General features: G+C 73.1%; 48 protein-coding genes and 1 pseudogene (1 of these 49 cut by a window edge). 27 read left to right on the top strand and 22 right to left on the bottom strand.

All coding sequences use genetic code 11. The annotated features are described in order from the left end of the window. Positions 1-615, bottom strand: the 5' portion of a protein-coding gene (locus tag HFV08_RS11865) for a phosphatase PAP2 family protein (protein WP_168538625.1). Its footprint begins 12 nt before the window's first position; only the first 615 of its 627 coding nucleotides appear in the window; it begins with the start codon at positions 613-615; the stop codon falls past the left edge of the window. A 735-nt stretch (positions 616-1350) separates the two neighbouring features. On the opposite strand from HFV08_RS11865, the pseudogene efeU reads away from it, so the two are divergent. After that, a pseudogene (gene efeU / locus HFV08_RS11860) lies at positions 1351-2145 on the top strand (iron uptake transporter permease EfeU); the annotation flags it as partial. A gap of 790 nt (positions 2146-2935) precedes the next feature. On the opposite strand, the gene HFV08_RS11855 reads toward efeU, so the two are convergent. Genes HFV08_RS11855 through HFV08_RS11840 form a run of 4 tightly spaced genes read right to left on the bottom strand, consistent with a single transcriptional unit; the run spans position 2936 to position 7852 of the window. Continuing rightward, positions 2936-4453 (bottom strand): ABC transporter ATP-binding protein, encoded by a 1518-nt coding sequence (locus tag HFV08_RS11855; protein WP_168538623.1) that lies wholly within the window; start codon positions 4451-4453, stop codon positions 2936-2938. Then, on the bottom strand, positions 4450-5295 hold the full coding sequence (locus tag HFV08_RS11850) for an ABC transporter permease (protein ID WP_168538621.1): 846 nt from the start codon (positions 5293-5295) through the stop codon (positions 4450-4452). Before HFV08_RS11850 ends, HFV08_RS11855 begins: the two co-directional genes overlap by 4 nt. Further along, a complete protein-coding gene (locus HFV08_RS11845) occupies positions 5292-6302 on the bottom strand; it encodes an ABC transporter permease (protein WP_312885540.1) in 1011 nt (336 codons plus the stop codon). Before HFV08_RS11845 ends, HFV08_RS11850 begins: the two co-directional genes overlap by 4 nt. Further along, positions 6299-7852, bottom strand: a complete 1554-nt coding sequence (locus HFV08_RS11840) for an ABC transporter substrate-binding protein (RefSeq protein ID WP_168538617.1) — start codon at positions 7850-7852, stop codon at positions 6299-6301. The genes HFV08_RS11845 and HFV08_RS11840 overlap by 4 nt, the downstream gene beginning before the upstream one ends. 384 nt (positions 7853-8236) lie before the next feature. On the opposite strand from HFV08_RS11840, the gene HFV08_RS11835 reads away from it, so the two are divergent. Genes HFV08_RS11835 through HFV08_RS11815 form a run of 5 tightly spaced genes read left to right on the top strand, consistent with a single transcriptional unit; the run spans position 8237 to position 14089 of the window. Next, entirely contained in the window at positions 8237-9229 is a 993-nt protein-coding gene (locus HFV08_RS11835) for a TauD/TfdA family dioxygenase (protein WP_312885539.1), read from the top strand. A gap of 17 nt (positions 9230-9246) precedes the next feature. Continuing rightward, entirely contained in the window at positions 9247-10236 is a 990-nt protein-coding gene (locus HFV08_RS31545; RefSeq protein ID WP_312885537.1) for an ornithine cyclodeaminase family protein, read from the top strand. Next, positions 10227-11600 carry a type III PLP-dependent enzyme domain-containing protein gene (locus tag HFV08_RS11825; protein ID WP_168538613.1) on the top strand — a complete coding sequence of 458 codons (1374 nt, stop codon included), beginning with the start codon at positions 10227-10229 and terminating at the stop codon, positions 11598-11600. The genes HFV08_RS31545 and HFV08_RS11825 overlap by 10 nt, the downstream gene beginning before the upstream one ends. Before the next feature lie 44 nt (positions 11601-11644). Further along, entirely contained in the window at positions 11645-12673 is a 1029-nt protein-coding gene (locus tag HFV08_RS11820; protein ID WP_168538611.1) for a cysteine synthase family protein, read from the top strand. Between the two features lie 3 nt (positions 12674-12676). Continuing rightward, entirely contained in the window at positions 12677-14089 is a 1413-nt protein-coding gene (locus HFV08_RS11815; protein WP_168538609.1) for an MATE family efflux transporter, read from the top strand. Positions 14090-14155: 66 nt separating this feature from the next. Here HFV08_RS11815 and HFV08_RS11810 read toward each other — a convergent pair whose 3' ends face one another. The 3 genes from HFV08_RS11810 to HFV08_RS11800 all read right to left on the bottom strand — a co-directional run bounded on the left by HFV08_RS11810 (position 14156) and on the right by HFV08_RS11800 (position 16079). Then, positions 14156-15103, bottom strand: a complete 948-nt coding sequence (locus tag HFV08_RS11810; protein ID WP_168538607.1) for a M56 family metallopeptidase — start codon at positions 15101-15103, stop codon at positions 14156-14158. Further along, entirely contained in the window at positions 15100-15477 is a 378-nt protein-coding gene (locus tag HFV08_RS11805) for a BlaI/MecI/CopY family transcriptional regulator (RefSeq protein ID WP_168538605.1), read from the bottom strand. The genes HFV08_RS11810 and HFV08_RS11805 overlap by 4 nt, the downstream gene beginning before the upstream one ends. A 179-nt stretch (positions 15478-15656) precedes the next feature. Continuing rightward, positions 15657-16079: a secondary thiamine-phosphate synthase enzyme YjbQ gene (locus tag HFV08_RS11800; protein WP_168538603.1), complete on the bottom strand. Its 423-nt coding sequence runs from the start codon at positions 16077-16079 to the stop codon at positions 15657-15659. 248 nt (positions 16080-16327) lie between these two features. Here HFV08_RS11800 and HFV08_RS32515 point away from each other — a divergent pair, with 248 nt between their 5' ends. The 6 genes from HFV08_RS32515 to HFV08_RS11775 all read left to right on the top strand — a co-directional run bounded on the left by HFV08_RS32515 (position 16328) and on the right by HFV08_RS11775 (position 21842). Next, positions 16328-16411 carry a putative leader peptide gene (locus tag HFV08_RS32515; protein WP_359709980.1) on the top strand — a complete coding sequence of 28 codons (84 nt, stop codon included), beginning with the start codon at positions 16328-16330 and terminating at the stop codon, positions 16409-16411. A 172-nt stretch (positions 16412-16583) separates the two neighbouring features. Then, positions 16584-17474: an ABC transporter permease gene (locus tag HFV08_RS11795; RefSeq protein WP_168538601.1), complete on the top strand. Its 891-nt coding sequence runs from the start codon at positions 16584-16586 to the stop codon at positions 17472-17474. Beyond that, positions 17447-18232: an ABC transporter ATP-binding protein gene (locus HFV08_RS11790; RefSeq protein ID WP_168538599.1), complete on the top strand. Its 786-nt coding sequence runs from the start codon at positions 17447-17449 to the stop codon at positions 18230-18232. Before HFV08_RS11795 ends, HFV08_RS11790 begins: the two co-directional genes overlap by 28 nt. 70 nt (positions 18233-18302) lie before the next feature. Continuing rightward, on the top strand, positions 18303-19331 hold the full coding sequence (locus HFV08_RS11785) for an ABC transporter substrate-binding protein (RefSeq protein ID WP_168538597.1): 1029 nt from the start codon (positions 18303-18305) through the stop codon (positions 19329-19331). A gap of 2 nt (positions 19332-19333) precedes the next feature. Beyond that, positions 19334-20497 (top strand): LLM class flavin-dependent oxidoreductase, encoded by a 1164-nt coding sequence (locus tag HFV08_RS11780; RefSeq protein ID WP_168538596.1) that lies wholly within the window; start codon positions 19334-19336, stop codon positions 20495-20497. 244 nt (positions 20498-20741) lie between these two features. After that, complete coding sequence (locus HFV08_RS11775) at positions 20742-21842, top strand: NAD(P)-binding domain-containing protein (RefSeq protein ID WP_312885536.1); 1101 nt, start codon at positions 20742-20744, stop codon at positions 21840-21842. Between the two features lie 7 nt (positions 21843-21849). Here the strand turns inward: HFV08_RS11775 and mltG are convergent, their stop codons facing one another. Then, positions 21850-22698: an endolytic transglycosylase MltG gene (gene mltG / locus HFV08_RS11770; protein WP_168538595.1), complete on the bottom strand. Its 849-nt coding sequence runs from the start codon at positions 22696-22698 to the stop codon at positions 21850-21852. 43 nt (positions 22699-22741) lie between these two features. Next, positions 22742-24559: an ABC transporter ATP-binding protein gene (locus HFV08_RS11765; protein ID WP_168538593.1), complete on the bottom strand. Its 1818-nt coding sequence runs from the start codon at positions 24557-24559 to the stop codon at positions 22742-22744. Positions 24560-24713: 154 nt separating this feature from the next. Between HFV08_RS11765 and HFV08_RS11760 the strand changes: the two genes are divergently transcribed. Continuing rightward, positions 24714-25205 carry a MarR family winged helix-turn-helix transcriptional regulator gene (locus tag HFV08_RS11760; RefSeq protein WP_168538591.1) on the top strand — a complete coding sequence of 164 codons (492 nt, stop codon included), beginning with the start codon at positions 24714-24716 and terminating at the stop codon, positions 25203-25205. 102 nt (positions 25206-25307) lie between these two features. Here the strand turns inward: HFV08_RS11760 and HFV08_RS11755 are convergent, their stop codons facing one another. Next, the gene (locus HFV08_RS11755; RefSeq protein WP_376770604.1) at positions 25308-26057 is read right to left on the bottom strand and encodes a L,D-transpeptidase family protein; all 750 of its coding nucleotides are present in this window, start codon (positions 26055-26057) and stop codon (positions 25308-25310) included. 264 nt (positions 26058-26321) lie between these two features. Between HFV08_RS11755 and HFV08_RS11750 the strand changes: the two genes are divergently transcribed. Both HFV08_RS11750 and HFV08_RS11745 read left to right on the top strand, forming a co-directional pair. Further along, positions 26322-28214, top strand: a complete 1893-nt coding sequence (locus HFV08_RS11750) for an ABC transporter transmembrane domain-containing protein (RefSeq protein WP_168538589.1) — start codon at positions 26322-26324, stop codon at positions 28212-28214. Beyond that, positions 28211-29998 (top strand): ABC transporter ATP-binding protein, encoded by a 1788-nt coding sequence (locus HFV08_RS11745; protein ID WP_168538587.1) that lies wholly within the window; start codon positions 28211-28213, stop codon positions 29996-29998. Before HFV08_RS11750 ends, HFV08_RS11745 begins: the two co-directional genes overlap by 4 nt. Positions 29999-30051: 53 nt before the next feature. Here HFV08_RS11745 and HFV08_RS11740 read toward each other — a convergent pair whose 3' ends face one another. Further along, the gene (locus HFV08_RS11740) at positions 30052-30849 is read right to left on the bottom strand and encodes a metal-dependent hydrolase (protein ID WP_168538585.1); all 798 of its coding nucleotides are present in this window, start codon (positions 30847-30849) and stop codon (positions 30052-30054) included. Between the two features lie 112 nt (positions 30850-30961). On the opposite strand from HFV08_RS11740, the gene HFV08_RS11735 reads away from it, so the two are divergent. Then, positions 30962-33508: a DEAD/DEAH box helicase gene (locus tag HFV08_RS11735; RefSeq protein ID WP_168539080.1), complete on the top strand. Its 2547-nt coding sequence runs from the start codon at positions 30962-30964 to the stop codon at positions 33506-33508. A gap of 82 nt (positions 33509-33590) precedes the next feature. Continuing rightward, positions 33591-34460, top strand: a complete 870-nt coding sequence (locus HFV08_RS11730) for an acyl-CoA thioesterase (protein WP_168538583.1) — start codon at positions 33591-33593, stop codon at positions 34458-34460. Here HFV08_RS11730 and HFV08_RS11725 read toward each other — a convergent pair. Next, positions 34447-35493 (bottom strand): DUF6397 family protein, encoded by a 1047-nt coding sequence (locus HFV08_RS11725; protein WP_210430193.1) that lies wholly within the window; start codon positions 35491-35493, stop codon positions 34447-34449. The genes HFV08_RS11730 and HFV08_RS11725 overlap by 14 nt on opposite strands. A gap of 129 nt (positions 35494-35622) precedes the next feature. Beyond that, on the bottom strand, positions 35623-36036 hold the full coding sequence (locus HFV08_RS11720) for a roadblock/LC7 domain-containing protein (protein ID WP_168538582.1): 414 nt from the start codon (positions 36034-36036) through the stop codon (positions 35623-35625). Between the two features lie 105 nt (positions 36037-36141). On the opposite strand from HFV08_RS11720, the gene HFV08_RS11715 reads away from it, so the two are divergent. Then, positions 36142-36570 carry a PPOX class F420-dependent oxidoreductase gene (locus tag HFV08_RS11715; protein WP_168538581.1) on the top strand — a complete coding sequence of 143 codons (429 nt, stop codon included), beginning with the start codon at positions 36142-36144 and terminating at the stop codon, positions 36568-36570. A 108-nt stretch (positions 36571-36678) separates the two neighbouring features. Here the strand turns inward: HFV08_RS11715 and HFV08_RS11710 are convergent, their stop codons facing one another. Continuing rightward, a complete protein-coding gene (locus tag HFV08_RS11710) occupies positions 36679-38277 on the bottom strand; it encodes an alpha/beta hydrolase (protein WP_210430192.1) in 1599 nt (532 codons plus the stop codon). 261 nt (positions 38278-38538) lie between these two features. After that, positions 38539-39201, bottom strand: coding sequence for a TetR/AcrR family transcriptional regulator (locus HFV08_RS11705; protein WP_168538580.1), 663 nt, complete (start codon positions 39199-39201; stop codon positions 38539-38541). Positions 39202-39383: 182 nt separating this feature from the next. On the opposite strand from HFV08_RS11705, the gene HFV08_RS11700 reads away from it, so the two are divergent. Together HFV08_RS11700 and HFV08_RS11695 are read left to right on the top strand one after the other, a co-directional pair. Then, positions 39384-40421, top strand: a complete 1038-nt coding sequence (locus tag HFV08_RS11700; protein WP_168538579.1) for an ABC transporter permease — start codon at positions 39384-39386, stop codon at positions 40419-40421. Between the two features lie 725 nt (positions 40422-41146). Then, positions 41147-41620, top strand: coding sequence for a C40 family peptidase (locus tag HFV08_RS11695; protein ID WP_168538577.1), 474 nt, complete (start codon positions 41147-41149; stop codon positions 41618-41620). A 111-nt stretch (positions 41621-41731) separates the two neighbouring features. Here the strand turns inward: HFV08_RS11695 and HFV08_RS11690 are convergent, their stop codons facing one another. After that, positions 41732-42175, bottom strand: coding sequence for an ATP-binding protein (locus HFV08_RS11690; protein ID WP_168538575.1), 444 nt, complete (start codon positions 42173-42175; stop codon positions 41732-41734). A 220-nt stretch (positions 42176-42395) separates the two neighbouring features. Beyond that, positions 42396-43532: an 8-amino-7-oxononanoate synthase gene (locus tag HFV08_RS11685; RefSeq protein ID WP_168538573.1), complete on the bottom strand. Its 1137-nt coding sequence runs from the start codon at positions 43530-43532 to the stop codon at positions 42396-42398. 222 nt (positions 43533-43754) lie between these two features. On the opposite strand from HFV08_RS11685, the gene bioB reads away from it, so the two are divergent. The 3 genes from bioB to bioD are packed head-to-tail and all read left to right on the top strand — an operon-like array spanning position 43755 to position 46991. Then, a complete protein-coding gene (bioB, locus tag HFV08_RS11680) occupies positions 43755-44954 on the top strand; it encodes a biotin synthase BioB (protein WP_168538571.1) in 1200 nt (399 codons plus the stop codon). Continuing rightward, positions 44947-46209, top strand: a complete 1263-nt coding sequence (locus tag HFV08_RS11675; protein WP_168538569.1) for an adenosylmethionine--8-amino-7-oxononanoate transaminase — start codon at positions 44947-44949, stop codon at positions 46207-46209. The genes bioB and HFV08_RS11675 overlap by 8 nt, the downstream gene beginning before the upstream one ends. 47 nt (positions 46210-46256) lie before the next feature. Continuing rightward, positions 46257-46991, top strand: a complete 735-nt coding sequence (gene bioD, locus HFV08_RS11670) for a dethiobiotin synthase (protein WP_168538567.1) — start codon at positions 46257-46259, stop codon at positions 46989-46991. 246 nt (positions 46992-47237) lie between these two features. Here the strand turns inward: bioD and HFV08_RS11665 are convergent, their stop codons facing one another. The 4 genes from HFV08_RS11665 to HFV08_RS11650 form a co-directional block, all read right to left on the bottom strand. Beyond that, complete coding sequence (locus HFV08_RS11665; protein ID WP_168538565.1) at positions 47238-47576, bottom strand: fic family toxin-antitoxin system, toxin component; 339 nt, start codon at positions 47574-47576, stop codon at positions 47238-47240. A gap of 283 nt (positions 47577-47859) precedes the next feature. Then, complete coding sequence (locus HFV08_RS11660) at positions 47860-48087, bottom strand: antitoxin (RefSeq protein ID WP_168538563.1); 228 nt, start codon at positions 48085-48087, stop codon at positions 47860-47862. Between the two features lie 132 nt (positions 48088-48219). Beyond that, positions 48220-49758 (bottom strand): SpoIIE family protein phosphatase, encoded by a 1539-nt coding sequence (locus HFV08_RS11655; RefSeq protein WP_168538561.1) that lies wholly within the window; start codon positions 49756-49758, stop codon positions 48220-48222. A 181-nt stretch (positions 49759-49939) separates the two neighbouring features. Next, positions 49940-51238 (bottom strand): ROK family protein, encoded by a 1299-nt coding sequence (locus HFV08_RS11650; RefSeq protein ID WP_168538559.1) that lies wholly within the window; start codon positions 51236-51238, stop codon positions 49940-49942. Positions 51239-51429: 191 nt separating this feature from the next. Between HFV08_RS11650 and HFV08_RS11645 the strand changes: the two genes are divergently transcribed. The 4 genes from HFV08_RS11645 to HFV08_RS11630 are packed head-to-tail and all read left to right on the top strand — an operon-like array spanning position 51430 to position 56038. Beyond that, on the top strand, positions 51430-52746 hold the full coding sequence (locus HFV08_RS11645) for an extracellular solute-binding protein (protein WP_168538557.1): 1317 nt from the start codon (positions 51430-51432) through the stop codon (positions 52744-52746). 13 nt (positions 52747-52759) lie between these two features. Then, on the top strand, positions 52760-53764 hold the full coding sequence (locus HFV08_RS11640; protein WP_168538552.1) for a carbohydrate ABC transporter permease: 1005 nt from the start codon (positions 52760-52762) through the stop codon (positions 53762-53764). Beyond that, the gene (locus HFV08_RS11635; protein ID WP_040255239.1) at positions 53757-54629 is read left to right on the top strand and encodes a carbohydrate ABC transporter permease; all 873 of its coding nucleotides are present in this window, start codon (positions 53757-53759) and stop codon (positions 54627-54629) included. The genes HFV08_RS11640 and HFV08_RS11635 overlap by 8 nt, the downstream gene beginning before the upstream one ends. After that, positions 54626-56038, top strand: coding sequence for a GH1 family beta-glucosidase (locus HFV08_RS11630; RefSeq protein WP_168538550.1), 1413 nt, complete (start codon positions 54626-54628; stop codon positions 56036-56038). The genes HFV08_RS11635 and HFV08_RS11630 overlap by 4 nt, the downstream gene beginning before the upstream one ends. The last annotated feature ends 303 nt before the right edge of the window (positions 56039-56341 follow it).

Raw genomic sequence — 56341 nt, 5'->3', positions numbered from 1 at the left:
CAGCGGACGCAGGCGGCTTCGGCTCAGCGCTCCGGCCGCCGTCGCGGAGTACCGGCTGACAAGGAGCGCCGAGGTGAAGGCGACCAGGGCTCCCAGGACGAGACCGACGAGGACGTCGTGCGGGTAGTGCGCGCCGACCCACACCCGTGAGCCGCCCATCGCCAGCGCGCCGAGGCTCGCCACCGCGCCGAGGCGTGCCGAGACGAACCAGAGGGCGACGGCCGCCGCGGCGGCCAGGGTGGCGTGGTTGCTGGGGAAGGCCCAGTCCCCCGGTGCCGCGCACGCCTCCACCGTGCTCACGTGCAGGGACTGACAGGGCCTCACTTCCCGTACGGCCTGCTTGACGAGGCTGCTGACCGCGAAAGCGACCACCGTCAGGAGCGGTACGGCCAACGCCCTTACCGCCGAGCCCGGATCATGGCGGCGGGCGTGCCGCCACCCGGCCAGCGTCAGGACGGCGAACAGCAGGAGCCCGTAGGTGGAGTAGGCGGCGATCAGATCGTTCAGCCACGCCGGGGCGCGATGCGCGAGGTCGACCCCGTCCAGGTAGGCACCGCCGTCCACGCCCGGCCCGCCGTGAGCCTGCGGGGACAGTGCGGCTCTCACGTGGTGCATCGGACGCCTCCGTCCGTGCCGCGGGTGCGCCGGGAGCGGGCCGACTCCCTTGGGGCGGACGGGCGGTGCGCGGCGGTGAGGGCGGCAAGCGGGAGCGGGGGTGCGGCTGAGTGCGCGAACGTCATCGGCGCTGGCCCCTTCGAGTGGGTGTCGGGTGGAACGGCTACGGAGCGACCGGGGTGGCGTGGCAGCACAGCACACCCGTGCGTCTACATTCACGTAGTCGGTCTGCGAAACTGTAGACGATCGAGCCGGGAAGGCGGCCCTGCGGCCGGAACGGCGACCCCGCAACTGGCACACCGACCAGGACAGACCCAGGGGCGAGCCGGGGGCCGGCGCTTCAGCGGCACAGCGCGCCGAAGCCACCCTCCCCCGAGGCGGAGTAAGGGCACCCTTCCCTCACCGTCTACATTTGCGTAGACTCCCGCTGCGGCCGGGCGGCTTCGCCCGCTCCGTCGCCGTACCCGTGCGAAATGAGGCACCCCCATGTCCGCCAGTCCCCGACCCCTCCTCCCCGGAGCCGGCAGCGCGCGGGCCGTGACCGTCGCGCCGGGCCGCGTCCAGGAGGCAACGGGCCGGGACAGACGCGGGGGCGCTTCGGCTGACGGGATCCGCGGCCAGGCCGCACCGTCCCCCATGACCAGGAAACCGGGCTCGCCGCCTGCGACCCGTACCGCCGCGCTGTCGGCCTGACACACCCCGCCCCCACTGCTTCGACCGGAGAAGGGAACCGGCGTGTTCGGCAATTACCTGATAGGCCTGCGCGAGGGTCTTGAGGCGAGTCTGGTCGTCTGCATCCTCATCGCCTACCTCGTCAAGACCGGCAACCAGCGGCGACTGCTGCCGGCGTGGCTGGGCGTCGGCCTGGCGGTCGCCCTCTCCCTGGCCTTCGGTGCCCTGCTGCAGTTCGGCTCCTCCACGCTCACCTTCCAGGCCCAGGAGCTCCTGGGCGGCACCCTGTCCGTGCTCTCGGTGGGGCTCGTCACCTGGATGGTGTTCTGGATGCGGCGCACCGCCCGTCATCTCACGCGCGAACTCCAGGGCAGGCTCGACGCGGCCCTGGCCCTCGGCACCGGGGCACTGATCGCCACCTCGTTCCTCGCCGTCGGGCGCGAGGGGCTGGAGACGTCCCTGTTCATCTGGACCGCCGTGCAGGCCGGCGGTGACGGAGCCCGCCCGCTGGCCGGCGCCCTGCTCGGCCTCGCCAGCGCCGTGCTGCTCGGCCGGCTGTTCTACCGGGGCACGCTCCGCATCGACCTGGCCGCGTTCTTCCGCTGGACCGGCGCGATGCTCGTCCTGGTGGCCGCCGGTGTCCTCGCCTACGGCATCCACGACCTGCAGGAGGGCGACCTGCTGCCGGGCCTGCGCGACCTCGCCTTCGACATCAGCGACGCCGTCCCGCCCGATTCCTGGTACGGCACCCTGCTCAAGGGCGTCTTCAACTTCCAGCCCGACCCGACCGTTCTGCAGGTCGTCGTCTGGCTGCTGTACCTGGTTCCCGTGATGGCGCTCTTCCTGGCCCCGCAAGGCCCGCGGCGCTCCCTTCGCGCACGGCGACCGGCGAGTCGGCCGACAGGCGAGCAGCGGGGTGATCCGACCGGAGACCGGCCGCGCCTCATCACCGTGTGCGGGAGGGAGATGATGTACGAGAACCACCGGCCCGACGCCCGGTCCTCGCAGGACGCCGCCGCACAGGCGGAGCACGCCCTGGCCTGGCTGGCGGCCCGCGACGAGGTCGAACGCACCCTCGGTGCCCCGCTGGAACGGCTGCCCAGCGAGCGGGACGAGCGGCTGGCGCGGATGGCCGAGGTCCTCCAGGCCACCGCGCGGGGACTCGGAGTTCCCGCGGCGGCCGTCTGGGCGGGCGTACCCGAGGAGTTGCTGCGGAGGTGGCTGGCCGGCGACGAGGCCTTCGCCTCCGCCGTCCGATCCGCCGCGGCCCTGGCAGCCGTCCACGGACATGGACCGGAGCGTGCGGGCACACCGGCGGCGATCCGGGTCGTGGTCCTCGCCCTGAGCAGGGGCGTGCCCTGGGAGACCATCGCCGAGCTGGTGGGGCTCAGCACGTACAAGCTCCGTCAGCTGCGGCGGGCCTCCCCCGCGCTGGTCGCCCTGGTGGACGCGGCCCGGCGCCAACGGGCGCGGGATCCCAGGAAGCTCTTCCTGTCCAGCTACCGGTCGCGCCCCTCCAAGGGCCCGGGCACCGCCGGATTCCGGCTCGTGCAGCGGGACGACTCCTAGGTTCTGTCTTCACAGTCCCGCGCGGCGGCGGCCGGGGCAACCGGCCGTCGCGGGAAGGCGGGTGGGGGCGTCGGTCGGGCTATGCGGGCAGCAATCGGGCCGTGGGTCCACTGGCCGTGAGGAGGCCCGCCTCGAGGAGGTGGGCGGTGTCGGTGCAGCGGGCGAGCAGTGCGTGGTCGTGGGAGACGAGCACCAGGGTCATCCGGTGTTCCCTGCGCAGGCGGCCGAGGAGGTCCATGATGCCGAGCGCCGTGTCGGTGTCGAGCGCGGAGGTGACCTCGTCGCAGAGGAGCACCTCGGGGCCGGTGGCGAGGGCGCGGGCGAGGGAGACGCGCTGGCGCTGACCGCCCGAGAGCTCCCCGGGGTAGCGGTCCGCGTACGCGGCGGGGAGGCCGACCTGCGCGAGGAGTTCGGCGACACGCTCGGGCAGCGCGGTCCTCGGGAGTGTCGTGTGCAGGCGCAGCGGCCTGGCCAGTTGCCGGCCGACCGGGTGCCGGGGGTTGAGGGCGGCGAGGGGGTTCTGCGGGACGAGCTGGATACGCCGCTGCTGTTCCCGGGTGCGGCGCTGCACACGGGCGGCGAGCGGGCTGCCGTCGAGGGCGAGGTGCCCGGTGTGGACCGGGTGGAGTCCGGCCAGTACCCGCAGCAGCGTGGTCTTGCCGGAGCCGGAGGGGCCGATGACGGCGGTGGCCGAACCGGGTGCGGCGGCGAAGTCCACCCCGGACAGCGCGGAACGCCGCCCGCGTCCACTGCCGAAGGAGGCGTCGACCTTCTCGGCGGTCAGCCCCTCGCCGCGCGGAGCCTCGGGTTGCCCGGGGGCGGCCGCCCGCCCGGGTGCGGAGCGCGGCGCCGGGGCAGTGCGGGCCGCGGGGAGGGCCCTGGAGGCGGCCTCGGGCGTGAGCCGCACGGTGTGGTCGGCGCAGATCCCGGCGAGGTGGGCGTCATGGGTGGCAAGGAGGACGGCGAGGTCGCGGGTGGCGGAGAGATGGCGCAGCAGCCGGGCGATCTCCTCGCGCACCGGGGCGTCGAGCCCGGCGGTGGGTTCGTCCAGGAGGAGGACCTTCGGGGCCCGGGCGAGCGCACGGGCCAGGGCCAGGCGGCGCTGCTGACCGCCGGAGAGCGCGGTGGGCCTGCGGTCGGCGATCCCGGTGCCGAGGGGCAGGCGGCATTCGGCGAGCAGCCCGAGGACCGTCTCCTCGCCGGGATCCGCGGCGAGTTCGGCGACCAGGCGGCGCGCGGTCATCCGGGGGTTGAGCGCGGAGCCGGGGTCCTGTCCGACGTAGGCGATCTCGGTACGGCGCAGGAGGCGCAGTTCGCGGGCGGGGAGCAGGTGCGGGGTGCGGCCGAGGACCTCGAGGGTGCCCGTCACGGCGGCGCCGGGCGGGAGGTGCCCGATGAGCGCGCGCAGGAGGGTGGTCTTGCCCGATCCGGAGGCGCCCATGAGCGCGGTGATCCGGCCGGGGTGGATCCGCGCGGTGGTCCGGGGCAGCAGGACCGGGCCGCGGGGAAGCCGTATCTCCAGATCGGTGGCGGTCACCAGGGGCGGCCGGGCCGGCACTTCGGCGGTGGTGAAACGGGCCGGGGCGAGATCGCTCATGAGCGGGCCACCGCCTTCGCTGTGGAGTCGGGGGCGAGCAGGAGGGTGACCAGGTTGACGGTGAGGGCGAGCAGGGCGATGGCCAGGCTCGGGGCGAGGACCGCCCAGGGGTTGAGGAGGATGCCGGAGGCGTTCTCCCTGACCATCAACGACCAGTCGGAGGCGGGCGGTCGGGGGCCGATCTGGAGGAAACCGGCCATGGAGATGACGTAGACCGCCTCGACGAACCGGAGGCCGAAGAGGGCTAGGACGGTGGCGCGGAGGTTCGGCAGGATCTCCCGCAGGGCGATGTAGGAGGCCGACTCGCCACGGGCGAGGGCCGCCTCGACGTATCCGGCCGTGGTGAGCGGGGAAGCGGCGGCGGCGACCACCCGGATCGCGTACGGCGTGCCGAGGACGACGGCGGCGGCGACCACGGCCCAGCGTCCGCCGCCGGGCCAGGCGAGGGCGATGAGCATGATGCCCAGCAGGGGCGGCAGCAGGATCGCCACGTCCGCGCTGCGTTCGACCGCGCGGCCGAGCGCGGGCCGCAGCACGGCGGCACAGCCGATCAGCGTGGCCGCGAGGGTGACGACCACCGCGATCAGCAGCGCGCTCGCGATGAGGAGGGTGCCGCCGTGCAGGACGCGGCTGAGCACATCGCGGCCCAGTTGGTCCCCGCCCAGTGCGCCGCCGTCGCCCGCCGAGGCGAAGGGCGCGGTGACGGGGGTGTCGACGGTGTGCGGGGCGAGGAGCGGCCCGGCGAGGGCGAGCAGCACCGGGGCGGCGGCGAGCACCAGGAGCGCGGTGGTCCGCGCCCGGTGTGCGGGCCGGTGTGCGGCCGAGGAGAGGGCGGCGGTCATGCGCGGCCTCCCAGCGTGACGTGGCGGACGAGGTCGGCGGCCAGCAGCACGAGGCTGATGACGCCGCCGGCGCAGATGACGACCCCGGCGATGAGCGGGGTGTCGCGTGCGGCGACCGCACCGGCCAGGACGGCGCCGACACCCGGGTAGTTGAACAAGGTCTCCACCACGACCGCGCCGCCGAACAGCAGACCGGTGGAGGTGGCGATGCCGGTGGCGATGGCCGGGGCGGCGCCGGGCAGTTGGTGGCGCAGCAGAATCCGGCTCACGGGCAGGCCGTCGAAGTGGGCGGCCTCCACATGCGGGTCGGCGGCCCGGTCCGCCAGCGCGCCGCGTACGACGCGGGTGTTCCAGCCGGTCTGCGGGACGACCAGGGCGAGGACCGGCATGATCAGCATGGTCCAGCTCGCGGGCCGGCCGTCGCCGCCGGTCACCGTGACGGCGGGCAGCCATCCCGTCCAGAGCGACAGCAGCAGCAGGAGGAGCGCCGCGACCACGAACTCCGGTACCGCGAAGGCGGCGGTCGAGGCGTGCGAGACGAGGCGGTCGGCCAGGCGGCCGGGGCGGGCGGCGGTCCAGCAGCCGAGCAGCAGCGAGAGCAGCAGGGTCAGCACGAAGGCGCTCACCGCGAGGACCAGGGTGTTGGGCAGCGGGTCGACGAGCAGTTCGGTGACGCGCTGCCCGCGGGCGGAGGTGCCGAGGTCCCCGGTGGGCAGTGCGGTCATCCACTCCCCGAACCGCTCCCACAACGGGCGGTCCAGGCCGAGGAGTTGACGGCGCTCGGCGATGCCGGCCGCGCTCTCCCCTCGCTCGGAGGCGGCGCCGGCCGCGTCCCCCGGCAGCAGTTCGACCGCCGCGAAGACCAGCGCCAGCAGCACGGTCAGCATCACCAGGCGGTAGCCGACCGTCAGGGCGAGGCGCAGGGCGAGGCGCCCGGCCCGACGTGGGGCGGTGGCCGCCCCCGCGGAGGGGTCGGCCACCGGGCCGGTCTTGGCGATCGGGCTCACCTCAGCCACACACCTTCGAGCTGGACGCGTCCGTAGCCGGGCAGTTCCGGCAGGTTCCGCACCTTCGAGGCGGCGAGGTCGATGCCGTCGGCCATGCCCCACAGGAGGTAGCCGGAGCGGTCGTGCTCGATCTGCTGGAGGTCCCTGAGCGCCGCGGCACGCTGCTTCGGGTCGGTACCGCCGATGGCCTCGCGGTAGGCGGAGTCGAAACCGGGGTCGTCCCACCCGGCCTCGTTCTGTCCCGCCTCGCTGACCATGGTCTTGGAGGCGTAGAAGACCACCGAGTCGTTGGTGCCCCAGTAACTGGTGTAGAAATCGCCGGACTTCCAGGTCTTCTCCCAGAAGGCGCCGGACTCCTGCTTGACCACCTCGACCTTGATCCCGGCCTCGCGGGCCTGCCTGGCGAACAGGGTGGCGGAGTCGGCGAGGCCCGGGATGTCCTCGGTGGTGGTCAGTTCGTACGTCCTGGAGAGGTCGAAGTCGGCCTCGGCCAGCAGTCTCCTGGCCTTGGCGAGGTCACGCCCGCGCTGCGGGATGTCCTCGGCGAAGTCGGGGTCACCGGTGCCCAGGATGTCGTTGGCGACCTTCCCGTACCCGGACAGGACCTGCCGGACCATCGCCTCGCGGTCCACGACCAGGCGTATCGCCTCCCGCACTCTCCTGTCCGCGAAGGGGCTGCCCTTGGCGGTGCGCATGACGATCGGCATCGCCATGTCGTCGGGGCGGCGCAGCACCTGGATGTCCTCACGGGCCTTCGCCGTACGGGCGGCCACCGCACCGGCGTTGGAGGCGAGGTCGATCTGCCCGGCGAGCAGCGCGTTCGTCATGGCCTGCGGGGTGTCGAACATGGTGACCTCGACGGCTTCGAGGTGCACCGGTCCGCCGTGCCACTTCTCGTTGCGCACCAGGCGGGCGTTGCCGCCCCGGAACCAGTCGAGCTTGAAGGGGCCGGTGCCGGGCGCCTTGGCGATCTCCGAGTCCTTGGTCCCCTCCTTCATCACGAAGGAGGCGAAGCGTGTCATGAGGGGGAACTCGGCATTGGCGTAGTCGGAGACCAGCACCACCGTGTCGGCACCCTCGGCGCTGATGTTCTCCGCCTGGACACCGGGCAGCCTGGCGGCCCCCGAGGGGGTGCCGCGCAGCCGCTTCAGCGACCACACCACGTCCTTCGGGGTGACCGGGGTCCCGTCGTGGAAGGCCGCGCCCTCGGCGAGGGTGAACTTCCAGGTCCGCAGATCCGCCGAGGACTTCCAGGAGGCGGCGAGCCGGGGAGCCGTACTGCTCTCGGCGCCCGGGACGGTGAGGGTGTCGAAGACGAGGGCGAGGATGAGGTAGTCGCTCTCGTTGGCCTGGGTGCCGTGCGGATCACGGGTCACCGCGCTCGTGTGTCCGAGCGCTCCCACCCGCAGGGTGCCGCCGGGCCGGGGCTTCTCCGCTTGTCCGTCGGACGCCCCGGCACCGTCGTCGTCCCCACCGCTGCACGCCGCGAGAAGTCCCGCTGCTCCGATACCGGTACCGGCCCACAGCAGCTGCCGTCTGGTGACGCCCACGTCTGGTCCTCGTCTCAGGTTCGCCTTGAGGTTTCTTAGGGTCACCTAACCCGAGCCGATCGGGCTCCGCAAGGCGCCCCACACCCCGCCGACGACCGCCAAAGGGGCGTGACCGCTCTTCAAATGCCCTGCTCAGCAAGGCTTTTGACGGCCCATCAGACAACTCTGAGATCGCCGAAAATTCGTCTACGTTGACGTAGTCGATCGTGCCGGTTAGGGTTCCCTTACCTGCACGGGCCTCCGCATGCCCCTCGACGTCCGGCAGTGTCCCGAGCCGTTCAGCGCCCGACCACTTCGCGTACTTCAGCTCCCCCTTTTTCCCGAGCCGGTGCGGCGATGCCGCACGCCCGCGCTTCGATCCCCCCTGCCCCGGAAGGTGCCACCGTGCCCACCTCCCCTGCCCCGGTACGTCCTCTCGACGTCATCGGCGCGACCGAACTGACCACCACCGCAGCCGGGTTGCTCGCCGAACACGGCTCCGCCACCGCGCCCGGACTCCTCGCCCACCTGCCGAGCGCCTGTGCCGGGCTCGGCGAAGGGGTCCGTCATGCCCTGCGGCCCGTGGACACCGCGGACGGACTGTTCGTGCTCCGCGGCCTCGACATCGACACCGCCGCGCTCGGCCCGACTCCCGGCCACTGGTCGGCGGTCGGCGACGCCGGGGCCCTGTGGGACGTCGTACTGCTCCTGGTCTCGACGCTGACCGGTACCCCGATCGCGTGGGAGGGCCAGCAGAACGGCCGATTCGTGCACAACATCCTGCCCTCGCCCGGACACGAGAGCGAGCAGACCGGTGCCTCCAGCTCCACCCTGCTCACGCCGCACACCGAGGACGCCTTCCACCCCGGCCGCGCCCATCTGCTCCTGCTGTGCTGCCTGCGCAATCACGACAAGGTGGCGACCACGGCGGCCAGCATCCGCCGTGCCGACCTCGCCGAGGACGACATCGAGCAGCTCCGACGCCCGGTCACACCGATACTCCCCGACGACGCCTACGAGGAGGCCCAGCGGTTCGCCGGGCGCCCCGCGCCGGTGCCGACGCTGTTCGACTCCCCCGAAGGACCGACCCTGCGGTTCGACCCCGCCTACACCCCTCTGGACGGAGCCGATGACAACTGGCGCCGGGCCTACGGGCGGCTGGCGGACGAACTGGCACGGGTCTCGGTCGCGGTGAACCTGGAGCCGGGCGATGTCCTGGTGGTGGACAACGACGTCGTCGTCCACGGACGGGTGCCCTTCAAGGCCCGCTACGACGGAACCGACCGCTGGCTCAAGCGAGCCTCCGTGCGCATCCCGGGGCGGCGCACCCGTCCGGCCGCCGAGACCGGCGAGCACGGGTACGGCCAGACGGCCCTCCCGGCCTTCGCCCAGCGGTGACAGGGAGACCTCACACCGTGGACACCGACGGCACCAGCCTGCGCGTTCTCACCCGGCGCGACGTCGAAGCCATCGACATCACCCTCACCGACGTCCTCGACAGCGTCGCGCAGGCCATCAGACCCCTCGCGGACGGCACCTCGTCCAACCCGGCCAAACTGTCCGTCAGCTCCCCCGACGACAGCTCCGTCTCCTACGCGATGCTCGGCCGGGACGGAGCCCGCCAAGTCGTCGCCGTCCGTGCCTCCTACCGGCACGACCCGCACCACGACCGGGCCGAGCTGCGGCACTACACCACCCTCACCCTGTACGACGACGCCGCGGGCCTGCCGCTGGCGCTCATGGACTGCGGCCGGATCGGGTCCTTGCGCACCCCGGCGGTCTCCGCTCTCCTCGCCCGGGAATGCGCCGCCCCGAAGGCACGCACCGCGCTGCTGATCGGCACCGGCACCACCGCGCGCATGGCACTGCCCCTGCTGGTCACCGCCCTGCCCGACCTGGACCGGCTACTGCTGTTCGGCACCCATCCGGCAGGGATCTCGGCGGTCCGCGAAGAGCTTGCCGCCCACTTCCCGGACCGCGAGGCGGAGGTCGTCGGCGACCTCCGGGCCGCGGCCGGGGAGGCCGACGTCCTGATCGGCACCGCCGGCCCCGCCACCCCGGCGGCCGTCGAGGCGGCCTGGCTCAGACCGGGAGCCCTGTCCGTACTGGTCGGCTACGGACTGGCGCCCTCCACGCTGCACCGGGCCGACCGGGTCATCGCCACCAGCGCCGAACAAATGGCCCGCACCGGGGGCGACTTGGCCGACTCCCGGGGTGTGCTCCGCCCGGTCGACGCCGAACTCGCCGACGTCCTCTCGGGCCGCACCGCGGGCCGGGTGCGCCCGGACGAACGGGTCTTCGCCTACAACAGCGGGCTCGTGGTCGCCGACATCGCCCTCGGCCACCGCTTCGCCCTGCTCGCCCGCGCACAGGACCTCGGAACGGAGATCCCGCTGTGGAGTTGACCCCCGCCTCCTGCTGGCCGAGGCTGCCCGCCACACCGAACCCGGCCACGGTGCCGTTCCTCGCCAGCGGCCTGGCCGCCGAACTCGCCTACGCCTTCGACGGCCCGTTCCACTTCGTCCTGCCCGACGCCTTCACCGCCAACCTGCTCGCCCTGCGGGACGTCCTCGCCGAGGCCGCGGTGGACGGCTTCGTCTACTACGCGAAGAAGGCCAACAAGGCGGCCGTGTTCGTCGAACGCGCCGCCGCCGGCGGGGCGGGCGTGGACGTCGCCTCCGCCGCCGAGCTGCGCGAGGCCCTCGGTCACGGTGTCCGCGGCGAACACCTCATGGTGACCGGCCCCGCCAAGGGCACCGGCCTGCTGCGTCTGGCCCTCCAGCACGGCGCCACCGTCGCCGTGGACGCCCTCGACGAGCTGGACCAGGTGATCGCCCTGGCCCTGGCCGGCCGCCTCCGCCCGGCCCGTGTGCTGCTGCGCGTCCTTCCGCCCACCCAGCCGCACTCCCGGTTCGGCATGAACGAGGACGAGCTGGCCACCGCCCTGAAGCGGTGCCGGGAGGCCGGGGACGCCCTCCGGATGGAAGGCTTCAGCTTCCATCTGTCCGGCTACGCCCTGCAGCCCCGCGCCGAACTCGCCGCCCAGCTGGTGGACTTGTGCGCCACGGCGCGGAGCCAGGGACTGGCGGCGGACCGGATCTCCATCGGCGGCGGCCTGCCCGTCAGCTACACCGATGCCGACAGCTGGCACACCTTCCTCGCGGATCAGCGCCCCGCCCACTTCCACGCCGAGAAGGCCTTCCGCAGCGGCGACTTCTACCCGTACCACTCCCCCGTCGCGGGAGCCGAGGCCGTGGCCGCGCTGCTGGCCGTCCGCCCGGCGGACGGCGAGCGCACTCTGGCGGAGCTGATCAGGCAGGCCGGGGTCGAACTCCTCCTGGAGCCCGGGCGCGCCCTGCTCGACCAGGCCGGGGCCACCGTCTTCCGCGTCCAGGGGGTCAAGGACCGCGAGGGCTACCGGATCGTCACCGTGGACGGCACCAGCCTCAGCCTGTCCGAGCAGTGGTTCAACAGCGAATTCCTCCCCGACCCGGTCCTCGTCCCCCGGGAACGGGCCGCCCGCAGCGGGGAGTTCCCCGCCAGCGTGGGCGCCGCCACCTGCCTCGAATCGGACATGCTCACCTGGCGCAAGATCGCCTTCCCGCAACCGCCGCGCGTGGGCGACCTGCTGCTCTACCCCAACACCGCCGGTTACCAGATGGACTCCAACGAGTCCCCCTTCCACGACCTGCCGCTGCCGCCCAAGGTCGTCGTCGACCGCACCGACCGGCCCCGGCCGCGCTGGCGCCTCGACCGGCACTCCGCCTGAGCACCGCACCGCGCCCCCGCCCCTCCCCCGTACAGGAGCCCCTGATGTCCGGAGCCCTCGAACACCCCGCTGTCGTCTCCCGCGTCTCCGATCTGATCGGCCGCACCCCCCTGCTGGAACTCGCCACCACCGAGACCGGCAGCCGCCTGCTGCTGAAGCTGGAGGTGTTCAACCCCACCGGTACCGCGAAGATCCGTATGGCCCGCGCCATGGTCGACGCCGCCGAAGCCTCCGGCGGCCTGCGCGCGGGAGGACGCATCATCGAATCCACCTCCGGCAACACCGGCCTCGGGCTGTCCGTGATCGCCGCCGAACGCGGCTACACCTTCACCGCCGTCGTCGACCACCACGCGGCCGCGGACAAACTGCGCGCCATGAGGGCGCTGGGCGCCGAACTCGTCTACGTCGACGAAGGCGGCGGCGAGGAACTGGCCACCGCCGCCCGGGAGGAACTGGCCGCGGACCTCGCCCGGGGCGAGGAGAACACCGTCTTCACCGAGCAGCACAACAACCCCGCCAACGGCGTCGGCTACTTCCCCGTGGCGCACGAGCTCGCCGCGGCCCTCGACGGCCGCCTCGACGTCCTCGTCGGAGCCGTCGGCACCGGCGGCGCCCTGTGCGGCACCACCCGTGAACTGGCCGGGCTGGTCCCCGACTTCACCGTCGTCGGCGTCGAGCCCGAGGGCTCCATCGCCTTCGGCGGGCCCGCCCACGACTACTACCAGTCCGGCACCGGCACCCCCGAGGGCGCGGAGATCGGCGCTCTGGTGGACTTCGCCCTCATCGACGAAGGCGTCAAGGTCGGCGACATCGAGGCCTTCGCCACCTGCCGCGCCGTCGCCCGTACCGGCCTGCTCATCGGCGGATCGGCGGGCGGTGTCGTCTACGAGGCGCTGACCAGGCTGCCCTCGCTGCCGCCGGGCAGCACCATGGTCGCCCTGATCAACGACGGCGGGGAGAAATACCTGGACACCGTCTTCGACGACGCGTGGATGGCCGAGCGCGGGCTCCTCAGCCCCGAGGCCGAACGCGAAATCGACGAACACCTCACCAAGCTCGGCGGGAAGCGGTAGGCCATGGTGACCGCCCTCCTCCGCGACAGCCGTGCCCTGGGCGCGCTGGCCGTCCCGCTGATCCTCACCCAGCTCGCGCAGGTCGCCCTGACGACCACCGACACCGTGATGATGGGCCTGCTCGGCACCACCGAACTCGCGGCCGGCGGCCTCGCCGTGGTGGTCTTCAACCAGATCCGCACCATGGGCGTCGGCCTGGGAACCGCCGTCGGCAACCAGATCGCCGCCGCGGCCGCGCGGGCCGAACGGGCCGACGGCACGGCCTCGGCGGAGGAGGGCGGTCACGCCGAGGTCCGTGCCCTCGTCCGCGCCAGCCTCGCCGTCGCCACCCTCGCCGGCCTGGTCGGCGCCGTCCTCATGGTCCTCATCGGCCAGGCACTGGTCCTGCTCGGCCAGGACACCTCCGTCGTCGGCCTCACCCAGCGGATGCTCCACGCCCTCGCCCCCGGACTGCTGCCCTGTCTGTGGTTCCAGGCCATCCGCCAGTTCACCGTCGGCATGCGCCGCCCCCAGGCGCTGCTGCGGATCACCCTCGCCTCCGTCGCCGTGAACGCCGCGCTCAACTGGCCCCTCGTCCACGGCAGCTTCGGCCTGCCCCGCCTCGGCCTGACCGGCGTCGGCATCGCCACCTCCCTCGTCCACCTGCTCTCCTGCATCGCCCTCTACCTCGCGGCGAAGAGGGACGGCGAGCTGGCACCCCTGCTCGCCCTGGACGTGCACCGCGCGGACACCCCGACCGTCCGACGTCTGCTGGGCCTCGGCATCCCCGTCGCGGCCACCTACGGTTCCGAGGCCGGGTTCTTCTCGGTCACCGCCCTGCTCGCCGGCTCCTTCGGCCCCGCCGCCCTCGCCGCGCACACCGCCGTCAACCAACTCGTCTACATCGTCTTCCAGGTCGCCATCGGCCTGTCCCACGCCGCGTCCCTCAACGTCAGCCGGGAACTGGCCCTCGGCAACCACGACGGCGCCCGCCGGATCAGGAACACCGCTCTCGCCTGCGCGGGCGTCGTCATGACCGTCGTGGGAGCCGTCTACCTGACCCTGCCGCGCCTCGTCCTGGCACCGTTCCTCGACACCGGCTCCGAGCGGGCCCTCGGCATCGCCACCCACCTGCTGGTCATCACCGCGTTCCTGCAGTTCTTCGACTGCGCGCAGAACATCGGAGTCGGCCTGCTGCGCGGCCTGGACGACACCCGGAGCGGCTTCCGCATCACCCTCATCGGCTACTGGGCCGTCGGACTGCCCGCCGCCTGGCTCTTCGCGTACACCCTGGAACTGGAGACCGCCGGGATCTGGCTCGGGCTGCTCACCGGCCTCGCCGCCACCGCAGTCCTGCTGCTGCGCCGGTACGCGACCGCCCTCGCCACCGCCGCGCCCCGCGAACCGAAACGCGAACCCGCGGCCGGCACGGCGTGATCCCGCGGGCAGCGGACCGGCACAGGTCGACGCAGCTCAGTGCGGATCAGTGCAGCTCACCGCGGATCATTCACCGCGTACCGCGATGGCCGCGTACTCGACGTACTCGTGCAGGCCGTAGGCCAGCGCGAGGGAGCCGAAGGCGAGCGCGGCCACGGTGCTCGCCAGCGCGGCCGCACCCGCGCGCCGGACCGAGCCGCGCGGCGTGGCCGGTTCGGGGCCGAGGAGTGCCTCGACGCGCTGGGGCAGGGGGCCGCTGGTCGCCGACAGCAAGGGGTACGCTCCGCCGCGCGAGCCGCCGTGCCCCGATCCGGCCAGGGCCGCCCGCGCGAGGGCGGCGGCTGTGGCCCGGCGGCTGCCGACGACGGCGGCGGCCGTCTCGTCCGCCCAGCGCTCCAGGTGGAAGGCGAGCGAGGCACGCAGACTCCGCAGGGCCGGATGCACCACCGTGGCGAGGTCGGCGACGGCCGACAGCACATGGTGGCGTCCGGACAGATGAGCCCGCTCATGGGCGAGCAGTACCTCGCGCTCGCCGCCCCTCAGGGTCCGCATCATCCCGGAGGTCACCACCACACGGCCCCGGCGCCCCCGGTATGCCGGAAGCGCGAAGGCGTCCACCTCGGCCCCCTGGACCACCAGCAGATCCCCGTCTCCCGTCCCTTGTTCCGCCAGCAGCCAGGCCCGCCTGAGCAGCGAACGGTGCTGGACCCACCGCCGCAGCACAAGCAGCGACTGGGCGAGGAGCACGGCACCGGCCGCACCGGCCAGGGGCAGCGCGGCGGGCCAGACGTCCACCACGCGGGGCAGGGGTATCCGCTCCAGCGAGGCGAGGAACGGCACATGGAACAAGCCGATCAGGGCGGCGATCGTTCCCCCCGCCAGAAGCACCGTCGCCCCCGTCAGCACCCAGCAGGCCTGACGCGGAGGGAGAATCCCCGCCAGGCGACCGGCGACAGCGGCGCCGCCCCAGGGAAACGCCAGGGCCAGCACGACAAGGACCAGTACGGAGGTCACTCGGAGTCTTCCTCGGCCTCGCGCAGCAGGCGCCGCAGCGTCTCCCCGTCGTCCTCGGACAGCGAGGACACGAACCGCTTCAGCACCAGGTCCCGGCGCGGATCGCTCTCCAGCTCCCGGCGCATCCGCCCGGCGACCAGGCCCGCGGCGTCCTCCACGGGTTCGTAGGCGAACCCGCGTCCCGAGGGAGTACGGCGCAGGGTGCCCTTCTCGTGGAGACGGCTCAGGATCGTCGCCATCGTGGTCCTGGCCAGCCCCTTGTCCAGCGTGGCATTGACCTGCTGCGCCGTCATGGGTTCACCGGCCTGCCACAGCACGGCCAGCACATCCGCGACAAGCTCGCCGTGCTGACGCCTCTCGTCCCGCTTCGCCACCGTCTCCCGTCCTCCCACGCTCCAAGAACCCCACCGGCCGTATACGGCCCGCACCTCGCGACAACCGCGTACGCAAAGGCGCGGGGCGCGGCCGCTGCCGAGGGCTGCCCAATCTACCGTCGCCGCCGAGCCGCCCCCGGGCCGCACACCTCTGGCCGGCGGCCTCGCGGGACGCCCCCTCACCCCAGAAAACTCAACCGCACCTGCCGAGTCGGGTTGTCCTTGTTGGTGTCCACCAGGCAGACCGACTGCCAGGTGCCGAGCTGGAGCCGCCCGCCGAGGACCGGCAGTGTGGCGTGCGGGGGTACGACGGCCGGGAGGACGTGGTCCCGGCCGTGGCCGGGGCTGCCGTGGCGGTGCTGCCAGCGGTTGTCGGCGGGCAGCAGGGTGTGCAGGGCGGTGAGCAGGTCCTCGTCGCTGCCGGCGCCGGTCTCGATGATCGCGATCCCGGCGGTGGCGTGCGGGACGAAGACGTTCAGCAGGCCGTCGCGACCCCGTGCGGAGTCGCCGAGGAACCGTTCGCAGTCCGCGGTGAGGTCGACGACGATCTCGGCGCGGCCGGTGTCCACGGTCAGGACGTGCGAGGCAAAGGTGTCGGGCATGCCTCCATCCTCACCCACGACGGACGCCGCGCACGTAAGCGGCCCCGGGCCGTGGCTGCTCGGCGTGGGCGCACCTGGTCGTCGACGCCGTGCGCACGAGCGGCCCGGGCTCGCTCGGGTCCCCCGCCGGCCCCGGGTGGCCGAGCGAGCGGATCGAGCCGAACGCCGCGTCCCCACAAGCGGAATGCGCCGTCCGGTCCGCGAGACGCCATTGACCGGTCGCGGACATCCTGGCTAGGTTCGCCCGCATGTCGCGTTCAGTCATGCTCACCACGCGCGGTCACATCGACCTGCTGCGGGTGGCCTCCGCCGCTTGTCGCCGCGGCTGCTGACGCCCTTCCCCCGCCTTTCCGCGCCCCTCTGACGAGGGGTCTCCCGCGAGCCGCCGCTGCGGTGGCTCCGCCGCCCCGCGCTGCCCTCGTACCCCGGTGTCCCTGACGCCCGGGGTGCGCGGCCGCGTGTCCGGGGCGCCCTCCCCGTCTGCCCTCCCGTGGAGTCCCACTCATGAGCATCAGTCATGCTCCACCGACCGACATATCACCCAAGACGCCGCCTGGCGCCGAATCAGCCGGGACCGGTTCCGCGGCCGTTCCGGAACTCGAACCGATCGCCGCCTCCTCCTCCCGGCGCACCCGGGTGCCGCGCTGGCTGCGCCGCACCTCCGGTCCCGTGGCCCTGCTCGCGCTCTGGCAAGTCCTCAGCGCCACGGGGGTGTTGACCTCCAGTGTGCTCGCCTCGCCGGGCAGGGTCTCCCAGGTGGCGCGGGATCTCGTCGCCGACGGCACCCTGCCGACCGCGATGGGCGTCTCCCTGCAACGCGTCGCGCTCGGACTGCTCTTCGGCACCCTCATCGGGACCGCGCTGGCGCTGGCCTCCGGTCTGTTCCGCGTCGGGGAGGACCTGGTCGACGCGAGCGTGCAGATGCTGCGGACGGTGCCGTTCGTCGGGCTGATCCCGCTGTTCATCATCTGGTTCGGCATCGGCGAGACCCCGAAGATCGCCGTGATCACGCTCGGCGTGACCTTCCCGCTCTATCTGAACGTCTACGCCGGGATCCGCAGCGTGGACTCCCAACTCATCGAGGCGGGCGAGTCCTTGGGGCTCTCCCGCTGGGGGCTGGTCCGGCATGTGGTGCTGCCCGGGGCGCTGCCGGGGGCGATGACGGGGCTGCGGTACTCGCTGGGCATCGCCTGGCTGGCGCTGGTCTTCGCCGAGCAGATCAACGCCGACTCGGGGCTCGGCTTCGTGATGGTGCAGGCCCGCGACTTCCTGCGGACCGACGTGATCGTGGTCTGCCTCGTCGTCTACGCCTTCCTCGGCCTGATCGCCGACTTCGTCGTCCGTACTCTCGAAAGGCTGCTGCTGCAATGGCGACCGACGTTCACGGGCCGGTGACCACCACCCGCAAGGAGAAGCCCGCCCCGCCGCCCGCCGCGAACGCCTCGGCGGTACGGGTGCAGGGGCTGAGCCGCCGCTTCGACGGGCGCGCGGTCATCGACGGGCTCGAACTCGACGTACGGCCGGGCGAGTTCGTCGCGCTGCTCGGCCGCAGCGGCTGCGGGAAGTCCACCCTGCTGCGCATCCTCGCGGGTCTCGACCGGGAGATCGAGGGGACCGTACTGGTGCCCCGGCGCAAGGCGGTGGCCTTCCAGTCGCCGCGGCTGATGCCGTGGAAGAAGGTCTGGCGCAATGTGCTGCTCGGGCTGCCGGGCAAGCCGGGGCGGCCGGTGGCCGACAAGGCGCTGGACGAGGTGGGCCTCGGACACCGCAGCGACGCCTGGCCCAAGACGCTCTCCGGCGGGGAGGCGCAGCGTGCCTCGCTGGCCCGCGCCCTGGTCCGCGAGCCGGATCTGCTGCTGCTCGACGAGCCCTTCGGGGCGCTGGACGCGCTCACCCGGATCAAGGCCCAGCGCCTGGTGGGCGAGTTGTGGCAGCGGCGCGGCTGCGCGGTGCTGCTCGTCACGCACGACGTCGAGGAGGCGGTACTGCTCGCCGACCGGGTCCTGGTGATGGACGACGGGGTGATCGCGCACGAGGCCCACCTCGACCTGCCGCGCCCCCGGGACATCGCCGACCCGGAGTTCGCCCGGGTACGCGGCGAACTCCTGGAGCGCCTCGGCGTCGAGACCGGCGCCCAGGACACCGGAGCCTGACCGCCCGCCCACGCACTCCCACCCCACCCCACCCCACTCCGCACACCGAACGACCCGAACGGACACCCTCATGCGCCGAACCGCCGCGCCTGCCCTGCTGCTCCCCCTCGCCCTGCTGCTCGCCGCCTGCTCGGGCTCCTCCTCGGCCGGCTCCACGGGTGGCGGCGGAACCGACGGAAAGGGCTCCGTCACGCTCGACGTCGGGGACCAGAAGGGAGGTTCGGAGGCCGTGCTGCGGGCGGCGGGCGAACTGGACGACCTGGACTACAAGATCCGCTGGTCGACCTTCACCTCCGGTCCGCCGCTGCTCGAAGCGGTGAACGCCAAGGCCGTGGACATCGGCGCGGTGGGCAACACCCCGCCGGTCTTCGCGGGCGGCGCGGGCTCCAAGATCAAGGTGGTGGCGGCCACCCACAGCGCCTCCGAGGGCGACACGATCCTGGTCGGCAAGGACTCGCCGCTGAAGAAGGTCACCGACCTCAAGGGCAAGTCGGTGGCGGTGGCGCAGGGTTCCTCGGCGCACTACCAGCTGGTCGCCTCGCTGAAGAGCGCCGGGCTCACCCTGAAGGACGTCGAGGTCAAGTACCTCCAGCCCGCGGACGCCCTGGCCGCCTTCAGCTCCGGCAAGGTCGAGGCCTGGGCGGTGTGGGACCCGTACACCTCGCAGATACTGGAGAGCGAACAGGGCCGGGTGCTCACCACCGGGGAGGGCAAGGTCAACGGGCTCGGCTTCCAGGTCGCGGCGCCCGAGGCCCTCGCGGACAAGAAGAAGTCCAAGGTCATCGGCGACTATGTGCAGCGGCTGCGGCGGGCCCAGGCCTGGGTCGCCGAGCACCCCGAGGAGTGGGCCAAGGTCTGGGCGAAGGACACCGGGCTGCCGTACGAGGTGGCGCTGGCCTCGGTGAAGCGGACCCAGTCGACGGCCCTTCCGGTCGCGGTCGACAAGCAGGCCGTCGCCTCCGAGCAGGAGATCGCGGACACCTTCGCCCGGCTGAAGCTGATCCCGCGCCGGTTCTCCTTCGCCGATCTCGTCGACACCCGCTACAACGGCGAGCTGCCCCCGTCCACCACCGCGCCCCGCGGCACCGAGGAGTCCTGACCATGACGGTTCACCTGCACTGGTTCCTGCCGACCGGCGGCGACGGGCGCACCCTCGTCGACCGGCACGCCTACACCGACGGCGGCATCACCCGCACCGGCCAGCTCAGCGGGGTGCGCGCCCCCGACATCGACTACCTCACCCAGATCGCGAAGGCCGCCGAGCAGGTCGGCTTCGAGGCGGTGCTCACGCCCACCGGGACCTGGTGCGAGGACGCCTGGCTCACCACGGTCGCCCTGGCCCAGCACACCGAGCGGCTGAAGTTCCTCGTCGCCTTCCGGCCGGGGGTGCTCTCGCCCGTACTGGCCGCGCAGATGGCGTCCACGTACCAGCGGATCACCCGCGGGCGGCTGCTGCTCAATGTGGTCACCGGCGGGGACGCCACGGAGCAGAAGCGGTTCGGCGACCATCTCGGCCACGATCACCGGTACGCGCGCACCGACGAGTTCCTGTCCGTCGTGCGCGGGGTGTGGTCGGGGCGGCCCTTCGACTTCCAGGGTGAGCACTACCAGGTCGAGGGCGGGCTGACGGCGCTGCCGCCGGACCCGCTGCCGCAGGTGTTCTTCGGCGGCTCCTCCCCCGCCGCGGGACCGGTCGCCGCCCGGCACACGGATGTCTATCTGACCTGGGGCGAGCCGCCCGCACAGGTGAAGCAGAAGATCGACTGGATCCGTTCGCTGGCCGAGCGGGAGGGCCGCACCGTGCGGTTCGGCATCCGGCTGCACACCATCTCGCGCGATTCCGCCGCCGAGGCCTGGGCCACCGCGAACCGGCTGCTCGACGACCTCGACGCGGACACCGTGGCCGCCGCCCAGGCCGCGCTCGGCAAGAGCGAGTCGGTCGGCCAGCAGCGCATGCTGGCGCTGCACGGGGGCTCGCGGGACAAGCTGGAGATCCATCCGAACCTGTGGGCGGGCGTGGGCCTGGTGCGCGGCGGGGCGGGCACCGCCCTGGTCGGCAGCCATGCCGAGGTGGCCACCCTGATCGAGGAGTACCACGCGCTCGGCGTGGAGCACTTCGTGCTCTCCGGCTATCCGCACCTGGAGGAGGCGTACTGGTTCGGCGAGGGCGTCATCCCGGAGCTGCGGGCGCGGGGGCTGCTCGCGTCGCGGGACGGCGGGGCCGCGGCGGCCGACGCACCGCTGCTCGTCGCGAGCGGACGCTGACCGGCGCGATGGGACGCTGACCGGCGCGGGCGGACCGGTCAGCGCCCGCTCGCGGATCCGTCTCCGCAGGCGGGCCGGTCTCGGCGGGCGGGCCGGTCTCGGCGGGCGGGCCGGCTCGGCGAGCGGACGCCGACCGGCCTCGGGCGGACGCCGATCCCGCGTTCCCGCCGGGGCCGCCCCGCCGGGCGCGCCCCCCTGAGCCCCGGGCCGGGAAGATCCCGGGCGCCCGAGCCGTTGCACGGGCGTGAACGGAACCCTGAGTCAGCAGCCGCCGCAGGAGACGGACGTGGTGGTCGTCGGCGCGGGGCAGGCGGGGCTGTCCAGCGCCTACCACCTGCGCCGCACCGGCTTCACGCCCGGCCCCGGCTTCGTGGTGCTCGACCATGCCCCGGGCCCGGGCGGCGCCTGGCAGTTCCGCTGGCCCTCGCTCACCTTCGACAAGGTGCACGGGCTGCACGCGCTGCCGGGCAGGGAGCTGACCGGGGTGGACCCGCGGCGGCCCGCCGCCGAGGTGGTCGCCGAGTATTTCGCCGCGTACGAGGAGTCCTTCGGGCTGCGGGTGCGGCGCCCGGTGGACGTGCGGGCGGTGCGCGAGGGCGAGGGCGGGCGGCTGCGGGTGGAGTCCCCCGAGGGGAACTGGTCCGCGCGGGCGCTGATCAACGCCACCGGCACCTGGGACCGCCCCTTCTGGCCGCGCTATCCGGGCCAGGAGAGCTTCCGGGGCCGCCAGTTGCACACCGCGCAGTACGCCGGGCCCGAGGAGTTCGCCGGGCTGCGGGTCGTGGTGGTCGGCGGCGGCGCCTCGGGCACCCAGCACCTGATGGAGATCGCCCCGTACGCGGCCGAGACGACCTGGGTGACGCGCAGACCGCCGGTCTTCCGCGAGGGGCCCTTCGACCAGGAGAGCGGCCGGGCCGCCGTCGCCCTGGTCGAGGAGCGCGTCCGGGAGGGACTGCCGCCGGCCAGCGTGGTCTCGGTGACCGGGCTGCCGATGACCGACGCCGTCCGCCGGGCCCGGGCCGAGGGGGTGCTCGACCGGCGGCCGATGTTCGCCCGACTCGTACCGGACGGAGTGGAGTGGGCGGACGGCAGCCGGGTGGCGGCGGACGTCCTGCTGTGGGCGACCGGCTTCCGCGCCGCCCTCGACCATCTCGCGCCGCTGCGGCTGCGCGGGCCCGGCGGGGGCATCGAGATGGCGGGCACCCGCACGGCCGCCGATCCGCGGATCCACCTCGTCGGCTACGGGCCCTCCGCGAGCACCATCGGCGCCAACCGCGCGGGACGGGCCGCGGTGCGCGAGATCCGGCAGCTCCTCGGCCGGGACCTGGCGCGCGCGGCGGGCTGAGGCGGGCTCAGCCCTCGGCTCCGGACCCGCTCTCGCGGGCGGCCTTGCGGTTGCGGTTGAACTCGGCGACATTGCGCCGCTGTTCGCGGTAGTCGGCGGTGAAGCGGGTGTCGCCGTCCTTGACGGTCACGAAGTACAGCCAGTCGCCGGAGGGCGGGTTGAGCGCCGCCGCCATCGCCTGGCTGCCGGGATTGCCGATGGGGGTGGGCGGCAGGCCCATCCGCGCATAGGTGTTGTAGCGGCTCTTGATCCGGGTGTCCCGGTGGGTGGTGTCCAGGACGCTGCGTCCGAGGGCGTAGTTGAGCGTGGAGTCCATCTGGAGCGGCAGCCCGTGGTCGAGCCGGTTGTAGATGACCCGGGCCACCTTCCCCATGTCGGCGGCGCCCGCGGCCTCGGCCTGCACCATGCTCGCGATGGTGACCGTCTGGTAGAGGTTCACCGCGTTGCGCTCCGCCCCGGCCGTCAACCGGTCCCCGCCCAGGCGCTCCTCGGCCGTGTTCACCATGTAGGAGAGCAGCGAGGCCGGGGTGGTGTCCTTGTCGAGCGGGTACGTCGCCGGGAAGAGGTAGCCCTCCGGATTGCCGCCCGCCTCGCTCGGCAGCTTCAGTCGCGCGGTGCGGGCCGCCTTCTTCGTGGTGCCGCTCTCCTCGCCCAGCGCCTTGTCCACTGCCGCGTAGACCTGGCCCGCGCGCCAGCCCTCGACGACCGTCAGGCGCGTGGGGCGCTCCGGCTCCTCGGGCAGCAGCGCGAACACCGCCACCACCGCCGCGGTCACCAGAACTCCCGCGGTCAGCAGGACGAGTCGGCCGCGGCGCGTCAGTCGGAGCGATCCTCGTGACCGGGTCTTGGTCTGCATGCGGGCAAACTAACCCGCACATCGCCGCAATTGGGGCATTTGCCTACGAAGCAGCCTCCAGTTGCTCATCCCGGCGTACGAGTGAGGCGTACCGCCCGTCCAGGGCGAGGAGTTCCTCGTGGCTGCCGACTTCCGCGATACGGCCGCGGTCGAGGACGACGATCTGGTCCGCGCCCCGCACCGTGGACAGCCGGTGCGCGATGGTGAGCGTGGTGCGGTCGGCCGAGAGCGCGTCCACCGCTTCCTGGACGGCCTGTTCGGTACGGGTGTCCAGCGCGCTGGTGGCCTCGTCCAGGATGAGGACGGGCGGGTCCCGCAGGATCGTCCGGGCCAGCGCGAGCCGCTGCTTCTCACCGCCCGAGAAGCGGTGGCCGCGCTCGCCGACGACCGTCTCGTACCCCTGCGGCAGTCCGGCGATGTGCTCGTGGATCTGCGCGGCCCGGGCGGCGGCCACCAGTTCCTCGTCGCTCGCCTCCGGCCGGGCGAAGCGCAGGTTCTCGGCCACCGAGGCGTGGAAGAGGTAGGTCTCCTGGGCGACCACGCCCACCGCCCTGGCCAGGGTGTCGAAGTCCAGCTCGCGGACGTCGGTGCCGTCCAGGGTGACCCGGCCGCCGGTGACGTCGTAGAGCCTCGGGACCAGGTGGCCGAGGGTGGACTTGCCCGATCCGGTGGCGCCGACCACGGCGAGGCTGGAGCCCGCGGGCACCCTCAGGTCGATGTTCTTCAGCAGCGGGGCGCCCGGGTCCCCGTAGGTGAACTCGACGCCCTCGAAGGCGATTTCGCCCTTGATCCGGTCCAGGTGGACGGGGTCCGGGCGCTCGGTGATGTCCAGCGGGAGGTCGAGGTACTCGAAGATGCGCTGGAAGAGGGCGAGCGAGGTCTGGATCTGGACGCCGGTGGAGAGCAGGCTCACCGCGGGCCGGAACATGCCCTGCTGGAGGGAGACGAAGGCGACCAGGGTGCCGAGCGAGAGGCCCGGCCCGCCGAGGGCCAGGGCGATCCCGGCCGTCCAGTAGATCACCGCGGGCATCGCGGCCATGACGACGGTGATGACCGCCATCCGCCAGCGGCCCGCCATATTGGACTTCACCTCCAGGTCGACCAGGCGGTCGGACTCCTCGGCGAAGGCGCGGGTAAGGGAGTCGGACCGGCCCATGGTGCGGCCGAGCAGGATGCCGCTGACCGAGAGCGACTCGGTGACCGTCGCGGCCATGGCGGCCATCTGCTGCTGCCGCTGGGTGGCGATCCGCTTGCGCTCCTTGCCGACCCGCCTGCTGATCGCGACGAAGACCGGCAGCAGGACCAGGGAGACCGCGGTCAGCCGCCAGTCCAGGGCGAGCATCGCCACCAGGGTGGCCACCACGCTGGTGAGGTTGGAGACCAGGGAGGTCGCGGTCGAGGTGACGGTGGCCTGCATACCGCCGATGTCGCTGGCGATGCGGGACTGGACCTCGCCGGTGCGGGTCCGGGTGAAGAAGGCGAGCGACATGCGCTGGAGGCGGTCGTAGACGGCGGTGCGCAGATCGTGCATGACCCGCTGGCCGACGGTGGTGGAGATCAGGGTCTGCAGTACGCCGAAAACGCTCGTGACCAGGGCACTGGCGATCATCCCGAGGGCGAGCAGGCCGAGCAGGCCGGTGCGGCGCTGCGGGATGGCGGTGTCGAGGATCTCCTTCAGCAGGAAGGGGGTGGCCACCGAGACCAGCGAGGCCGCGCAGACCAGCAGGCCGACGAGGGCGAGCCGGCCCCGATAGGGGCGGAAGAGCCGCAGGATGCGGCGGACCTGGCGCGGCTCGGGAGGCAGGGGCGGCTCGGGCGCCGCGGAGGGCGAGGCTTTGCCGGAAGGGGTTTCGGGTTGCATGGGCTCCTGCGGAGAGGACTCGGAACGCGCCGGAGGCGCCGGACTCCGCCCGCACCGGTAAGACCCCGGGAGCCTCCTCGGCGAGGGCAGCATGGAGAGCCTAGCTCATTGTTACCTTCGCTCACAATGAATAAGGTCCTGCTATGGTCCGTCCATGACACCCGGTACGCCGCCCTCGGACCCGCCCCCGGACGACGCACTGCTCGCGGAGCAACTGCTGCGCCTGACCCGCCGGGTGCAGCGCATCCAGAAACGCCAGCTGGCCACCTCCGGCATCGGCATCACCCCGGCCCAGTCGCGGCTGCTGCGCACCCTGGCGCACTGCGACTCCCCGCCGCGGATGGCGGATCTGGCCGCCCGCCTGGAGGTGGTGCCGCGGGCCGTGACCACCCTGGTCGACGGCCTGGAGGAACACGGCATGGTGCGCAGGGCGCCGGACCCCGCCAACCGGCGGGTGATCCGTATCGAGCTGACCGAACAGGGCCTGGCCGCCCTGCGCGAACTGCGCCGGGCCCGGCGCGCGGCGGCCGGGGACATCCTCGCCCCGCTCGACGCGGAGCAGCGCGAACAGCTCGGCAGCCTGCTCACCGCGCTCTTCGAGGGCGACCCCGGACGGCTGACGGAGCGGCATCCGCGGGGCCGGTGACGGCAGGATCGATGACCGCAGAGCCGGTGACGGCGGAATCGGCTCCCGCGGGGCCGGTGTTCGTGGCGCGTGCCCGCCAAGTCGTCTGCCCCGCCCGGTGGTTCAAGCCGCCAGGCGGGCCTTGTCGCCCATCACGACCACCGGGTGCTGCTCCGGGTCGAGGGTGCGCAGCAGATGGCGCATCCCCGACTTGGAGAGGCTGACGCAGGCCGAGGTACCGCTGCCGTGGTCCATGTGCAGCCAGATGCTGCCGCCCTTCGACTGGCCCTCGGGGCGGGTCGGGTCGCCCGGCGAGGTGCCCTTGACGCGGTTGTAGTCGATGGCGATGACGTAGTCGAAGTCGTGCCAGTGCGACTTGGCCCAGTAGTGCGGTGCCTGGAAGGAGGCGGAGGCGGAGTACGGCAGACGGGCGCCGGGGTCCGGGAGCACCCCGCCCGCGTCGCTGAGCGTGAACACGCCGACCGGGCTGCGCTTGTCGCCCTCCCGGTGGGAGTCCGTCCAGCCCTTCTTGCCGTTGTGCGCGGGCCAGCTGCGGGTCTTCTCCCAGGTCCTGCCCTGCTTGGTGAAGAGCACCACGGTCGCCTTCGCGGAGTCGCGCCCCTCCCCGTACACGGCGACCACCTGGCGGCTGGCGCCGGGGATCCTGTTCTGCAGCCTGTCCCCCACACCGGGGATCTTCGTCAACTCCCTCTCGGGCGCCCCGCTCGCGGCGGAACCCCGCGGCCGCGCCTCGCCGCCCTGGGCACCGGTGTCCTCGCCGCTGCCGCAGGCGGTCACCGCGAGACTCAGGATCCCGCAGCTCAGGCCGAGGGCAAGTCCTCGTATCGCGCTCGCATTCCGCATGCGCCCCATCGTCGCACCACCCTCCTGACCCGCCGTACGGATCCCGCCCCGGCGCCCGGTACCCGGCCGAATCTTTGCCGCGCCGCGGAAAACCGTTTGCCCGGGGTGACCACGCCCAGGGAACCTTTCACGGTTCCCGGGCCCCTCGTGGGCGTACCTCGCCCTGCCCGGCCGCTCCCCCTTCCGTGCCGCCCGCGCCCCGTCCGCCGTCCGCCGACCACCCGGTCGCGCCCCGGCTCCCGCCTCCCCCACTTCTCCGAGTCATGGGACCTCATGAACATCCAGGACCTGCCCTTCGCCGACCCCGGTACTCCGGACGCACGCTCGGGGCCGCGCTTCCTGCTGTGGCTCGGACGGCAGCAGCTCGGCGGCCAGTTCGCGGCCCTGGGCTGGGGGCTGCTGCACTTCCTCTCCATCGCGGCCCTGTCCTACGGGACCGGCTACGCGGTCGAGGCCGTCCTCGACGGCTCCGGCGCCCGGCTCGCCCTCGCCGGGTGCCTGCTCTTCCTCTTCGGCGGGGCCATCGCGCTCGGCGACACGATGCTGCACCGCAGGGCCGTCACCAACTGGATCACCACCGCCGCCCGCGTCCAGCAGCTCCTCGCCCGCAAGACGGCGCTGCTCGGCTCCGCGCTGACCCGGCGGGTCGCCGCCGGGGAGGTGGTCGCGGTCTCCACCGGGGACGTCGAGAAGATCGGCTGGTTCGTCGAAGCGCTCTCCCGCTTCAGCGCCGCCGCCCTCACGGTCCTCACCGTCTGCGTGGCCCTGGTGGTCTGGGTACCCTCCCTCGGCTGGATCGTCGCCCTGGGCATCCCGGTGGTCGCGCTCGCCGTGCTCCCGCTCCTTCCCAGGGCCACCCGACGCGCCGACGTCCAGCGGGAGAAGGCCGGATACGCCACCGAGCTGGCCTCCGACACCGTCGCCGGACTCCGGGTCCTCCGCGGCATCGGCGGCGAGGAACTCTTCCTCGACCGGTACCGCGGCGCCTCCCAGGAGGTGCGCGGAGCCGCCGTGCGCAGCGCGCGGATGTGGTCGCTGATCGCCGCCGCCCAGGTGCTCCTGCCGGGGCTGCTGCTGATCGCCGTGGTCTGGCAGGGCGTCCACCTGGCCCGGCAGGGGCGGATCTCGGTCGGCGAACTGGTCGGCGTGTACAGCGCGGTGACGCTGCTCAACTTCCCGCTGCGCCACTTCGAGGAGATCGCCATGGCGTACTCCTTCTCCCGGCCCTCCGCCAAGCGGGCCGCCCGGGTCCTCGCGCTCACCCGCGACACGGACCCGGGCGGGCTCCGTCCCGACGCCCTCCCCCGTGGCGATCTGTACGACCCGGTCAGCGGTCTCCTCGCCCGGCAGGGCCGGCTGACCGCCGTGGTCTGCGGGGACCCGGACGCCGCCGGGAGGCTGGCGGACCGGCTCGGCGGCCACGCCGCCCGGGACGCCGGGAGCACTCCCTCCGTCCTGCTCGGCTCCGTACCGCTGGACGATCTCTCACTGGAGACCGCCCGCACCCTGGTGCTCGTCCAGGACAAGGACCCGGTCCTCCTCTCGGGGACACTGCGCGAGGTACTCGCGGTGCCCGCCTCCGGGACGGTCGGTACGGCCGAGGCGCTGGCGGCGGCGGAGTGCGCGGACGTACTCGACGCCCTGGCCCAGCAGTCCGCCGACGGCGCTGAGCCGATGGCGGCGCACCTCACCGAGCGCGGCCGGTCCCTCTCCGGCGGCCAGCGCCAGCGGCTCGCCCTGGCCCGCTCGCTGTTCACCGATCCCGAGGTGCTCGTCCTGGACGAGCCGACCTCCGCGGTCGACTCGCACACCGAGGCCAGGATCGCCGAGGGGCTGCGCGCGCTCCGGTCCGGCCGGACCACGGTGGTGTTCACCTCCTCGCCGCTGCTCCTCGACCGCGCGGACGAGGTCGTCCTGGTGCACGCGGGCAAGGTGACCGCCACGGGCAGCCACCGCGCCCTCCTGCACCAGGACTCCCGGTACCGCGCCGTGGTGACGCGCGGCCCCGAGGACCCCACGGGACCCGGCGACGACACACGGGCACCCGGCACCCCGCCCACCCCGCGCACCAGCACCAGCACCAGCACCAGCACCAGCACCAGCACCAGCACCACCGTGACCGCGCCGGGCGAGGCGGCCCGCGAAGAACTGGAGGAACCCGCATGATCGGCGTGGCACGACCGGAGTACGACCCGGACGGGCCGCTCACCGCGCACACCCTGCCGGTCGGCGAGCCCGCGACGGTACGCCGCTATGTGCGCGGGCTCGTCCACCGCCACCGGCGGGCCTTCCTGCTCCTCATCGGGACGAACGCCCTCGCGGTCCTCGCCTCCATGGTCGGGCCCTACCTCCTCGGCTCGGTGGTGCAGGCGCTGTCCGAGGAAGGCGCCTCGGCACAGCTCCACCTGGGCCGCACCACCGCCGTGTTCGCCCTCGCGGTCGCCCTCCAGGCGTACTTCGTCCGCGAGGTCCGGCTGCGCGGCGCGATGCTCGGCGAACGCATGCTGGCGGACCTGCGCGAGGACTTCCTCGTACGGTCCGTGGCACTGCCGCCGGGCGTCCTGGAGCGCGCGGGTACGGGCGACCTCCTCTCGCGGATCACCACCGACGTGGACCGGCTCGCCAACGCGATGCGGGAGGCGGTCCCCCAGCTGACCATCGGCATCGTCTGGGCGGGGCTGCTGATCGCGGGGCTCGGGATCACCGCGCCCCCGCTCGCCCCGGTGCTGCTGATCGCCGTGCCGCTGCTCGTCGCGGGCTGCCGCTGGTACTTCCGGCGGGCCCCCTCCGCGTACCGCTCGGAGGCGGCGGGCTACGCGGCCGTGGCCTCGGTGCTCGCCGAGACCGTGCAGGCCGGGCGCACCGTCGAGTCCCACCGGCTCGGCCCTGAGCGGATCGCCCTCTCGGACCGCAGAATCCGCGAATGGACCGCGTGGGAGCGGTACACCATGTGGCTGCGGACGGTGCTCTTCCCCGTCATCAACCTGACGCACACGACCGTGCTCGCCTCGGTGCTCCTGGTGGGCGGCGCCTTCGTCCTCCAGGGCTGGATCGGCGTCGGGCAGCTGACCGCGGCGGCGCTGATCGCGCAGATGCTCGTGGAACCGGTGGGTCTCATCCTGCGCTGGTACGACGAACTCCAGGTCGCCCAGGTCTCCTTGGCGCGGCTGGTCGGGGTGCACGACATCGAGACGTCGGGCGGCAGCAGCACCGAGGAACCGCGGGGCCGCCGGATGGACGCGGCGGACGTCCACTTCGGCTACCGGCCCGGCGTGGACGTGCTGCGCGAGATCACCCTGCGCCTCGAACCGGGCACCCGGCTCGCCCTGGTCGGCCCCTCGGGGGCGGGCAAGTCCACCCTGGGGCGGCTGCTCGCCGGGATCTACGGACCGCGCAGGGGCAGCGTCGCGCTCGGCGGCGCCGAACTCTCGCAGATGCCGGCGGAGAAGGTCCGCACCCATGTGGCGCTGGTGAACCAGGAGCACCATGTGTTCACCGGCACGCTGCGGGACAACCTCCGGCTCGCCCAGGCGGACGCCGGTGACGAGGCGCTGTGGGAGGCCCTGGAGGCGGTGGACGCCGCGCACTGGGCGCGGGCCGCCGGGGACGGACTGGACACGGAGGTCGGCACGGACGGGCTCCCGCTGACCCCGGCGCAGGCCCAGCAGGTGGCCCTCGCCCGTCTCGTCCTGGCCGACCCGCACACCCTCGTCCTGGACGAGGCCACCTCGCTGCTCGACCCCAGGGCGGCCCGCCATCTGGAACGCTCGCTCGCCCGCGTACTGGAGGGCCGCACCGTGGTCGCCATCGCGCACCGGCTGCACACCGCCCATGACGCGGACGTGATCGCGGTCGTGGAGCACGGCAGGATCACCGAGTACGGCAGTCACGCGCAACTGGTGGCGGCCGAGGGCGCCTACGCGGCGCTGTGGCGCTCCTGGCACGGCTGATCCGGCCGGGGCCGGGGCGCCCGCCGGAGGGTGCCCCGGCCAGCGCCGGCCGCTCAGCCGAGGAAGCCGACGGCTCCCAGCGCGCTCGCCGCCCCGATCAGCATGAAGGCGGGCATCAGGACCTTCAGCTCGATCCAGCTGCCGGCCCGGAACCGCATGAAGCGGGGCGGCCCCACCGGGTACCAGCGCTTGCGCGCCACCGGGATCGGCCACAGGACCGGGCAGCCCGAGACGGTCAGGGCGTCGCCGATGTCGTGGACCAGGGCACCGAGCACGATCGGCAGTCCCAGCCAGAGGTACTCCTGGCCGGGTTCGGTGAACAGCCAGCCTGCGCCGTTGCCCGGCTGGTTCAGCACGTCCGCGAGTATCCAGGAGCCCGCCGCGGCCAGCAGCCAGACCAGTACATCGCTGCTGGTGCCGCGGGCCGCCCGCCAGAGCAGTCCCTCGATGGCGAGCACCAGATGGACGAAGAGGGTCCCGAGGACCGCCCAGCGGCCGCCCGTGGCCGCGAGCACGGAGAAGCCCACGCCGAGGAACACCGCCCACACCCAGGTGTGCGTCAGAGTGCGGTGGCCGCCCGAGCGCCGCGGGTCGCCCGGCTTGCGGGTCGAGCGGTAGACGGCGGCCGAGAGCTTGTCGACTATCCCGCACAGCACCTTGGACAGGGGGCCGAAGGCGGTGGAGATGGTGGCGGCCTTGTGGTCCAGATCCGGCGCGAGCGCGGCGCCCGCGCAGATCAGCGCTCCCACCAGGAGGACCGGCCAGGGCATCGCATGCCCGGTGGCATCGGCGGCCGCGCCGACCCCAAGCCAGGCCGCGGCCCCGGACAGCGAGTGTGCCGGTCCCATCATGGTTGTATCCCGCCCCAATCTGCGTGCGCCCAGGCCCCGTTGTCCCCGCGCTCTGACGCCGTGTCGGCGGCTCAGCGTAACGTCCGTGATCTTCGTACGCGCGTCCGATTCCATGATCGTGGCGGAGTCCAGGCAAGATGGTGACGTGACCCTCATCGATCAGCTCCCCAAGACCGCCGATCCCGACGCCCTCTACGAAGCCTTCGAATCGTGGACCGGGGAGCGCGGGCTGACCCTCTATCCCCACCAGGAAGAGGCGCTGATCGAGGTCGTCTCGGGGGCGAACGTGATCGTCTCCACGCCGACCGGCTCCGGCAAGAGCATGATCGCCGCGGCGGCGCACTTCGCGGCTCTCGCCCGCGACGAGGTCACCTTCTACACCGCGCCCATCAAGGCCCTGGTCTCGGAGAAGTTCTTCGAGCTGTGCAAGATCTTCGGCACCGAGAACGTCGGCATGCTCACCGGGGACGCCTCGGTGAACTCCGACGCCCCGGTGATCTGCTGCACCGCGGAGGTCCTCGCCTCGATCGCCCTGCGCGACGGCAGGCGGGCCGATGTGGGGCAGGTGGTGATGGACGAGTTCCACTTCTACGCGGAGGGCGACCGGGGCTGGGCCTGGCAGATCCCGCTCCTGGAACTGCCCCAGGCCCAGTTCGTGCTGATGTCGGCCACCCTCGGCGATGTCTCGATGTTCGAGAAGGACCTCACCCGCCGCACCGGGCGCCCGACCGCCGTGGTCCGCTCCGCGACCCGTCCGGTGCCGCTGTCCTACGAGTACCGCTTCACCCCGCTCACCGAGACGCTCACCGAGCTGCTCACCACCAAGCAGGCGCCGGTCTACATCGTGCACTTCACCCAGGCGCAGGCGGTGGAGCGGGCCCAGGCCCTGATGAGCATCAATATGTGCACCCGCGAGGAGAAGGACCAGATCGCCGAGCTGATCGGCAACTTCCGCTTCACCACCAAGTTCGGCCGCAACCTCTCCCGTTACGTACGGCACGGCATCGGTGTGCACCACGCCGGAATGCTGCCCAAGTACCGGCGGCTGGTGGAGAAGCTCGCCCAGGCCGGTCTGCTGAAGGTCATCTGCGGCACCGACACCCTCGGCGTGGGCGTCAACGTCCCCATCCGCACGGTGATGTTCACGGCGCTGACCAAGTACGACGGGAACCGGGTGCGGGTGCTCAGGGCCCGTGAGTTCCACCAGATCGCCGGGCGCGCGGGGCGGGCCGGCTTCGACACGGCGGGCTTTGTCGTCGCGCAGGCACCCGAGCACGTCATCGAGAACGAGAAGGCGCTGGCCAAGGCGGGCGAGGACCCGAAGAAGCGGCGCAAGGTGGTCCGCAAGAAGGCCCCGGAGGGCTTCGTCAGCTGGAGCGAGACCACCTTCGACAAGCTCATCACCTCCGAACCCGAGCCGCTGAGCAGCCGCTTCCGGGTCACGCACACCATGCTGCTCGCGGTGATCGCCCGCCCGGGCAACGCCTTCGAGGCCATGCGGCACCTCCTGGAGGACAACCACGAGCCGCGCAAGCAGCAGCTGCGGCACATCCGCCGCGCGATCGCGATCTACCGCTCGCTGCTCGACGGCGGCATCGTGGAGAAGCTGGACGAGCCCGACGCCGAGGGCCGCATCGTCCGCCTGACGGTCGACCTCCAGCAGGACTTCGCCCTCAACCAGCCGCTGTCCACCTTCGCCCTGGCCGCCTTCGACCTCCTGGACAAGGAGTCCCCCTCCTACGCCCTGGACATGGTCTCGGTGGTGGAGTCCACCCTCGACGATCCGCGCCAGATCCTGGCCGCCCAGCAGAACAAGGCGCGCGGCGAGGCGGTCGCGGCGATGAAGGCCGACGGCATCGAGTACGACGAGCGGATGGACCGGCTCCAGGAGGTGACGTACCCGAAGCCGCTGGAGGAACTGCTCCTGCACGCCTACGGCACCTACCGGCAGAGCCACCCCTGGGTCGGCGACCACCCGCTGTCCCCGAAGTCGGTGATCCGGGACATGTACGAACGGGCGCTGACCTTCACCGAGTTCGTCTCCTTCTACGAACTCGCCCGCACCGAGGGCATCGTGCTCCGCTACCTCGCCAGCGCGTACAAGGCGCTGGACCACACGGTGCCCGACGACCTCAAGTCCGAGGACCTGGAGGATCTCATCGCCTGGCTGGGCGAGATGGTCCGGCAGGTGGACTCCAGCCTGCTCGACGAGTGGGAGCAGCTGGCCAACCCCGAGGTGATGACGGCGGAGGAGGCCCAGGAGAAGGCCGACCAGGTCAAGCCGGTCACCTCGAACGCGCGCGCCTTCCGCGTCCTGGTCCGCAACGCCATGTTCCGCAGGGTCGAGCTCGCCGCCCTCGACCAGGTCACCGAACTCGGCGAACTCGACGGGGACTTTGGCTGGGACGCGGATGCCTGGGGTGAGGCGATGGACGCCTACTGGGACGAGTACGAGGACCTGGGCACCGGCCCCGACGCCCGCGGCCCGAAGCTGCTGCGGATCGAGGAGGTCCCCGAGGAGGCGCTCTGGCGGGTCCGGCAGACCTTCGCGGACCCCGAGGGCGACCACGACTGGGGCATCAGCGCGGAGGTGGACCTGACGGCCTCCGACACCGAGGGCCGCGCGGTCATCCGGGTCACGGACGTGGGCCAGCTCTGAGCCCGGGGCCCCTCGCAGACCCCGGGGGCCGTACCGCGCGGGCGGCGGGCCCTGCCCCACCGGCGAAGGAAGAGGAGTGGACATGACGGCGAACCCCGCCGAGCGGCTGGTCGATCTGCTGGACCTGGAGCAGATCGAGGTCGACATCTTCCGCGGCCGCAGCCCCGAGGAGTCCGCCCAGCGGGTCTTCGGCGGGCAGGTGGCCGGGCAGGCCCTGGTCTCCGCAGGCCGGACGACGGATCCGGGCCGCCCCGTGCACTCGCTGCACGCGTACTTCCTGCGCCCCGGCAGGCCGGGGGTGCCGATCGTGTACCAGGTCGAACGGGTGCGGGACGGCCGGTCGTTCACCACGCGCCGGGTCACCGCGGTGCAGCAGGGCCGCACGATCTTCAATCTCACCGCCTCCTTCCACAAGCCCGAACCGGGCGGTTTCACGCATCAGCTGCCACCGGCGCGGCAGGTGCCGGAGCCGGAGTCGCTCCCCTCGCTCGCCGACGAGATCCGCTCCCATCTCGGCGAGCTGCCCGAGGAGTGGGAGCTGCTCGCCCGGCGCCAGCCCTTCGACATCCGCTACGCCGACCGGTTGCGCTGGGACCCCCGGGAGATCGCGGAGGCCGAGCCGCGCAGCGCGGTGTGGATGCGCGCGGTGGGCCCGCTCGGCGACGACCCGCTGGTGCACACCTGCGCACTGACCTACGCCAGCGACATGACGCTCCTCGACGCGGTGCGCATCCCGGTGGAGCCGCTGTGGGGGCAGCGCGGCTTCGACATGGCCTCCCTCGACCACGCGATGTGGTTCCACCGGCCCTTCCGCGCCGACGAGTGGTTCCTCTACGACCAGGAGTCGCCCATCGCCACCGGCGGCCGGGGCCTGGCCCGCGGCCGTATCTACGACCGCGAGGGGCGGATGCTGGTCTCGGTCGTCCAGGAAGGCCTGTTCAGGGCCGTGTGAACCGGGTGGGTACGGGCCCGTCCTGTCCGGCCGCTCCTGTCCGGGCCGTTCGGTCCTCGGTCCCCTGCCGGGCGGCAGCGTGCCGGTCGGGGCCGCGCCGGGCGAGGACCCTGCCGAGCAGCCACCCCGTCCCCGGTCGCGGGACGGCGGGCCGCCCCGCGACCGGGGACGGGGTGGCTGTCCCGCAAGGCGCCCGGTGGTGGACGCGCTCCCCCGCGGCGCGCCGCCGGGGACGCGGTGCCGGGCGCTCCTCGCAGGCCCGGGCGAGGCTCGACGACAGGTCCGCGCGGAGCCAGGCGACCTCGTCCGCCGCCTGGGCCGTCAGGAGCTTGTCGATCACCCGGTCCGCGGCGGGCCCGGCCGCCGGGGGCCATGGCCGGGGCGGGCGCAGCCGGTGCAGCAGCGCGCGGGCGTAAGGGTCGCGGACGGTGCCCGCCAGGGCCTCCGGTGGGAGCAGGGAGGCGGTCACGGCCGCGCGCTCCCAGGGGTCCTCGGTGAGCCGCAGCTGTGAACCCGCGTACCGGCCGCGCCAGTTGCGGGCGCGCAGGTCGGTGCCGGTGTCGAGCTGGCCGCGCAGGGTGCCCGGCAGCGGGCCGGTGAGCAGGGCCTGATGGGTGGCGCGGTCCGCGAACTCCCGTAGTTCCTCGGCCAGATAGAGCCAGACGACGACGCGGTGCCGGTTGAGCCGGAAGCGGAAGGGGGTCAGCAGGCCGAGCCGGGCCAGCCGGGCGAATCTGCCGGGGCGGATCCCCATCAGCTCGGCGCCCTCCTCGGCGCCCACGAGTTCGACGCGTTCCCGCAGGCTCCTCGGGAAACCGGGCAGGGCCCGGAGCCGCGCGCGTTCCTCCCCGGTCACGGCCCGGCCCGGCGGGGCGCCGTCCCGCACCGTACGGATGTATCCGAGGGCCGCGGCGCAGTCGAACTCCATGGGCCTGAGGCCGAGTTCCTGTGCCGCGTGCAGGGCGGGCAGTGGCCGGTCCGTGCTCGCCGGTGCGCAGGCTTCCTGGCGAACGGCAGTGGTCCGGGACGTCATGGCGGTTCTCCCCCGTGCGAGGTGGTCGCTGTCGGAAGAACCGTAGCCAGCCGCGCCGGATCCCGCTCAGGCCTGTGGATAACTCTCCTGAGAGTCCTGTCCCCGCAGCTCAGCGGCGTAAAGGGAGGCTCAGGGATCGACCCTCGGAGTGTGCTCGCGCTGCCGTGCGTCCACCCCGAGGTGCTCGCCGACGCGGTTGAGGAGCAGGGTCATCTCGTAGGCGACCTGGCCCATGTCGGCGTCCGCGTCGGTCAGTACGGACAGGCAGCTGCCGTCCCCCGCCGCCGTCACGAAGAGGGCCGCCCCCTCGAACTCGATGACGGTCTGGCGGACGTTCCCGATCCGGAAGTGCCGCCCGGAGCCCTTGGCCAGGCTGTGCAGTCCCGAGGCCACCGCGGCGAGATGCTCCGCGTCCTGGCCCTGGAGGCCCTCGCTCGCGGCGGTCACCAGTCCGTCGTTGGACAGCACAAGGGCGTGCCGTATGTGTTCCACGCGCTGGGTCAGATCGTCCAGAAGCCAGCCGAGTCCGCTGTTGTGTCCCATGATCGGTCTCTCCGCTCGTCCCCCGGTCGGTCCGCCGCCTCCCCGCGGGGGACCTCTTGCGCAAGCCTTCCCCACCTGGGGCCCCTGGGCAACCAGGATGGCCGCATGGCACACAAGATGACCGAGGAAGAGTGGCGGGACTTCGTCTCCGCGGGGACCCGGACCGGCAAGCTGTCGACGGTCCGGGAGGACGGGGCGCCGCATGTCGCCCCGGTCTGGTTCCTGCTCGACGGCGACGAACTGGTCCTCACCACCTCGGCGCAGAGCGTGAAGGGACGCAATCTGCGCCGCGACGACCGCGTGGCCTTCTGCGTCGACGACGACCGCCCGCCGTACGCCTTCGTGGTCCTCCGGGGCCGCGCGCGGCTCTCGGAGGACCCCGCCGAGCTGCGCCGCTGGGCGGAGCGGATCGCCGCGCGCTACATGGGCGAGGCACGGGCCGAGGAGTACGGCGCGCGCAACGCCTCGCCCGGAGAACTCCTGGTCAGGGTGCGCGTCGAGAAGGTCAACGCCCTCGCGGGACTGGCCGATTGAGCCCTGCCGGGACCCGTCGAGGAAGCAGGACGTAAGAAGCAGAGAGAAGGAGGGGCGGCCGGCAGTCCGGTCGCCCCTCCTTCCGCCCTGCCAGGAGGGCCCTCGCCGTTACGGCTTCGGCGTGGCGTGCGGGGCGCAGGTGGCGTCCCGGTCACCGACCTTGCCGGTCAGCAGGTAGGTGTCCACCCGGTCGTTGATGCACGGGTTGACCACTCCGGTCACACCGTGCGAACCGGCGTCCTTCTCGGTGATCAGACGCGAGCCCTTGAACCGCTTGTGCAGTTCCACGGCACCCTCGTACGGGGTGGCCGCGTCGCGCTCGGCCTGGATGATCAGGACGGGCGGCAGACCCTTGCCGCTCTTGACGTTGACCGGCGTGTGCTGCTTGGCCGGCCAGGTGGCGCACGGGAGGTTCATCCAGGCGTTGGCCCAGGTCATGAACGGGTGATCCTTGTGCAGCCGGGTGTTGTCCCGGTCCCAGCGCTGCCAGCTGGTGGGCCACTTGGCGTCGCCGCACTCCACGGCCGTGTAGACCGCGTTGCCGTTCTCGGAGGAGGCGTTGCCCTTGGTGTCCGAGAGATCGGGGCCCGCGGCCTCGACCAGCGCCTCGGTGTCCCCGGCGACGTACTTGCTCCACACCTCGGCGGTGGGCACCCAGGCGGAGTCGTAGTACGGGGCGCTCTGGAAGAAGGAGATCAGCTCGGCCGGGCCGACGACCCCGCCGATGGGCTCCTTCTTCGCGGCGGCGCGCAGCTTCTCCCACTGCGCCTGCACCTTCTCCTGGGTGTCACCGAGGTGGAAGGCGGCGTCGTTCTCGGCGACCCACTTCGTCCAGTCCTCCCAGCGGCCCTGGAAGGCGACGTCCTGGTCCAGGTTGGCCTGGTACCAGATCTTCTCGCGGGAGGGGTTGACCACGCTGTCGACCAGCATGCGGCGGACGTGGTCCGGGAAGAGGGTGCCGTACACCGCGCCCAGGTAGGTGCCGTAGGAGACGCCGAGGTAGTTCAGCTTCTTCTCGCCGAGGGCGGCCCGGATGACGTCCAGGTCGCGCGCGGTGTTCGGGGTCGTCATATGCGGCAGCATGGCGCCGCTGCGCTCGGCGCAGCCGTCCGCGTACTCGGCCGCGAGCTTGCGCTGGGCGCGCTTTTCGGCCTCGTTGTCCGGAACCGGGTCGGCCTTGGGCGCCTTCACGAACTCCTGCGGGTCGATGCAGGAGATGGGCGCGGAGTGGCCGACGCCGCGCGGGTCGAAGCCGACGAAGTCATAGGCCTTCGAGGTCTTCGTCCACAGCGGGTTCTTGGTGGTGATACGGGTCGGGAAGCGCATGCCCGAGCCGCCGGGGCCGCCCGGGTTGTAGACGAGGGCGCCCTGCCGCTCGTCCTTGGTGCCGGTGCTCTTGGCGCGGTCGACGGCGAGCTTGATCTTCTTGCCGTCGGGCTTGGCGTAGTCCACCGGGACGGTGACCCAGCCGCACTGGATCGGGGAGGCCAGCTCCCAGTCCGCGGGGCAGTCCTTCCAGTCGATGCCCGCCTTGGCAGCGCGGGCGGCGGCGACGGCGGCGCCGCGGGCCTCGCGGTCACCGCCGTGGTGCCGGCTGTCCGCGTTCGCCGAGGGGGTGGCGAACGCGCCCGCGAGCACGGTTCCGGCGATGAGCGCGGTGGCAGAACCGAGGGCAGCGGTTCTCCTTGAGCGATTTATTCGTATCAAGTGAATCCTCCCGACATACACACATCAGTAGTACGGGTGATCCTGTCGGTTGACGGAGCATGGGCAATAGAGGGAACGGCTCTTCTTTACCGATCCGATAACCGGGGACTTCGGTCTCGTTGAGCGGAGATCTCCCGAAGGGTCCGATCGGGGGCGGGAGTTGTCCAGGGCGAAGCGATGGCCGGAAATGGTCGAAGGAGACACAAATCGGCCACGCCCATGACGGACAAGAGGGAGATAAGGCGCGAATGAGCTTCGCCGTCAGGGAGTTGACCCCGAGCCCCGGCCACCCTCGGCCGCGACCGGCCCGGGGCCGCCCATGCTCATCAGCGCGCGCAGCCCGTCCTGGAGGTTCTCGACCGGTGTCTCGCCGAAGACGGCCTGCTGGGCGGCGAAGCCTTGCGCCAGGGCGATCATCGTCTGGGCCACGTGTTCGGCGGGGAGGTCGTCGCGCATCAGGCCCTCCCGCTGGTACTGCCGGACGATGCGCACCCAGGCGGCGCGCACCCGCAGGAAGCCCTCGCGGGTCAAAGCGGCCAGCTCCGGGTTGCGCAGGGTCTCCGTCCACACCTGGATCATCAGCCGCGGGAAGCCGGTGCGCCCGCCGAACTCGGAGACGGGCCCCCGGTCCATCATCCGCGTGAACACCCGGCCCACCACCACGTCCGGCGGCTGGAGGGGCCGCTCCTCGGCCTCTTCGGCGAAGGCCGCCCGCAGCCCTTCGAGGACCTCCGCCGCGATGGCGCCGATCAACTCCTCCTTGCCGCTGAAGTAGCGGTAGACGGCGCCCGCGGAGAGATCCGCCTCCTTGAGGACGTCCTGCATGGACGTGGCGTGGAAGCCGTTGCGCGCGAAGCAGCGGGCGGCGCCTTCGAGGATCTGCCGACGGCGGGCATCGAGGTGCGCCTGGGATACACGGGCCATGCGCGCAACCTAAAACGAACATTCCTTCTTGACAAGCGGCGGGGCATCCCAGGACAGTGAGGACCATATTCAAAACGAACGATCCTTCTTTTTAGTCACCGGGTCGCCCGCGGCCCCTTCCGCACCACGCGCTTCCGTACCACGCGCTCACGCGCGCTCCACCGCCCGAATCGAGGCACGCCATGTCCGCTACCCGCACCGAAGGCGCCACGGCCGCACCGCCGGGTGCCGCGCCGCCCGCGCGCCGCCTCCTCGGCGTCGTCCTGCTCATCCCGCTGGTCGTCGCCCTCGCCCTGTGGGCCTTCGCCTGGCCCGCCGCCCGGACCGCGCCGCGCGAGGTCCCGCTCGGGGTGGCCGGCTCCGCCGGTGCGGTCGCCTCCCTGGAGAAGCGGCTCGGCAGCCAGGAGGGTGCCTTCGAGATCCACCGGTACGCGGACGAGGCCGCCGCCCGCGCCGCCATCGAGGACCGCGAGGTCTACGGCGCCATGGTGGCCACCCCCGAGGGCGGCAAGCTCCTCACCGCGACCGCCGGGGGCCCGGTCGTCGCCCAGCTGCTCACCGAGGCGGCACGCGCCCAGGCACCGGACGGCGAGCCGGTCGTGGAGGACGTCGTCGCCGCCTCCGCGGAGGACCCCCGGCAGTCGGGTCTGAACGCGATCGTGCTCCCCCTGGCGATGGCCGGGGTGGCCTCCGGCGCGGTGGTCACCCTGCTCGGCATCCGCGGGGTACGGGCCGTCGCGGTACTGCTCGGCGCCTCGGCCCTGGTCGGCCTGGTGGCGACCGGGCTGACCGACAACTGGCTCGGCATCCTGCGGGGCGACTGGTGGGCGGAGGCCGGGGTGCTCGGGCTCGCGACGCTGGCCGTGGGCGGCGCCGTGGCCGGGATCGCCTCGCTGCTCGGACGGGCCGGGATCGGCGTCGGCGCGCTGCTCGTGATCTTCCTCGGCAACCCGTTCTCCGGGGTCGCCACCAGCCCGGAGCTGCTGCCGGAGCCGGTGGGCCGGATCGGCCAGTTGCTGCCGCCGGGAGCCGAGGGCTCGCTGCTGAGGTCGGTGAGCTTCTTCGACGGGGCCGCCGCCTCCGGTCCGCTCCTGACGCTGGGCGTCTGGGCGCTGCTCGGCCTGTCCGCCGTGCTGGTCGGCGCCGGACTGCGCCGCGGCGGCAGCGGCTCGGCCCCGCCCGGGCCCTCCCCTACGGGCGAGCCGCACCCCGCGGCCTGAACACCCCTTCCCCGAACCGCCGTGCACCCCCGCTGTAGCGGACGGGGGTGCACGGCCCGACGGGCAGGTCGCGCACGGGAGTTGGCGGCCCGCCGCCTGAAGTCGGCTCCCCGGCACGCCGGATGCCGGTGGCCCGGTTCACCCGCCATGCCGTCCTGCCCTGTTGACCGAAGGCGGCGCCAAGTGCCCCGTACGGGCCGCGAAGCATCGCGCTTCCCGCGTGCGTGAGCGTGAAGTGCGCGGTGAAACGGGCCAGTCGGGGTACCCCTGGTCGGGGGATTCCGGGCCGGAGAAGAAACCGAACTGAGTTGCGCCGTTTGAGAGGCGGGCGCGCGGCGCGGGCGCCTTCCTCGCAGGTGAGGGCGGTGCGCGCGGTGCGGACGCGGGTGCCCGCGAGCGCCGTTCCACACATTCGGACCAATCGGCCGGTGAATTGTGCGGCCCCGTTCCGACCGGAAAGCGGCGCGTCGGTGCGTGAACATCGCTTGCGACGACAAGCACCCGCCGTAGGGGCGGGGCGATCCGGGCGGACGCCGAGTCCTGCCGCCGTCCGGATGTCCGGTCGACAGGAGTGGATCGGCAGGAGTGGAGGACCCGTGCAGTACGGGCCGCCGGAGCCGTATCCGAGCGGTCCTTGGGGTCAAGTCGCGCTACCGCGGCCGGGCAACTTCGCCAGCCCGAACCCGACAGGTCATCCTTCACAGGCGGCTGACGAAGGGTTGCGCATGTCCGCGTTCAATCGTGTCCCCGCTGTTCTCACCAGGGCCGGTACCGCCTCGGCCCTCACCCTCGCCGCCGTGGGCGGCGGCATCTCCCTGCCGGGTACCGCCCCGGACGCCCAGGCTCTCGCCCCGGCCACCAAGGCCCTGGAGGTCGCCGCCTCCAAGCAGGGCGCCCCGTACGGCTACGGGGCGACCGGACCGAACAGCTTCGACTGCTCCGGTCTGACCAAGTACGCCTTCAAGCACGCCGGAAAGGAGCTGCCGCGTACCGCGCAGCAGCAGTACAACGCCACGAAGCGGGTGCCTCCCGCCCAGCGGCGCAACGGCGACCTGGTCTTCTTCGGCTACCCCGGCAACGTCTACCACGTGGGCATCTACGCGGGCCACGGCCGCATCTGGCACTCCCCCAAGACCGGGGCCGTGGTGCGCCTGGAGAAGATCTGGAGCAGCAGCGTCCAGTACGGCCGGGTGAACTGACGCCGAGCGGGCGGCGCCCCGGCCGAGCGCCCCGCACCGCCCGCGACAACTGCCGCTGCCGTACGCCCGCTTGAGGCACGCCCGGGCCGGCTCCGGGCCCCAGGCGGAACGTCACTGCGGGAGCGGCTCGGCGCTGCGCACCACCGGCAGCACCGTCCACACCGTCTTGCCGCCCGCCGCGTCCGGGAGCACGCTCAACTCCCCTCCGTGGTGGGCGGTGAGGCACTGGACGATGTCCATCCCCCGTCCCCCGTCCGGGCATTCGCCCTCGGCCGCCGGTCTTCGCGGCAGTCCGGGATGGCTGTCGCGTACGCCGACCCGCAGCACCGTCTCGCGTTCCAGGCGGAGCAGGACGGTCAGGACGGGGGACCGGCCGAGGGTGTGCAGTACGGCGTTGGTGACCAGTTCCGAGACGATCAGCCGTACGCTGTCGGTGAGTTCGGCCGTGGCGGGCAGCCCCCACTCGGCGAGGACCGTGCCCGCGAACCTGCGGGCCTCGGGCACCGAGGCGGGCCGGCTCGGGAGGGTGAGGCTTGCTTCCTGGTGATCGGCCATGGCACGGCGTCCCTTCCCACCGTGCCGGGGGCGAGGACTGCGGCGCGCCCTCGGTCCGGCCCCGGGCCGGTGCAGGGGGACAGCGTGCCACCGCGGCCGCTTCCGCGGGGGCCCGGCCACCCGGAAGTGCGGACAACTGTCGCCCGATGCGGTGAAATCCGCGCGGTCACCGCTCACCGCGTCCGGGCCGCCGCCTCCGTCGCGGCGGGCCCGGCCCCGCTCAGCGCGGCGCGGTCGCGACGATCACCCGTACCGCCTCGGTGATCTGAGCGGGCGTCAGATCGGCGCGGGCGGTCAGGCGCAGGCGCGAGATGCCGTCCGGTACCGAGGGCGGGCGGAAGCAGCCCACCGAGACGCCCTTCTCCCGGCAGTCGGCGGCCCATTGGAGGGCCTCGCCGGGCGAGGGCGCGCGGACCGAGACCACGGCGGCGTCGGGGCGGACCGCCTCGAGGCCCGCCCCGGTCAGGCGCGCGTGCAGGTCACGGGCGACGGTACGGACCGCCTCGGGGCGCCCCGGCTCCCGCTCGACCAGGCGCAGGGCCCCGAGGGCGGCGCCCACCGCGGCGGGCGCGAGGCCGGTGTCGAAGATGAAGGTGCGGGCGGTGTTCACCAGATGGTCGATGACCCGGGCCGGGCCGAGCACCGCACCGCCCTGGCTGCCGAGGGACTTGGAGAGGGTCACGGTCGCCACCACGTCCCCGGCGCCCGCGAGACCCGCCGCGGCCGGGGCCCCGCGCCCGCCGGGACCGAGCACCCCGAGGCCGTGGGCGTCGTCCACCAGCAGGGCCGCGCCGAACTCGCGGCAGGCCCCGGCGAGCGCGGTGAGCGGGGCGGCGTCCCCGTCCACCGAGAAGACGGAGTCGGAGACGGCGAGCGCCGGGCCCGGGTGGCCGTCGAGGTTCTTGCGCAGCGCGTCGAGGTCGCCGTGCGGGATGACCTGGGTGGTGCCGCGGGCCAGTCGGCAACCGTCGATCAGCGAGGCGTGGTTGGCGGCGTCCGAGACGATCAGCGAGCCGTGCGGGGCGAGCGTGGTGAGGGCGGCGAGATTGGCGGCGTAGCCCGAGGAGAGGACGAGGGCCGCCTCGAATCCGCAGAAGGCGGCGAGTTCCGCCTCCAGCCGGGCGTGCAGTGCGGTGGAGCCGGTGACCAGGCGGGAGCCGGTCGCCCCGGCGCCCCAGTGCCGGGCCGCCTCGGCGGCGGCGCCGGTCACCTCGGGGTGCCGGGCGAGGCCGAGGTAGTCGTTGCCCGCGAGGTCGAGCAGCGGGGAGTCGGCGGGCCGGGGGCGCAGGGTGCGCACCAGACCCGCGCGGTGCCGCAGCCGGGCCTGCTCCTCGATCCAGTCGAACGGTCCAGCCATGCGTTCCTCCGGCCCGGGCCAAGGGCCCGTCGTGCGGATCACGCGGAGCCGACCGGGTCCCCGGGTCCGTACGACGGGCCCACAGTGCGGATTTGTAGGCAGTGCACAGACCCTAGCGGGACTGCCAGGCCGGCACTGTGTGGCAATACCCACACGTCGCGGGCGCCGTCTTGTCCCTTCCCACCTTGGCCCGGGGCGGGGGCGTAGGCGAGGATCGGGCGCATGGACCTGCTGAACACGCTGGTGGACAAGGGGCTTCGGCGCGAGCTGCCGAGCCGTGAAGAGGCGCTGGCCGTACTGGCCACTTCCGACGACGAGATCCTCGATGTGGTGGCCGCGGCCGGCAAGGTACGGCGGCAGTGGTTCGGGCGCCGGGTGAAACTCAACTACCTGGTCAACCTCAAGTCGGGCCTGTGCCCCGAGGACTGCTCCTACTGTTCGCAGCGCCTCGGCTCCACGGCCGGGATCCTCAAGTACACCTGGCTCAAGCCCGACGAGGCCTCGAAGGCCGCCGCCGCGGGTGTCGCGGGCGGCGCCAAGCGCGTCTGCCTGGTGGCCAGCGGCCGCGGGCCGACCGACCGCGATGTGACCCGGGTCTCGGAGACCATCGAGACGATCAAGGAGCAGAACGAGGGCATCGAGGTCTGCGCCTGCCTCGGTCTGCTCTCCGACGGCCAGGCCGAGCGGCTGCGCACCGCGGGCGCCGACGCCTACAACCACAACCTCAACACCTCCGAGGGCACCTACGGCAAGATCACCACCACGCACACCTTCGAGGACCGCGTGGAGACCGTGCACCAGGCCCAGGCGGCGGGGCTCTCCGCCTGCTCGGGGCTGATCGCGGGCATGGGCGAGAGCGCCGAGGACCTGGTGGACGTGGTCTTCTCGCTGCGCGAGCTGGACCCGGACTCGGTGCCGGTCAACTTCCTGATCCCCTTCGAGGGCACCCCGCTGGCCAAAGAGTGGCACCTCACCCCGCAGCACTGCCTGCGGATCCTCGCCATGGTCCGCTTCGTCTGCCCGGACGTGGAGGTACGGATCGCGGGCGGCCGCGAGGTGCACCTGCGCTCGCTGCAGCCGCTCGCCCTGCACCTGGCGAACTCCATCTTCCTGGGCGACTACCTCACCAGTGAGGGCCAGGCGGGCAAGGCCGACCTGGACATGATCGCGGACGCGGGCTTCGAGGTGGAGGGCGCGGACACCACGACCCTGCCCGAGCACCGCGCGGACGCGGCCGGATCCTGCGGCACCGGCTCCTGCGGTTCCGGCGGCGAGGGCGGCGGCGTCTGCGGCAGCGCGCCCGCCGTGTCCGCCCCGCAGGAGGCCGCGGAGCCCGCGGTGGCGGTGGAGTCCGGGGCGCGCACCGACCTGGTGACCGTCCGGCGCCGCGGAGCGGGTACGGACCTCGCGCCCAATGCGTGACCTGCTCGCTCTCGACCGCCGGCACGTCTGGCACCCGTACGGTCCGATGCCCGGCCGGGTGGACCCGCTCGTCGTGGAATCGGCGAGCGGGGTCCGGCTCCGGCTGGCCGACGGGGGCGAGCTGGTGGACGGCATGTCCTCCTGGTGGTCGGCCGTCCACGGCTACAACCACCCGGTGCTCAACGAGGCCGTACGGGGACAGCTGGACAAGATGAGCCATGTCATGTTCGGCGGGCTCACCCACGAGCCCGCCGTCCGGCTGGCGAAGACCCTGGTCGACATCACGCCCGAGGGACTGGAGCACGTCTTCCTCGCGGACTCCGGTTCGGTCTCGGTCGAGGTCGCACTCAAGATGGCCCTGCAGTACTGGCGCTCGCTCGGGCGGCCCGCCAAGAGGCGCCTGATGACCTGGCGCGGCGGCTACCACGGGGACACCTGGCATCCGATGTCGGTGTGCGACCCGGAGGGCGGCATGCACGAGCTGTGGTCCGGCGCCCTGCCGCGCCAGGTCTTCGCCGGTCCCCCGCCGCGCGCCTACGAGGAGGAGTACGCCGAGGAGCTGCGCACCGCCGTCGCCGCGCACGCGGACGAGCTGGCCGCGGTCGTCGTCGAGCCGGTGGTGCAGGGCGCGGGCGGGATGCGCTTCCACTCCCCGGAGTATCTGCGGGTGCTGCGCGAGGCCTGCGACGCCCATGACGTGCTGCTGGTCTTCGACGAGATCGCCACCGGCTTCGGGCGCACCGGGGAGCTGTTCGCCGCGGAGCACGCCGGGGTCACCCCCGATGTGCTCTGCCTCGGCAAGGCGCTCACCGGCGGCTATCTCACGCTGGCGGCGACGCTGTGCACCCCGCGGGTGGCCGAGGGCATCTCGCGCGGCGAGGTGCCGGTGCTCGCGCACGGTCCGACCTTCATGGGCAATCCGCTGGCCGCCGCGGTCGCGCAGGCCTCGGTGGACCTGCTCCTCTCGTACGACTGGCGGGCGGAGGTCCGGCGTATCGGCGCGGGCCTGGAGAGCGGTCTCGCCCCGGCGGCCGGGCTGCCGGGGGTCCGGGAGGTGCGGGTGCTCGGCGCCGTCGGCGTCGTCCAGCTCGACCACGAGGTCGACATGGCGGCGGCCACCGAGGCCGCGGTCGAGGAGGGCGTGTGGCTGCGGCCCTTCCGGGACCTCGTCTACACGATGCCGCCGTATGTCGCGGGCGAGGAGGATGTGGCCCGTATCGCGCGGGCCGTGTGCGCCGCCGCGGCGGCGGGCTGAGCGGCTCCCGGTCAGGGACGGCCGGAGAGCGGGAAAGGTGCGTTGAGGTGACGGTATGGGTGGTCTCCGGTACGGGGACCGAGGTGGGCAAGACGGTGGCGACGGCCGCGCTGGCCGCGACGGCGCTGGCGGCCGGGCGCACGGTCGCGGTGCTGAAGCCCGCGCAGACGGGTGTCCCGGCCGGCGAGCCGGGGGACGCCGCCGAGGCCGCCCGGCTCGGCGGCCCGGTGACCACGGCCGAACTCGCCCGCTATCCCGAGCCGTTGGCCCCGGGCACCGCCGCGCGGCGGGCGGGGATGGCGCCGCTCAGGCCGGTGGAGATCGCGGAGGCGGCGCAGAAGCTGGCCACCGAGCACGACCTGGTCCTGGTGGAGGGCGCGGGCGGTCTGCTGGTCCGCCTCGACGAGGAGGGCGCGACGCTGGCGGACGCCGCGCGGCTGCTCGGAGCGCCGGTGGTGCTCGTCGTGCCCGCCGGGCTCGGCACCCTCAACACGGCGGAGCTGAGCGCGGAGGCGCTGCGGGCCCGGGAGGTGGAACTGCGCGGCCTGGTGCTCGGCAGCTGGCCGCGGCGGCCCGATCTCGCCGAGCGCTGCAATCTGGCGGACCTGCCCGCGGTCACCGGCGCCCCGCTGCTCGGGGCGGTGCCGGAAGGCGCGGGCGCCCTGCGTCCGGTGGACTTCCGGGCGGCGGCCCCCGGCTGGCTCGCCCCCGAGCTGCACGGCAGCTGGCAGGCGACGGAGTTCACGGCCCGGGAGGCGGCGCCGCCTTACACGGCGGGCTGACGGCCGCCCGGCGGACGGGATCCCCGGCGGCTCGGACCCTTACGGCCGTACCAGGTCGGCCTGCACCCGGCCGTCCGCCTGCGCGAGCAGACGGCCCCGGCCTCGCGCCGCGCGGCGGGTTCGCCGGCCCCCGGCCGTCCGCCTGCGCCCGGGCGGCACCCCCGCGTACCGGACCCCGCCGGGGCGGCCCCCGGCCGGTCGGACGGATCCGGGCCCGGGCCCGTCCGACCGGCCGGGCCCCGCGCCTCAGACGCTCCAGCCCTCCAGCTGCGCGGCGATGTCCTGCACGCTCGCGCTGCCGTCCTTCACCAGGCGGGCCAGGTCCCGTACCTGCTCCGGGGAGGTGGCGACCTTCAGTCCGCTCGCCACCAGGAAGGCGTAGGCGACGGCGGAGGCGAACATCGCGTTGGAGCGTTCCAGCGCCGGTACGTGCAGGAGTTGCTGGAGCAGGGCCGCGGCGCGGGTGTGCGGGGTCTCGTAGACCGGGATGTCGAAGATCTCCGCCTCGTGTCTGCTGACCGCCGCCACCAGGGAGCCCCAGTCGGTGACCTGGGGGTCACCGGGCGTGTTCTGTTCGGCCACCATGAGGAGCCAGGCGAGGTCGATCCGCAGGTTGATGTCGGCTCCCGGTGAGGTCTCGGCGGCGGTTCGCCGTCCGTGTACGGCACGTCGAGGGGCGCCGTCCTGGCCTCGGGCGGGGGGCCGGACCGCGCCTTCGGTGATCAGTATTCCGTATGCCCCCGCCGGGATCGAGGGCGGCTCAGGCCGGGGAGCCGGGCGGCACCGTGGCCTTGGTGGCGCTCAACTCGGCCTGGCGCGGCGGCAGTTGCCCCTCGCGGCGGCGGGAAGGGTGCGCGCGGTGCCGCCGTCAGCGATGGCCCTCGCGCTCCGGCCCGAACTCCTCGGCGAAGACGGACTCGTACTGCTTCATGAAGTCGGCGGCGGCCTGGACGAAGGTCTGCCCGGCCTCGCCGACGTCCTGGCGGACGAGTTCCTCGATGTACTTGTTGACGCTCATGCCTCGGGCCCCCGCTCGTTCCCGCGCGGCCCGGGCGGTGACCTCGTCCACGCGTACGTTCAACTGAGTCTTGGCCATACCCCGAAGCTAGCGCCCTCCCGCTAGCATCCGCAAGGGGGAAGCGGATGGAGAGGGCGGCCCGCGCGAAACCCCCGTCCCGGTGGCCCCGGGCGGCTCTGCGGACGCGGCGGCCACGGTCGTCGGCCGGACTCACGGGCCGGGGCCCGGGCCGTCCGGCGGCGGGCCCGCCCGGGCGATGAGAAGGGCGACGTCGTCGTGGTCCCCGTAGTGGCGCAGCCGGTAGAGCAGCAGGTCGCAGGTGTCCTCGATCGGGCGGGCCGGATCGTCGAAGGCGTCCAGGAGGGTGCGCAGGCCCTCGTCGAGCGGCTGGTCCCGGGTCTCCACCAGGCCGTCCGTGTAGAGGACGAGCTGATCGCCCTCGTGCAGGTCGATACGGGCGCCGGTGAAGCCGGGGCCGCAGCCGCCGAGCGGGGCGCCCGGGTCGAGGTCGAGCAGGGTCCGGCTGCCGTCCGCGCGGTGCAGCAGCGGCGGCAGATGCCCGGCGAGGGAGAGGTGGCACTGCGCGGTGCGGGGGTCGTAGACCGCGTAGACGCAGGTGGCGATGGCCTCGCCCAGGCCGTCGGTGATGTGGTCGAGGTGGTGCAGGACCTGGGCGGGCGGGAGGTCGAGGTCGGCCAGGGTGCGGGTGGCGGTGCGCAGCTGCCCCATGGTGGCGGCGGAGACCACGCCGCTGCCCATGACGTCGCCGACCACCAGGGCGGTCTTCTCGCCGTCCAGTGGGATCACGTCGAACCAGTCGCCGCCGATCTCGATGGTCTCCTGCGCCGGGCGGTAGCGGACGGCGACCTCCAGGCCGGGCCGGCGCGGGGGCGTGTGCGGCAGCAGGCTGCGCTGGAGGGTGAGGGCGGTGTGCCGCTGCTCCTCGACGGCGCGGTGCCGGTCGGTGACGTCCACGCTGGAGGTGGCGACGCCGAGCACCTTGCCGTTGGGGGCCTCCAGGCGGAAGAAGGAGATCGACCAGGCGTGGTCGTGATCGGGGTCGGCGGGGGTGCGGCCGACGGTGTACTGGTCGAGCACCGGCACCCCGGTGGCCAGCACCTCCCGCATCGCCTCGGTGAAGGAGTCGTGCAGGTAGGGCACCACCTCGTGGATGTGCTTGCCGATGTGGTCCTCGGCGGGCATCCCGTTCATCCGCTCCTCGGCCGGGTTGACCGAGACGTACCGCAGGTCGGTGTCGAGGACGGCGAGGCCGATCGGCGACTGTGCGACCAGCCGGGTGGAGAGCGCCAGATCGCGTTCCACCCGCCGCAGTCTCGCCTGGTCGGTGGCGAGGCCCAGGGCGTAGAAGCCGCGCTTCTCGTCCTGGAGCCGCACATTGCGGAACTCCACCAGGCGCATGCCGCCGTCCCGGTGCCTGACCGGGAAGACACCCGCCCAGCTGGAACCGCTCTCCATGACCTGGGTGAACAGCCTGAGCACCTGCTCCAGATGCTGGTCGAAGACGAGGAGCTGGCCCGCGAACGCGCCGAGGGCCTCCTCGGCGCGGTAGCCGAACAGCTCCTCGGCCTGCGGGCTCCACAGCCGGATCCGGCCCTCCTCGTCGAGGACGACGGCGGCCACGCCGAGCACGTCGAGGAGCCCGCCCGTTGTGGAGCTGCCCACCTCCCCCGGGTCTCCGGACCCGGTGACAGCCTCGGACTCGCCCGGCAAGGGCTCGGTCGCACCCATGTACGCGGGCCTCCTTCCGGTCGCCGGCACCGGGCCGCGGCCCGGCGGACCTCGACGCGGCGCCCACGGTCCGGGCCGGTCCAGTCCGCTCCCTCCATGGTCCACCTACCGGGCGCACCCGCGCACCCCGCGCGGCGGGGCGGCCGCCAGAGAGCGAGCACCGGGCGCCGGGCCGGGCCCCTCAGGCCATGCGCCCGTCGAGGGAGGCCCGCCAGGCGGGGTGCGGCAGCGGGGCCTCGGGCGCGGGCGCCCGGCGCCCGCCCCGGGCGAAGAAGTCGGCCAGCGGGAGCGTCGCGGCGCCCACGGTCACCGCGTCCGGGCCGAGGCGGCCCAGCTCGATGGCGACCTGCCGGGCGGGGTGGCGCAGGGCGTAGGCCTGGGCGTGCTCGCGTACCTCGGCCAGGAAGCGGGTGCCCAGCTGGAGCCCGGCCCAGCCGCCGACCAGGATGCGCTCGGGCCGGAAGAGGTTGATGAGGTCGGACATGCCCGCCCCGAGGTACTCGGCGGTCTCGGCGAGGACGGCCGCGGCCACCGGGTCGCCGGGTCCGCCGTCCGCGGGGTGCGCGGCGGCGAGCATCGCGGCGAGCGCGGTCTCCTCGTCGGCGTCCGCGAGGGGCTCGCCCCCGGCCTCCCGCCAGCGGGCGAGCAGGGCCTCGGCCCCGGCGTAGGCCTCCAGGCAGCCGAGCGCCCCGCAGCGGCACCGCCTGCCCCGTACCCGTACGGTCAGATGCCCCCACTCCACGGCCCGCACGTGCGCGGAGCCCTCGCTCACCACGCAGGCCCCGACCCCGGAGCCGAAGAGCACCACCACGGCGTCCCGGGCGCCGCGTCCGGCGCCGAACCAGACCTCGGCCTGGCCCAGGGTCTTGGCGCCGTTGTCGATGAAGTACGGGACCTGCGGCGGGAGTTGGCCGGTCAGCCGGAGCAGGCGTTCCAGCGGGACGGCGTCCCAGCCGATGGTCTGGCCGTGCACCAGGGCACCGTCCCCGGCGGTGTGCTCGATGATCCCGGGCACGCCGATGCCGACGCCGAGCAGCGCCTCGGCGGACATGCCGGTGGCGGCGAGGACCTCGGCGATGCCGTCCCGGACGTGGTCGACGAGGGCGCCGACCTCGTAGGCGCCGCGGGCCTCGGGGGGCAAGGGGCGTTCGGTGCGGGCGAGTTCGGCCAGGGTCAGGTCGAAGAGCTCGACGCGGACCCGGGTCTCGCCGATGTCCACGCCGATCAAGTGGCCGCTGGCGGGGGCGGTGCGCAGCAGGGTGCGGGGGCGGCCGCGGTCGGAGTCGACGCTGCCGGTCTCCTCCAGGAGGCCCTCGGCGAGGAGTTCGCCGACCACATTGCTGACAGAACCCGAACTCAGTCCGGTGGCGGGGCCCAACTGGTGGCGGCTCATGGGGCCTTCGAAGTAGAGGGCGCGCAGAACCGAGGCTCTGTTCTCCCTTCGCAGGTCACGGACCGTTCGGCTGCCGCGTGCTGCCACCTGACCTCCAAGTCGGCCGGAACCGGGCCGGGTCCGTCCTCAAGATACCGCTGCCGGATGTCTTGACCGACCCTTCTCCCACGGTTTAACTCACGTCGTGAATTAAACCGTGGGGGACTTCAGAAGTCGAATGCGGTGCCGTCCGGCGCTCCCGTTCGCGGCCCCGTCTCCCGGAAGGGACCCAAGGACTCATGCGCACCACACTCGCGGCCAGAGGGGCCGTCCTCCTCGCCCTCGCCCTCGCAGTCCCGGCCTGCGGCGGCGGCACCGACACCGGCGGCGGCTCCAACGACTCGCCCAAGACGCTCACGTACTGGGCCTCGAACCAGGGCGCCAACGCCGAGGTCGACAAGAAGGTGCTGAAGCCGGAGCTGGCCAAGTTCGAGAAGCAGACCGGCATCAAGGTGAAGCTGGAGGTGGTCCCCTGGTCGGAGCTGCTGAACCGCATCCTCACCGCCACCACCTCCGGGCAGGGCCCCGACGTCCTCAACATCGGCAACACCTGGAGCGCCTCGCTGCAGGCCACCGGCGCCCTGCTGCCCTGGGACGGGAAGAACTTCGAGAGCATCGGCGGCCGGGACCGCTTCGTGGACTCCGCCCTGGAGTCCACCGGCGCCCCGGGCCAGGCGCCCGCCGCGGTGCCGCTCTACTCGATGGCGTACGCCCTCTACTACAACAAGCAGCTCTTCAAGGAGGCCGGCATCTCCGAACCGCCCGCCACCTGGGACGAGTTGGTGGCCGCGGGGAAGAAGGTGCGGGCCGAGAAGGGGGTCTGGGGCCTGGGCGCGGAGGGCGCCAACCCCTCCGAGAACATCCACCAGGTCTTCGTGCTCGGCAAGCAGCACGGCGCCGACTTCTTCACCCCCGAGGGCAAGGCGGACTTCACCTCGAAGGGCGCGGTCGCGGCCGTCAAGCAGTACGTGGACCTGATGGCGAAGGACAAGGTGATCGCGCCCGGCAACGCCGAGTACGCGCAGAACCAGTCGGTCAGCGACTTCGCCAAGGGCAGGACGGCGATGCTGCTCTGGCAGACCGCCTCCGCGAGCCTGAAGACGATGGGCATGAAGGACTCCGAGTGGGGGCTCGCGCCCGCGCCGGTCCGCTCGGGCTCCCCCGGCAGCGGCGCCCAGGTCAACTCGATGGCCGCCGGGATCAACATGGCCGTCTTCAAGAGCACCCGCAATCTCGACGGGGCCAAGGCCTTCGTGAAGTTCATGACCGGCGACGCCGAGCAGAAGATCCTCAACAAGGCCTACGGCTCGATCCCGCCGGTGAAGTCGGCGCAGCGGGACTCCTTCTTCCACACCCCCGTCACCTCCGCCCTGCGCGAGACCCTCGCCACCAGCGCCGCGGCCCTGCCGCAGGTGCCCGACGAGTCGCAGTTCGAGACCGCGGTGGGCTCGGCGGTCAAGGAGCTGCTCGCGGACGCCGCGGCCGGACGGTCCGTCACCACCTCCTCGGTCCGCGCCGCGCTGGACAAGGCGCAGCAGCAGATGCCGAAGAAGTGAGCCGGCCGCTGCCATGACGACCGCACCCGCCCCCACCGCCGGGACGCCGCGCAAGGAGCCGGGCCCGCCCGCCGGGCCCGGCCCCGCGCCCGCCCGCCGCCGCCCCGGCCGCCTGCGCCGGATCGGCCTGCCGTATCTGCTGCTCCTGCCCGCGCTGCTGCTCGAACTCCTGGTCCATCTGGTGCCGATGGTCAGCGGGGTGGTGATGAGCTTCAAGCAGCTCACCCAGTTCACCCTGCGCGACTGGGGCACCGCGCCCTGGACGGCCTTCGACAACTACCGGGTGGCGGTGGACTTCGACGCCGCGGTCGGCCGGGAGCTGCTCCACTCCTTCTTCGTGACCTGCGGATTCACCGTGCTCTCGGTGCTGCTGTGCTGGCTGCTCGGCACCGCCGCCGCGATCTACATGCAGGACGCCTTCCGGGGGCGCGGCCTGCTCCGTGCGGTCTTCCTCGTCCCGTACGCGCTGCCCGTCTACGCCGCCGTCATCACCTGGGTCTTCATGTTCCAGCACGACAACGGCCTGGTGAACCACGTGCTGCACGACCAGCTCGGCGTCACCGACGGGCGGCCCTTCTGGCTGATCGGCGACAACAGCTTCTACGCCCTGGTGACCGTCTCGGTGTGGAAGAACTGGCCCTTCGCCTTCCTCATCGTCACCGCGGGACTCCAGAACGTCCCCAAGGAGCTGTACGAGGCCGCCGCCCTGGACGGCTCCGGGATGTGGCAGCAGATCCGGCACATCACGCTGCCCTCGCTGCGGCCGGTCAACCAGGTCCTGGTCCTGGTGCTCTTCCTGTGGACCTTCAACGACTTCAACACCCCGTACCTGCTCTTCGGCAAGTCGGCGCCCGACTCCGCCGACATCCTCTCGATCCACATCTACGAATCCTCGTTCGTCACCTGGAACTTCGGCTCCGGGGCGGCGATGTCGGTCCTGCTGCTGCTCTTCCTGCTGCTCGTCACGGGCACCTATCTGCTGCTCACCTCGCGAGGAAGGAAGGCCCGCCATGCCTGAGGCCGCCGCACCGCGCCGCTCCCCCACGGCCGCGCCCCGCTCCTTCGTCTGGTCGCGGGCGCTCTTCCTCACCCTGCTCTCCGGCTTCGTCCTGCTGCCGGTGTACGTGATGCTCTCCAGCTCGCTCAAGCCGCTCCAGGACGTCTCGGGCGCCTTCCGGTGGCTGCCCGGCGAGGTCACGCTGAGCCCGTACGCCGACATCTGGTCGACCATCCCGCTGGCCCGCTACTTCCTCAACTCGCTGCTGGTGGCGGGCGCGGCGACCGTCTGCTCGGTGGTGGTCGCGGTCTTCGCCGCCTACGCGGTCAGCCGCTACGAGTTCCGCGGCAAGCGGGTCTTCACCGTCACCGTGCTGTCCACCCAGATGTTCCCCGGCATCCTCTTCCTGCTGCCGCTGTTCCTGCTCTACGTGAACATCGGCAACGCCACCGGGATCGCCCTCTTCGGCTCCCGGGGCGGGCTGATCCTCACCTATCTGACCTTCTCGCTGCCCTTCTCGGTCTGGATGCTGATCGGCTACCTGGAGTCGGTGCCCCGGGACCTGGACGAGGCGGCCCTGGTCGACGGCTGCGGACCGCTCGGCGCGCTCTTCCGGGTGGTCGTCCCGGCGGCGATGCCCGGCATCGTCGCGGTCACCGTCTACTCCTTCATGACCGCCTGGGGCGAGGTCCTCTTCGCCTCGGTGCTGACCAACGACACCACCCGCACCCTCGCCGTGGGCCTCCAGGGCTACGCCACCCAGACCGACGTCTACTGGAACCAGGTCATGGCCGCCTCCCTGGTGGTGAGCGTCCCGGTGGTCGCGGGCTTCCTGCTGCTCCAGCGCTACCTGGTCGCCGGACTCACCGCGGGCGCCGTCAAATGACCCCCTCCGCCGACCGCGACCTCCCCGACCGCGAAAGGACTCCCGTGCCCCCCACCCCCGACCTCTCCGCGCTGCCGCCCGACTTCCTCTGGGGCACGGCCACCTCGGCGTACCAGATCGAGGGCGCCGTCGCCGAGGACGGCCGCGCGCCCTCCATCTGGGACACCTTCGCGCAGCGGCCCGGCACCGTCGACGGCGGCGACACCGGCGACGTGGCCTGCGACCACTACCACCGCTGGCGCGAGGACATCGCGCTGATGCGGCGTCTGGGCACCGACGCCTACCGGCTCTCGGTGGCCTGGCCGCGGGTACTGCCCGGCGGCGACGGCCCCGTCAACGCCAAGGGCCTGGACTTCTACGAGCAGTTGGTGGACGGACTCCTGGAGGCGGGCATCACCCCCTCGGTGACCCTCTACCACTGGGACCTGCCGCAGGCACTCCAGGACCGGGGCGGCTGGCCCGAGCGGGACACCGCGGAGGCCTTCGCCGCGTACGCCGCGGTCGTCGCCGATCGCCTCGGCGACCGCGTCAGCCACTGGGCCACCCTCAACGAGCCCCTCTGCTCCGCCTGGATCGGGCACCTGGAGGGCCGGATGGCACCGGGCCTGAAGGACCTGACCGCCGCGGTGCGCTCCTCCTACCACCTGCTTCTCGGGCACGGCCTGGCCACCGCGGCGATCCGCGCGGCGGTGCCGGGCGCCGAGGTCGGCATCGTCACCAACCACTCCCCCGTGCACCCGGCCTCCGACAACCCCGCCGACCTCGGCGCGGCCCGCCGGATGGACGGCCACACCAACCGCTGGTGGCTCGACCCGCTGTACGGGCGCGGCTTCCCCGCCGATATGCGCGACCTCTACGGGGTCGAACTCCCGGAGCGGCCGGGCGACTCGGCGGCCATCGCGGCGCCGCTCGACTGGCACGGCCTCAACTACTACTTCCCGGAGACGGTCCAGGACGACCCGCTGGGCCCGGTGCCGCACGCCCGCTCGGTGCGCCGCCCGGACGTACCGCGCACCGGCATGGACTGGGAGGTCGACGCCTCCGGCCTGGAGACCCTGCTGCTGCGGCTCACCGAGGACTACGGGGCCCGCCGCCTCTACGTCACCGAGAACGGCTCCTCCTTCCCGGACACCCTCGGCCCGGACGGCACCGTGGACGACCCGGCCCGCGAGGACTACCTGCTGCGGCACCTGGCGGCCTGCGCCGCCGCGATCCGCAAGGGCGCCCCGCTCGCGGGCTACTTCGCCTGGTCGCTCCTGGACAACTTCGAGTGGGCGTACGGCTACGACAAGCGCTTCGGCCTGGTCCACGTCGACTACGCCAGCCAGCGGCGCACCATCAAGTCCAGCGGCCACCGCTACGCCGAGATCATCCGCGCCCACCGCGAACAGGCCGCCCGCGCCGCCTGAACCACCCCACCGCACCTCCGGTCCCACACCCCCCACACCCAAGGGAGCGCCCGATGTCAGACTCTGCGCGCCGCACCCCGCCCGTCTCCCGCCGCGCCCTGCTCGCGGGCGCCGCGGCCGCCGGCGCCGCCGCGGCCCTCGGCACGGCGGCCCCCGGCTCCGCCTCCGCCGCCCCGCGCGCGCCGGGGTGCGGGACTGCGCCGTCGTCGGCACCGAGGACGAGCACGGGCTGCAGTCCGCGGTGCTCTACGTGCAGCCCGTCGCCGAGATCGAGCGGCAGGCGCTGCGGCGCACCGTGATGGG

Source organism: Streptomyces physcomitrii, from assembly GCF_012273655.1.
Lineage (GTDB): Bacteria > Actinomycetota > Actinomycetes > Streptomycetales > Streptomycetaceae > Streptomyces > Streptomyces physcomitrii.
This window is presented reverse-complemented; position numbering and strand designations above follow the sequence as displayed.

Bases quoted from the DNA above. Each gene is read 5' to 3' on its own strand.
- HFV08_RS11855 (WP_168538623.1), bottom strand. From the start codon at position 4,453: ATGAGCGATCTCGCCCCGGCCCGTTTCACCACCGCCGAAGTGCCGGCC.
- HFV08_RS11850 (WP_168538621.1), bottom strand. From the start codon at position 5,295: ATGACCGCCGCCCTCTCCTCGGCCGCACACCGGCCCGCACACCGGGCG.
- HFV08_RS11820 (WP_168538611.1), top strand. From the start codon at position 11,645: ATGTCCGGAGCCCTCGAACACCCCGCTGTCGTCTCCCGCGTCTCCGAT.
- HFV08_RS11815 (WP_168538609.1), top strand. From the start codon at position 12,677: ATGGTGACCGCCCTCCTCCGCGACAGCCGTGCCCTGGGCGCGCTGGCC.
- HFV08_RS11800 (WP_168538603.1), bottom strand. From the start codon at position 16,079: ATGCCCGACACCTTTGCCTCGCACGTCCTGACCGTGGACACCGGCCGC.
- HFV08_RS32515 (WP_359709980.1), top strand. From the start codon at position 16,328: ATGTCGCGTTCAGTCATGCTCACCACGCGCGGTCACATCGACCTGCTG.
- HFV08_RS11795 (WP_168538601.1), top strand. From the start codon at position 16,584: ATGAGCATCAGTCATGCTCCACCGACCGACATATCACCCAAGACGCCG.
- HFV08_RS11790 (WP_168538599.1), top strand. From the start codon at position 17,447: ATGGCGACCGACGTTCACGGGCCGGTGACCACCACCCGCAAGGAGAAG.
- HFV08_RS11785 (WP_168538597.1), top strand. From the start codon at position 18,303: ATGCGCCGAACCGCCGCGCCTGCCCTGCTGCTCCCCCTCGCCCTGCTG.
- HFV08_RS11780 (WP_168538596.1), top strand. From the start codon at position 19,334: ATGACGGTTCACCTGCACTGGTTCCTGCCGACCGGCGGCGACGGGCGC.
- mltG (WP_168538595.1), bottom strand. From the start codon at position 22,698: ATGCAGACCAAGACCCGGTCACGAGGATCGCTCCGACTGACGCGCCGC.
- HFV08_RS11765 (WP_168538593.1), bottom strand. From the start codon at position 24,559: ATGCAACCCGAAACCCCTTCCGGCAAAGCCTCGCCCTCCGCGGCGCCC.
- HFV08_RS11760 (WP_168538591.1), top strand. From the start codon at position 24,714: ATGACACCCGGTACGCCGCCCTCGGACCCGCCCCCGGACGACGCACTG.
- HFV08_RS11755 (WP_376770604.1), bottom strand. From the start codon at position 26,057: ATGGGGCGCATGCGGAATGCGAGCGCGATACGAGGACTTGCCCTCGGC.
- HFV08_RS11750 (WP_168538589.1), top strand. From the start codon at position 26,322: ATGAACATCCAGGACCTGCCCTTCGCCGACCCCGGTACTCCGGACGCA.
- HFV08_RS11745 (WP_168538587.1), top strand. From the start codon at position 28,211: ATGATCGGCGTGGCACGACCGGAGTACGACCCGGACGGGCCGCTCACC.
- HFV08_RS11740 (WP_168538585.1), bottom strand. From the start codon at position 30,849: ATGATGGGACCGGCACACTCGCTGTCCGGGGCCGCGGCCTGGCTTGGG.
- HFV08_RS11735 (WP_168539080.1), top strand. From the start codon at position 30,962: ATGATCGTGGCGGAGTCCAGGCAAGATGGTGACGTGACCCTCATCGAT.
- HFV08_RS11730 (WP_168538583.1), top strand. From the start codon at position 33,591: ATGACGGCGAACCCCGCCGAGCGGCTGGTCGATCTGCTGGACCTGGAG.
- HFV08_RS11725 (WP_210430193.1), bottom strand. From the start codon at position 35,493: ATGACGTCCCGGACCACTGCCGTTCGCCAGGAAGCCTGCGCACCGGCG.
- HFV08_RS11720 (WP_168538582.1), bottom strand. From the start codon at position 36,036: ATGGGACACAACAGCGGACTCGGCTGGCTTCTGGACGATCTGACCCAG.
- HFV08_RS11715 (WP_168538581.1), top strand. From the start codon at position 36,142: ATGGCACACAAGATGACCGAGGAAGAGTGGCGGGACTTCGTCTCCGCG.
- HFV08_RS11705 (WP_168538580.1), bottom strand. From the start codon at position 39,201: ATGGCCCGTGTATCCCAGGCGCACCTCGATGCCCGCCGTCGGCAGATC.
- HFV08_RS11700 (WP_168538579.1), top strand. From the start codon at position 39,384: ATGTCCGCTACCCGCACCGAAGGCGCCACGGCCGCACCGCCGGGTGCC.
- HFV08_RS11695 (WP_168538577.1), top strand. From the start codon at position 41,147: ATGTCCGCGTTCAATCGTGTCCCCGCTGTTCTCACCAGGGCCGGTACC.
- HFV08_RS11690 (WP_168538575.1), bottom strand. From the start codon at position 42,175: ATGGCCGATCACCAGGAAGCAAGCCTCACCCTCCCGAGCCGGCCCGCC.
- HFV08_RS11685 (WP_168538573.1), bottom strand. From the start codon at position 43,532: ATGGCTGGACCGTTCGACTGGATCGAGGAGCAGGCCCGGCTGCGGCAC.
- bioB (WP_168538571.1), top strand. From the start codon at position 43,755: ATGGACCTGCTGAACACGCTGGTGGACAAGGGGCTTCGGCGCGAGCTG.
- HFV08_RS11675 (WP_168538569.1), top strand. From the start codon at position 44,947: ATGCGTGACCTGCTCGCTCTCGACCGCCGGCACGTCTGGCACCCGTAC.
- HFV08_RS11665 (WP_168538565.1), bottom strand. From the start codon at position 47,576: ATGGTGGCCGAACAGAACACGCCCGGTGACCCCCAGGTCACCGACTGG.
- HFV08_RS11660 (WP_168538563.1), bottom strand. From the start codon at position 48,087: ATGGCCAAGACTCAGTTGAACGTACGCGTGGACGAGGTCACCGCCCGG.
- HFV08_RS11655 (WP_168538561.1), bottom strand. From the start codon at position 49,758: ATGGGTGCGACCGAGCCCTTGCCGGGCGAGTCCGAGGCTGTCACCGGG.
- HFV08_RS11645 (WP_168538557.1), top strand. From the start codon at position 51,430: ATGCGCACCACACTCGCGGCCAGAGGGGCCGTCCTCCTCGCCCTCGCC.
- HFV08_RS11640 (WP_168538552.1), top strand. From the start codon at position 52,760: ATGACGACCGCACCCGCCCCCACCGCCGGGACGCCGCGCAAGGAGCCG.
- HFV08_RS11635 (WP_040255239.1), top strand. From the start codon at position 53,757: ATGCCTGAGGCCGCCGCACCGCGCCGCTCCCCCACGGCCGCGCCCCGC.
- HFV08_RS11630 (WP_168538550.1), top strand. From the start codon at position 54,626: ATGACCCCCTCCGCCGACCGCGACCTCCCCGACCGCGAAAGGACTCCC.